The following is a 57,671-nucleotide window of genomic DNA, read 5'->3' on the forward strand; positions in this document are numbered from 1 at the left end:
TGTCTTATAGATAATGGTGCTAACATAAATGTTAAAAATAATAGAAATTTGACCCCTCTACAAGTTGTAGGTTCTAATAGTAATATAGAAAGGGTTTTGAGGCAAGCACACTTGGATAAAGAATTGTTACTTACTGTGAAAAGTGAAGAGGTTCTAAAGACAATTAATAATCTTATTGTAAAAGGTATTAACGGAGGCGAAGATAGACATGGTGCGTACTATTTTGCTTGGGCTGGTGACTTGGGTACAGTCAAGTTTATTGTTCAGAACGAGGGTGGTGTTAATGTTACTGATAAATATGGCTGTACACTATTACATTGGGCTGCATTGAAAGGTCATTCAGATATTGCTAAGTTTTTAGTTGATAAGGGAGCTAATGTGAATGCTAAGGATATACTTGGCAGAACTCCTATGCACTTTGCTGCTTCCAACGGTAAATTAGATATAGTAAAATATTTTATAGATGAAGAGAAAGTTGATGTTAATATAAAAGATAATGGTTACTGGACACCACTACATTGGGCTTCTTGGGGTGGTCATCTAGATGTAGCAAAGTATCTTGTAGATAAAAGGGCTAATATTAATGCCAAAGATAAGGGCAGTAAAATACCGTTAAATGTTGCTATCGATCAAAAACATAATGATGTTGTAAAATATCTAGAACAAGCACAATTAGATTTGAATAAAGAATTGTTAATCGCAGCAAAAGGTGGTGATCTTAATAAAGTTATAGATCTGATAAGCAAGGGAGCTAATGTTAATGTTAAAGATAACAATGATGATACCCCTCTGCACCTTGCTGTTGGTTATTTAGATGTAGTAAAATACCTTATAAGTAAGGGAGCCAACATTAATGCTAAGTGCAAGGCTGGTGCAACACCGCTAGATATTGCTGCCTATCAAAAACTTAGTGATGTTGTAGAGTATTTGAAACAAACACAATTAGATTTAGATAAAAAATTGTTGATCGCAGTAAAAAGTGGTGGTCTTAATAAAATTATAGATCTTTTTAATCGAGGTGCCAATATTAATGCTGAGAATGAATATGGCAAAAATCCTATACATATTGCTGCTGAAAGCGATTACAAGAATATTATAGAATTTCTTCTTAGCAAAGAGGGAGTAGGTGTTAATGATACTGATGAGCAAGGTCATACACCACTGCACTGGGCTTCTTGGAGTGGTCATTTAGGTATGTTGGAGTACCTAATAGGTAAGGGGGCCAACATTAATGCTAAGTGCAAGGCTGGTAGAACAACGCTAGATATTGCTAGAGATAAAGGATATAATAATATTGTGGAATACTTAGAGGGAAAACTCAAGGAAGAAAGAGAAAAACCCGCACAACGTAAACGCCGTCATCACCATGGAGATCATGATCATCATCGTAGTCACTTATCACGTAATCTTCTTGCTATAGATTCAAGTGGTCAACCTGAAATAGCAGCAAGTAGTGGCACAAGACCATCTTCATGGATAAATGGTTTATTGGGTTGGGTGAAAAGTTCTGTAGGTGGATTATTTTATTCTAGAGCTGCTTTACCTGAGGAAACATTAAGTACTACAAGTTCAATCTCACAAGTTGATGCACCAATAGATGTAAATGGTACAATAATGTTGCTTGACTTATTAATTAGAAAGGTTACAGGTCAGAAGTACATTTTTACAGTAGACCAGTCTATATCTCCACTAGAAGCACAGGGCTATGCATTGAACATTAAAAAGGGATTTAGGAAAGTAGTAGAACAAGCTGCAAGGGATAGCAAAATATCAATACATCGATTAGATATTGACTTTATAAAAGTACAAGAAGAAATTACTAGAAAAGTCATGGATGGTAAATTTAATGAGATTTCAGGGATTTTAAACTCACATCTAGAGAAAGCATGTCCTGGTAGGGAAGCAGGGTGCCCTGGTAAATTAAGTCCGAAGAAATTTGAAAAGTTTATAGCTCAATTTAATAAGGGTCTGCTAAATCAATCAATAGAGCAGATATTACACAACAGAGATGGTAGATTAGAAGTTGATGGTGCAAAAAAACAGCAAATGAATTTAGAGCCTCAAAGTTATTTAAGTAATGCTTCCGTTCAAGGCCATTTGACTAGGAATAAGGTTAAATTAATTTCTTAATCTCATCTAAAGAAAGGCCGGTTATTTCAGCGATAACATCAATAGATACACCGGCCTTGAGTGAGTTTTTTGCAACTTCGATTTTACCTTCAATTTTACCTTTTTCATGGCCGATTTGGATGCCTTCTTGTCTACCTTTTTCTTGACCAACTTTAAGACCCTCATCAAATTTTTGAGCTAAAGCAGCAATCTCATCCATTATGCGTTTTTTCATTTGTTCATATGCTAGTAACTCTTCTTCTGACCAATTAAACTTATTCATCTCTTCATAAGCTCGTTTTATTATTACGTCACTACCAACTATTTTATCTAGGTCCTCTTCGTTTGTTTCTGCTGCATAGCGAAAAAAGTAACACCATTTTTCTACTATATTTTCTAGTTGGTCTTCTTTTGTCTTTGTAAATTTTGGTAGTTCTATGAATACGAAGTAAAAATCCTTTAAGTCATGTTCAAAGCTATTTTGATCTAAAATGACATGATTAGATTTATACTCAGCCTTATCTGGAAAAATAATACAATCAGCAACGGCTATGAAGATAATTTCCTTGAGATTATGGTAGTTATCACCTTGATCAGCTTGACTTGAGTAGGCTTTGGCAGCATAATATTGAGCGCGTTTTTCGAAGCCTTTGGTCTTAGTGAATTGGTCAGGTAAGGAAGCAGTATTACTACTACCCCCTCCCTTAGAAACGCAGCATGCAGGTTTCCCCACACTACGCTTGAGCCCCTTATCTAAGTTCTTCTTTTCTAGAACCGGCTTGTCCTTCATGATTCCTCAGGAAACATCATTCTTAATGGTGACACCAACAGTAGAGAACCTTCTCTTGAAAAGGAGCTTGCTAACATTCTTGTTCGTTTCACTCTCTCATCAAAATACTTTTTCCATTTTAAGTCAAGGGGATTTGCATCCGCTCTGATTTTAACATGTCGTCTGATAGGTATATCAATCAGCTTAAGCAGTCTTAAATACCGTATCTCTTTTGGTTTGTTCTTGCATATGGGTGCAGCAAAAACCCATTGGCGTTGACCCATTACTTTGAAGTAACGATTCTTTATCCAACGTAATCCTTTACGAGGATGTCTTTTCTTTGCCCATTTCCATAAACTATGCCAAATTTCATTGTCGATCTTTCTAAACGCTTTTTTAGCACACACATGGTGATAGTAATTTCCCCATCCTCTCAGTAGAGAGTTGAGTGACTTAATTACTATAGCCTGAGTGTTCGCTATATTTGCTTTTATCAATGTACGTGCTTTATTAAGAAGTCTTTTAATACTTTCTTTCGAAGGTTTAATAATTAACTTCTTATTATATCTACGTACATTACAACCAAGAAAGTCAAACCCTGTTGTAATAGATGTAATCTTTGTCTTCTCTTCTGACAGAATTAAACCTCGCTCATGAAGAAAAGATGATACTAAAGGCTTAACTTCCTTTTCCAGTACTTCATGTGTGAAACCTGAAATAATAAAGTCGTCTGCGTACCTGATTACATTCACTCCACTTCTGATTTTTCCTCTTCTTTTGCTACCTAATTTACCAAAGCGACTTTCTAATAACTGTTCAAGACCATCTAAGGTAAAGTTAGCTAGTATTGGAGAAATTATACTTCCTTGCGGAGTGCCAGCAGTTGTGGGATACAGAGTTTTCGATTCTAGGAAACCAGCTTTTAACCATCTATGAAGAATTTTCTTTTCCATAGGAATATGCTTCATAAGCCATTCATGGTTAATGTTGTCAAAGCACCCTTTGATATCACCTTCTAGTATCCATTGTGGTCGATTGCGTCTTGCCAGTAATAAGTGACAAGCAGCAATAGCATCCGCGCAGGATCTTTTAGGTCTAAAGCCATAGGAGTGACGATCACTGATCGTTTCAGCTATCGGTTCCAGAGCAAACAGATATAATGCTTGCATCGCTCTATCTTTTATCGTGGGTATACCGAGAGGCCTTCTTTTGCCATTAGATTTACTGATATAAATTCGTTTGAGCGGAGAAGGTTTATATCCTCTTTGTTTTAACAGCTTTATTCCTTGAAATTTAGCATTGCAAGTTGACCATAGTTGACGATCTACACCTGCTGTGGTTTTTCCTTGGTTTTCAGTTACTCTCTTAACAGCCAAAGCTTTTCCGCTAAAAGAGCGTGTGAGAAGATGTTGTAAAGCTTTTACCTTACCCCATCTTCCTTCTTGGACAGCCTTAACAATACGTCTTTGTAGCCTCACAATAACTTTCTGGCATTTCTTCCATGGCAATTGCTTCCATGCTTCAAAGCTTTCGGTAGATGCACTTACAGGTTTACTTGTAATCATCTGCTTTCCTACCTTAAGTGGTTAACAAAGTTTCTTGTCACGAGGGACCAAATGGAAGTCTGCTCGTTTTCACGCGAATTAATGTTACAAATTCTATCCATTTCGTTACAAAATGGCATTCGCTTTCTCCATTCTCCTTTACCTGCACTTCCATCAGCATTCCTTGCGGTTTGCTTGCCATGTAGGCGAAAATACAGGCTTACCCTGTTTCTCCAGTCATACAACAGTGGGTTAGGTGGCTTCTCTATACCGGTGGAGTTATTATTTGCGTACATCTAGAAATGAAAAATGTAACTTATCCACATTACCTTTTGGTCAGAGCTTATCAGCATCTTTAGCTCTTTCATCGTATCGGTACTTATAAAGCTTCACTTACGTTCACCATACCACTAGCCTAGCCCTCCAACCACATGATGCTTGCAGTTTATGCCCCTCTCACGATTGAGCATCTTCTTTTTCAAGAGGAGGTTCATTGTCCGCATCGCTTGGCACCAACCGGTTGCCCGATTCGCACTGATGCGTAGACTCAGACGGCAAAACATCTGGTTTAATAAGTTTTAGAATCCTTTCAGTTTCTTTCTGAATGAATTCCTCTCCTTTTAAACAATATGACCGAAGACTTTCAGGTCGCACCATTTCTATAATATATCTTGAACCTTGAGAGTCTTTACAAAGAACATCGACAATACTTTGCTTTTTAGCGGCAATTTCAGGGTCTAAAATGGTAGCTAAGAATTCAACATCGTGAATAGCAGCTAAGCCAGTGAAGCCTAAAATATCGTTCAAGAAATGAATGAGAATATCTTTGTTTTTCTCAGTGCCAAATATTCTTTTGAAGGCATAATCGTTGCGTGCATCAAGAAACTTCGAAAGAGCCATGAGAAAGTAAAATAAAAAGCATTAATTATTATACACAATTGTGAGGAAATGTTCAATCTTTTTATTGTTTTAAATGTGTTGATGAAAAAACGTCTGTCAGAGATCATCTGAGAATTGCATTTAAGGCTTTAGATGTAATTTGGATCATCTTTTTATAATTGCCTTATAAAATACCTTAAAAACCCCAGCAAATGAATTGATAAGCTATGAAGAGCTTAAAAATATTTATTTTCAGTGTGAGAGATTAACCTCCTAATAAAAATACGAGCCCAAAAGCTCAATTACGATTTACCTAATATCGAGAGGACAGGTTTGTCAATCTCTCACACCTTACATTTTAAAATATTCAAAAAATAATATCAACATATTTCGGTAGCAAATTTACGTTGAATCTATATCCTGTAAGTATGGGCGAAAAAAAGAAGGTTACAATATATACAGATGGATGGAAATCCGGGGCCTGGTGGATGGGCAGCCGTGGTGATGTATGAAAATAAAAGTATCTTTATCAAAAAACGCATCTCTGGAGGTGAAAACGAATAACAAAATGGAGTTAAAGGCTGTGATTAACGGGCTAAAGATGTTGAAAGTTTCTTGCAAAGTTGTTTTACACACTGATAGTCAGTATATTAAACAAGGTATAACAGAGTGGATCAATAAGTGGAGAACAAATGGTTGGAAGACAGCCAATAAAAAATCAGTAAAAAACGTTGAGTTATGGAAGGAATTGGATGAAATTGTCTTGCAGCATGATATTAACTGGAAGTGGGTTAAGGCTCACAGTGGTAATACCTATAATGAAGAGGCAGATAGACTTGCTAGAAAGGAATCTAAAAAGCTAAAATATAGAGATTGTGAGATCAAGAAATCACAAAAAAATAGAGGGAGCTCTAAGTTTCATAGATTGGAGGGAGTGTTATGGCAATAATTCTTTTAGACACAAAAACTATAAATCGTATAGCAGCGGGAGAGGTAATAGAAAGGCCAGCGAGTGTAGTAAAGGAATTAGTAGAAAATGCAATAGATGCTGGAAGTTCAGAGATAGAGATCAAAATAGAAAGTGGTGGACGTAACCTTATAACTGTGACAGATGATGGAAATGGAATAGAAAAGAACGATCTGGAACTAGCACTTATGAGGCATGCCACTTCAAAATTAAGTGATAGTGAGTTAATAGAGATCAGACATCTTGGCTTTAGAGGAGAGGCTCTGCCTTCAATTGCAGCAGTAAGCAGAATGAAATTATCATCTAAGGCAAGTGAAGCAAAGGAAGCATGGTCTATAAGATATGAGGGAGGAGAAAAAATAAGAGAGATTACCCCTTGTTCTTTGTTGCAAGGTACATATATTGAAATTCGTGACTTATTTTTTGCCACACCAAATAGACTAAAGTTTCTAAAAACCGAAAGGGCAGAAACACAAAGCATTGTTGACATTGTAAATAACTTAGCAATGATTAACTATAGTATTGGGTTTACTCTCACTTCTGGTAATAAAAAGCTCTTAAAATATGTTAAGCAAACTTCGCTGTTCAACAGATTATGTGAAATAGAAGAAGAATTTCAAAGCAATTCACTGGAAGTTAAAGAGGAAGAAGAAGGCATCAAACTTAAGGGACACATCTGTAAACCTAATGTCAATCGTGGCAACTCAACTCAGATTTATACGTTTGTTAATGGAAGGCCAATAAAAGACAATCTACTTGTTGGTGCAATTAGATATGCGTATCACGATTTTATTCCAAACAATAGGTATCCTTTTGCAGTGTTGCATTTAGAAGTACCATATGACCAAGTAGATGTAAATGTGCATCCAAATAAATCGGAAGTAAGATTTCAGAATAAAAGGCTAATATATGAAATAGTGAGAAGAGGGATAATAAAAACACTATCAACGAGATTTGCAGCGGGTGATCAAGGTATTGAAGAGGAGCTAATTTTTAATGATAGTAAAAGCCAAGAGCAGGTTGATAGTCAAGAGAAAAAAGATCAAAAAGAGTTTTATGAAAAGAGACCAAGTCTTTTAGAAAATCGTCTAATGAAAGAATTCAATGCACCAGATGAAAGAAGGCAAAGCTTACCAGAAACTTTTAAGTATGGAGAATCCCCAGCCCAAAAGGGAACGATGGTTTTAGAAAGGAAGCAAATTGATTTGGTAGAGGATCATCCCCTAGGATATGCACGTTGTCAGGTCCACAATACTTACATTATTGCTGAAGCTGGAGATAGGCTGATTATAGTAGATCAACATGCAGCCTATGAGAGGTTGATATACGAGTGCTTAACAAGCATAAAAAGACAAAAACTTCTCATTCCTGAAATAGTTGAAATTAAAAACCAAGCTGGAATGGGGATGGTTAAAACTTATAAAGATGAGCTTTTTGAAATGGGTTTTGATATTGAAATACAATCAGAAGATAAAGTAACGATAAAAGAAATACCTGCTATCTTGGGAACAATAGATATAAAAGAGATGCTAGTTGATATAGTAGATAAGTTAATGGAAATGGAAGATACGTTGCCAATAGAGGATAAGGTGAATAAAATATCAGCCACAATCGCTTACCATGGAGCAGGAAGAAAAATGAAATTGGAAGAGATGAATGAGATACTAAGACAAATTGAGAAAACTCCATATCCTGGTCATGAAAGACCAACTTATATAGAAATGAAACTAATTGATATAGAAAAATTGTTTGAAAGGAGATGAGTTCAGTTTGTCAAAAAGGTTGCCAATTAAGTATACGTAACAGCTCTTCTGGTTATGGAGTATAAAATGTGAAAAAAGAGAATAAATGCTCTAATTTTTTAGATTACAAAGTAATAGGACAGGAAGTAAGAAATCGTAGATTAGCAAAGGGATATACTCAAAAAGATTTAGCAAAAAAAATAGGAACAACATATCAGGTAATACTGCAATACGAAAAAGGAACACGCAGAATTTCAATTAAGAAGTTATATGAATTAGCAGAAGCATTATCAACAACTGCTAGAGATCTAGCTTGCGGACAAGAAGTATCAAATGAGGGAAGGTATGAGGGAGAAGAGGTATTAAATCTAGTAAGAAGACATAGAGAGATTAAGGATCAAGAATTACGTGAAACGTTTTATTTATTAACTAAATTCATCCGTATTAGTGAGGAAGAAAGTGGAAAGGCGGTAAAAATAGAAGTAGCAAGGGGTTTGGTTAAGGAAGGAGTTTCTGCTCATGTTATCTCTCGAACAACCAATTTATCTGTTGATGAATATGATAATGATGAGAAAAAAATTTCCATTCCGTATAAAGTAGGTCAAAGAGTAAAAGAATGGAGGTTGAGAAGAGGATACACTCAGGAAGATTTAGCAAGTAAAGTGGGCATAATAAATCAAAGAATATATGAATATGAACAAGGACGAGCTGCTGTTTCACTTGAAATGTTAGATGAAATAGCAAAGATGCTATTAATTAATATTACAGATCTGCTTCCAGAAACAAGAGAAAATGAGAATAGTGAAGTGGAACTATCAAGGTTAATAGAAGAATACAAAAAGATTAAAAGCCAAGAATTACGTCATGTACTCATAAAATCTCTGTTTGAAAGCATACAAGTTTGCAAAGAGAAAGTGAAGAGAGTAGAAAAGATGAAAATTGCAAAGAATTTAGTTAAGGAAGGAATTTCTATCAATATTATTTTAAAAACAGTAGGCATCTCTTTAGACGAAATTCAACAAATTTAAAATAAAAAAATCAGTATCTATTAATATCTTTACTTTTTGATGAAAAAATAAGTAAAAAAGATTTAAAAATTGATTTGACTTCACTCAAAAGCTATGGCTTTATGCCAATGCTGACAAAAAACAGCAGTAAATATATAAAAACATTTTGTTATTAGTGAAGGGTAATTTTTATGAATAATAAGGAAAACAGTAAGGATCGTAGAGAAGAAATAGAATTCAGAGCATTAGAAAGCAACGGTAAAGCACTACTTGATCGTGAAGTAATAGAAACGTTTCTAAGTGCAGTGCATGACAGGGAAGAAGCTCGAATTATTGCTAGAAAGCTAATAGATAGTTTTGGAATAGGAGGAGTTTTAGGCCAGGAAATAGATGACTTGAAAACTATAGAAGGGATAACTGACTCTACAGTAGCAGTAATTTTATGCCTAAAGGAAGCTTCAAAGAGAGTACCAAGAGAAGAGTTAAAGAAAGGACCTGTAATGGATAACTTGGAAACCATAGTAAAATATTTAAGGGTGAGTATTGGCTATTCAGAGGAGGAAAAGATGAAAATAATATATTTTGATCAAAAGTGCCGTTTAAAGGGGGAAGAAGTGTTTACTGGTACAGTAGATAAGGTACCTTTTTACATAAGAGAAGTAACAAGAAAGGCATTAATAAGAAAAGCGACGTCAATAATAATATCGCATAACCACCCAGAAGGAAGGTTAAAGCCATCTGATGAGGATGAAGCTGTAACTAAAGACTTGGCTAAAGCTTGTCAGACTATAGGGATTAGGTTACTGGATCATATTATCATCACAAGTGTTGGGTATTTTAGCTTTAAAGAGCAAGGACTGTTATAAAGGAGATGTTTGAAGATTTTCATGAGCTGTTTAACTACTTGAATGAAGAAAGTATTTGTAAATGCATTAATTATTGCTTATAATTAATGAAAAAGTATATATTAAGTTAATAATAAAGTAATAAAGTCGGTTGTAGACTTAGTAAAGTATATTTAATAGCGGAGGCTAATATGGTTAATAAAATAATTGTACCTTTTGATGATCAAGAAGGAGGTGTTTACGAATTAAATGTTGATCTTGATAGATTATCAAAGGGTGAAATATCAAATGCGATTATAGGAATTGGTCGTACTAAGGAGCAATCCACCTTTGTAGGCAAAATTAATAAGGCTAAAAAACCTGGAGAAGTGCCCTCCTCTAATAGAGACGTTCAAATCAACTATGGAAAAGGGCTTGATTATATATATGGTACAAAACCTTTAAACGATCAAGCAGAATATTTAAATCCATTTACTTCAGCTTTGAAAAAAATAAAGCCAAGTGCAAGCGAAAGTGAAAAGTTAAGCTGGTTTAAGAGTTCTGTAGTAGAGGCAAAAAGCGTAAATGAATTGCATAAAGCCATAGACCAAGTATTAGCATCTGGAGAAAGGCTAAATGCATGTAATGATGGGGAATGGAGCTTTGCTGAGTATGTAATATTGGGTACACATTTTCATAAATTTGATAAGGCTGATCGTAAAAAGCTAATACGTAAACTAATGCTAAACGGTGCAGAGTTTCATGATACTTTATTGGAGAATAAATTGATAGGTGAAATCTATAATGAGCTACAACCAGAAGTTCAGCCACAGATAGATGAGAGACTAGAAGAACTAGAGAAAGCTGGAGAAAGTGCTGTGCAAGAAGGAGAATTAATAGATGTTGAAATAGATAATACAACATCGTATATAGAATTTTCTGGGGATAGCAAGGTAGAGGTAGCCAAAATACTGAGAGAGTTAGGAAGTAATATTTTAAAAATTGGCAATGATGCAGTTGAGGTTAAAAGTGAGAAGGGAGGTATAAGAAACTATATCGATATGTCAGATGGAAGCTCTATTATATTAGAATTTCCTACAAGCATTGGTAAGCTAGATATTATATTGTACCACGATGTAAAAAAATATGATCAAGTACAAGTCAGAGTAGAAAATAAGGAAATGTGGTCTAAATTACAAGAAAGAGGCGAAGAAATAGGAAAAAATTGTCTTTTTGCTGGAGTAAAACTTAAAGAAGCAGTAGAAAAGGGAAGTTTTATGAGATGTGGCATATGGAATAGCAAGCAGCTTATGAAGGAGGTTGATAGCCCAAGTGAAAAATTGTCTTCATGGGTAGATAAAGTACGTGAAAATAGTAAAGAAACTTTTAGGGGGCTTTAATTCATTTATTTTAAGGTTCCAGAGTCTAGTGTGCCGTAGAGACACAAGGAATGTTCAAGTAAGAGCAAACTAAGTGCAAAAGCTACGCAATAGATGGGGGTGGGCCCCTCGGAGCCGGCTTACAAGAGCAGGCTTCAAACAACCATAAGCTGCTTTGGTAAAAAGCTAAGGTAGTGAGCGTTATGGAAAAGGCGCAAATATGCGTCATGTGTAAAATAGAGAGATGAATGAAAATGAACCACTGATAAAGTGTCGAAAGGAATTGGATGATGTCAAAACCAGGGGTTAGACTTAACCTGGGATAAATCTATCGGGAGCTTGTTTACTGGATAGATGGCGTCCGGCATAGAGGTGGCATGAATCTATTTTGGGCTATTGCGTGGAACTGCGGGAACCTGTCGTTTCGATGATAAGGGAGAAATCCAAGGAGCTGATCTCTGAGGATGAGAGTACCGATGCGGAAAACAGGGGCGGATCAGCTCGTAGTAGTGAAGAAGTTTCTGTAATGGAAATGGAGCGAAGGAGCTGAGTTATTTAGTTTTAGTTATTTATCAACCGAAAGGGAGGAGTTAATGAATAAAACAAAGTCTTTTGATATACCAAAGCAACTTATTTGGAGAGCTTATAAACAAGTATCGAAAAATAGAGGTGCTGCTGGTGTAGATGGGGTTTCGATAACAAAGTTTGAGGAAAATCTAAAAGATAATCTATACAAACTATGGAATCGTATGACATCCGGAAGTTATTTTCCAGAGCCTGTAAAAGCTGTAGCAATACCGAAAGATATGGGAGGAGGACAAAGAATTTTATGTGTTCCTTCAGTATCAGATAGGATAGCGCAAACAGCAGCAACAATGTATCTCGAACCGTTAGTGGAGCCAAAATTCCATGAGGATTCATATGGTTATAGATCGAATAAATCAGCATTGGATGCGGTAGATACAGCGCGTAAGAGATGCTGGAAGTACGATTGGGTGGTAGACCTTGATATATCAGGGTTCTTCGACAATCTGGATCACGACTTAGCACTTCAGGCTATCAAGAAACACACAGACTGCAAATGGGTCATACTATATGTTGAAAGGTGGATGAAATCCCCTATACAACTTGCAGATGGCAGTAAAGTAGTTAGGGATAAAGGAGTTCCGCAAGGAGGTTCAGTTAGCCCAATCATCTCTAATATATTCATGCATCATGTGTTTGATATATGGATGAAAAAGAACTATCCGACGGTACCATTTGAGAGATATGTGGACGATGCGATAGTGCACTGCAGAACAGAGAAACAGACAAGATTTGTGAAAGTAATGATCGAAGAAAGATTGGCTGAGTATAGGTTGAAATTACATCCTAAAAAGACACAGATAGTGTACTGTAAGGATGACAATAGGAGAGATGAATTTCCTAAACAAAGTTTTGATTTTCTGGGTTACACATTCAGACCCAGGTTAGCAAGAAATAAAATAGGGAAGCATTTTGTTTCATTTCTCCCAGCAATTAGCAACAAGGCCAAGAAAAAGATTACTACAACCATAAGATCATGGAAAATGCTACGAAATACGCATATAACATTAGAGGAGATATCAGGAAAAGTAAATCCAATAGTCAGAGGCTGGTATCAGTACTATGGCAAATTTTACAGAACTGAGGTCTACAAATCTCTAAAGAATGTAGAGCGGCATCTAGAAAAGTGGGTCAAAAGGAAATATAAGAGACTCAGGAGTCACGGAAGACTAGCAAGACAATTTCTAGGAAAGGTGAGAGATAGGTCTCCAAATATTTTCTATCATTGGACACTAGGTTTAGGGTCAAAAAGGCTAAATAATGGGAGCTGTATAAGCTGAGAGGTTTATGTACAGTTCTGCGAGAGACTGGTAGGGGAAGTTCCACTGGTCTACTCTCCCCATTATATCTGGAGCCTTTGAGCTATAGTAGAAAATATTATATGTATGGTTCTTTGTATGGAAAAAAGTCTAGACTGTGAGGTAGGGCAAAAAGTAAAAAATTGGAGGTTAGAGAGAGGGTATACTCAGAAGGATTTAGCGGAGAAGGTTGGTGTAAAGTACTGGGCAATACTGCAATATGAAAAAGGGAGTCGTAAAATTCCAATTAAGAAATTATATGCTATAGCAGAAGCATTATCAGTAAATGTTAAAGGTCTAGTTTGTGGAGAGACGCTACCAAATGAAAAAAGATATTTTGAAGATGAAGAAATATTAAATTTAGTAAAGGGTTATAAAGATAAAGAATTAAGCGAGGTATTTTATTTATTAACCAAATTTATTCGTTTGAGTGAGGAAAGAAGCAGAAAAGCGGTAAAAATAGAAGTAGCAAGGGGTTTGATGAAAGTAGGAGTTTCTGCTCATGTTATCTCTCGAACAACTAACTTATCTATTGGTGAGTGTGAGGAGAACAAAATTCCCATTCCATACAAAGTAGGGCAAAGGATAAAAGAGTGGAGATTGATACGAGGATATACACAAAAAGATTTAGCGAATAAAGTTGGCATAACAAATCAAGGAATATACGAGTATGAACAAGGGAGAGCTGCTGTCTCACTTGAAATGTTAGATGAAATAGCAAAGGTATTATCAATCAGTATCATAGATCTACTTCCCGAATCAGATGAGGATAGTGAAGCGGAAGAAAAGCTATCAAAGTTGATAGAAGAATACAAAAAGATTGAGAGTCGGGAATTACGCGATATGCTAATCAAGTCTTTATTTGAAGGTATACATGTTTGTAGAGAAAAGGTCAGAGAGGAAAAGAAGATTGAAGTTGCAAGGAATTTAGTGAAAGAAGGAATTTCTGTTGATATTATCTTGCAAACGACAGGCTTATCAAATTATATGATTGAGGAATTTTTGTGATTTCATAAAAACTTAGCCAATAGTGGATTTTTTTGTGATAGAATATATGTTTGCTTCTGTAGGAAAAACAGCTTTTAGAGGATTTATCTATGATAATTCAGAGCATATTGAGCTACGAGCTGGGGAAAAAAATAGAAGGTTGTAGGATAGTACAAGGGTATACTCAGGCAAAATTAGCAAGCAAAATTGGTTTAACATATAAGGAAATACATAACTTTGAACTAGGGTGCAAGGCTATTACAATCAAAGAATCGTATATAATAGCAGGAGCATTATCAGTTAATGTTATAGATCTACTTCCAGTACCAACAGTACTAAGAGAAAACAGTTGGTATGAAGATGAGGATAAAGAAATAGTCTATCTAACAAAAATACATAGAGAAATTAAGGATCAGGAATTACGCAAGAAGCTGTATCCATTAGTAAGGTTTGTATATATTAGCGAGAAAATTAGCCAAGAAGAAGCGAAAATAGAAGTAGCAAAGAATCTAGTGAAAGAAGGAGTTTCAGTTGATATTATTTCCCAAGTGACTCGCTTATCTACTTATGAATATGATGATATAGAGAAAGAAATTTGTACTGATTCTATACTCTACAAAGTGGGGAAAAGGATAAAAGAGCAGAGATTAATACGGGAATACACTCAGGAGGACTTGGCAAATAAAATAGGTTCAACACCTAAAGAAATACACGACTATGAACGAGGATATACAGACATTCCAATTGAAATATTATATAAGATAGCAAAGACATTATCAGTTAACATTAAAGCTCTTGGACTAACAGAATATGAAAATGAGCCAGTTTTGAGGTTTGTAGGTAAATGCGAAAAAATTGAGGATCAAGAATTACTGGATACGGTAGCCAGATCTTTATCTGAAGGAATGCAAACTGGTAAAGAAAAGGTTAAAAAAGCAGAGAAAATCAAGATTGCAAAAGATCTAGTTAAGGAAGGTGTTGCTATTGATATTATTGTGCGAGCAAGTGGCCTAACTGCTGATGAGTGTGAAAATTGAATTGTGTTAAACAATATATTAAGATGTAAGTAAAGATAGTTATATATTTAATATTTCTATACAGAATTTTTCTATCACTTTCTGATTGTCCTCTATCATTGCCTTTGCCTCCTGTTGAAGAAATTTGATATTTTTTGATGTAATGTTATCCATGTCAGCCGACGCTAGCTTCAATTGCGATTGTATTCTTACGTATCTATTGCCTATTACTTGATTCATCTGATAATTTACGCAGTCCAATCCAGAGGCAAACATCACATTTAACAAAGGTTTTATCCAGCCTATTTTTCCAAATCTCTTTGAATTGGCATACTCTATGCTTCTGTCTGTTCTTCCAGTACCTATCGATAACAGTAGAATATCATCATTTGGAAATAACCTCTTACCACTTGCATATGCACAAGCCGCTGGATTATTGGCAAACACCCCACCATCCACTAATACTCTGTTTATCTGGTTAATTTTTAGATGTTTTGGTATGAAATAAGTAGGTGCAGCCGTTGCAGCTCTGAGTGCATCTTTCAGCTTAATATTACCTTCTTTCCAGCTTTTGAAGAAAAATGGGCAGTTATTGTGAATATCGTAACTCGTAATCAACACATCACTTAAAGTGTTTTTAAGGATATCATCGCCAAAATATTTATCCAGTACAAATTCAATATTTTTATGTGGGTATTGTGTGCAATTAAGCCAAGAAAATATTGATCTTCTCAAAAATGAAGATTTAAAAATATATGACCCGTATTTTTGGTAAAGCTCGACTAAATCATTGGCTGAATATTGAGGGTTTCCTTGTTTATCTTTTTTACATAATCCTGCTATAACAATTCCACCGGTTGAGGTTCCTGCCACTAAATCAAAGATTTCAGCTATCGGTTTCCTTGCCCTCTTTTCTATTTCTGCTAGTATAATGGCTGGTATGATGCCTCTTATGCCTCCGCCGTCAACTGAAAGGATGTATTTTGCCATGGTTAGGTATTTATTGATTTTATTAACTTGTTCGCTTTTATCGGGATGTGTTTCCTGCCCAAAAGCCACAGTCTGCTTCACGCCTGGAGAAAATTGCACCAACCTAATAATTGATTCCGTAGACTATGCTAAAAAATCTGTGTTGGTTCAGGCATACCAATTTACCTCAAAGCCTATTGCTGAATCCTTGGTTCAAGCTAAAAAGCGTGGAGTTGATATTAAGGTTATTCTAGATGAATCACAAACTAGTTCAAAACATAGTGTAATTAACGAATTATTTGAGCACAAAATCCCGATATGGATTGACTTTAAACCAGCGATTGCTCATAGTAAAATAATGATTATTGATGATAACAAAATAATAACTGGCTCTTTTAATTTCACCTATGCAGCTGAATCAAGAAATGCTGAGAATCTACTGATTATAACAGGGGATCCTCAATTAGTTGAGCAATACATCGAAAACTGGAAGGATCGTCAATCTCAATCTGATCCTTATACACCAAAAGTAGAAGAATAATTACTTTAAATCAGCTTTAAGTTCATCCAATTCCTCAGAAAGATTTTTTACCCTTTCCTCAAGTACTAACACTTTTTCCATTAAACCATATTCAATGAGTTTATCGTGAAATTGTACCCTTGAGTCTAGCTTGGATAACCACCATATCAATGCTACGGTTTGGATTAATATGGTAATAATTACCGTAATTGGGATTTTTTGCTTTTTCATGTGAAAATATTAACTTGTTATGGATAGTTTTAGAAATTTATGTATAGATTATAGAAAACTTACAGCTTTAGTGATTACTTTTTGTTGATTCGTATTGATCCTCTGCTTTAGCAAGTAGCTTTATGATTTCTCTATATGTTTTGCCTTTGTTTTTATCATATCGCAATTCCACTACAGCCATATCTCTTGGTCTTCTTCCATCTCGATCTGTAGCTATAGGATTTGATCCTTTATCTAATAAGAATTTGACAATTTCTAAATGTCCATTATCTGCAGCATAATGTAGTGCTGTTCGCTTAAATTTATTGGCAGTATTTATATCAACATCCTTTTCTACTAAAAATTTTATAATTTCTAAACATCCTTTTTCTGCAGCATAATGCAATGCTTTTTCGCCAATATTTACATTATTTTGTATCAAGAGCTCGATATTTTCTAGGTCACAAGTTTCAGATGCAATCTCTAATTTAGTAATGCTATCTTTATATCTCTTTTCAGATAAGGAAATACATACGATTACAATACATACTGCTAGTGCTATTAATAAAATTAGTCTATTTTTATATATGATCGAATTTATGTTCATGTATTATATATTTATTTGGAATTAAATGACCATTTGCTTAAGTTTCACTTAAACAGCTTTGCTCACTGTTGCCTCTACTATAGTTTGATATCCTCTATTATTCAGAATATGTTCTGCCTTGCTAATTATCCATTCACCTTCAATTTCCTGACAAAATCCTGAAAGGCTGATCTTAGCTTCTGCAAATAATTCTGGATTACCAGGAACAGTTACATTTAAATTTGATGTACTACGTTTTAGTTGTTTTAACTTAGCTGCTGCTGCACTAATTGCTGATTCTGCGGTAGAGTAAAGCGTTTGCAGGGTATAACTTGGACCCTCATTTCCCACTTTCTCTTCTATAGTTTCTCCCTTTTCATAACTGTGCCATTTTGCAATAACAGATCCATATTTGTTACGCACATTAAAATTTACCTCCCAATTTATAATATCTTTAGGTGTTAATACTGTTGTACCTAACATCTTTCCAGTCGCTGATCTTGCTTCTCCCTTTGGAATAAAAATTATATATCCTCCTGCTGGTTTTACTAGTGCATCATATTTTTTGCCTAATCCTTCCAAAAAACTCATGTCGCTTTCATCTGCTTGAATGGTATGTGGTATAAATGTATTTTCAAATCTTTCAGCGACTTTACCTTCATACCCATGTTCTTGTGCTATTTCTTTAATCAAATCTTCCAAGGTAATGTCTTTCCATTCCTTTGATTTTCTTTCCTTTAATGATCCTCTTAAACTTGCAGCGTCACATTTTATTCTTAAAGTTTGTGGTGGACTTTGTATTGTAATTTGATTTGCCTTATATACCCCCATAGGTAATAAACCTGTTTCTTTATATCCTAGAAAAACCTGTAAATTACCCTTAAGTTCTAAAGCGCTAGAGTTATAACTAATATATATCTCAGCTTCGTCACTTGTAGTACCGGATCCATCAGTAACACGTAATAATATTAAACTCTTTTTTAAAACCTCTGTTACTGGGTTATTTTTTGCTACTATATCAAAGTCTGGCGTCATTCATCTAAAATATTTATGACAGATTCTTTCGATATTTTCTGAATTTTAGGAAGCTTAATTCTTAATCCAGCGGGCAAAAAGCTTGCGTATTCTGCAAGGCCTGGATTTTCAAGCAATACTTCCTCCACTGCTCCACTACTGTATCCATAATGTTTCCAGCAAATGTAATCCAACATTTCGTTTTCTTTCGTGTAATAATAAATCACTTACTGTAACTTTTTAACTTCAAAATAAACTCAACTTTTCTCGGTTTTCCATCAGGAAAAAATAATATCTGCTTTTCTTCTACATTAGTAATGACAAAATTTCCAAATACACTTCCTGAATTATCAACTAGAACGTGTGGTTCTTGAGTGTTACGTATATTTTTTAGCTGTTCTAAGCCATTACTCTGATAACGTGAATAAATCACTCCTGTTAAATCAATACATTCAATTCCTGAACCAATGTTTTGTAGCGACGTTTTTTCAATACATTCAATTGTATACCACCTTTTTTCTTTACTGTATCTTAGGCTTATTGGTTCAAGCTTACATTTTCCAAGCAACATCAATGTAACTCTTCAACTATATCAAAAAGTGCCCCACGTGCTTGTTCTCTAAATCGTTCTATTACTGCATCAGCAACGCTGCGGACATCTTCAGACTTAATGTTGATATTAAACGTTTGATAGAATGCTTGGTTATATACTTTAGATTCCCTATTTTCATATCTACTTTTCTTGAATGCTTTCTCAATTTCTTCTTGTTCTATAGCTCTTTTTTCTTCTATAACACCTTTAACTTTAAAACTCTCAAAATTGCCTTTACTATTTTCTGAAAATTGTTTAATAGCACTATTACTTGTCAATGGGTTTCCGTTACTGAAAATGCTATTTTTAGAAAGCTTATTAACAAAATTTCCATTATTTTCAAATTTTCTAATCGGGTTATTCTCAGCAAATATGCTACTATAGTATTTCCTAAAGTAAATGATAAAGGTATAATGAAGTATTTGAGTTATAATGGCATATAGTGTGGATTTAAGGGAAAAGGCAGTATTGATGATAGAAAAAGGGAAGACAAAGGTTGAGATAGCAGAGCTCATGGAGATAGGAATAGCAACTCTGTACCGCTGGTTAAAAAAGAAAGCTGCTGGTGAAAGCCTAAAGCCATCTAAAAACGGTAGCTTTATTCGAAAAATAGACCCAAAAATACTCGAAGAATATGTTACAAAGAATCCAGATCATACTCTGGCAGAGATGAAACAAAATCTTGGATTTGGAATAAATTCAATTTGGTATAGACTAAAACAGCTAAAAATTACTTTAAAAAAAAGTCACACTATATCAAGAGCGCAATCAAGAAGATAGGCAGCAATTTATTGATAAAATCTCAAAAATAGACCATTCCAGCATCTTATATATAGATGAAGCAGGAGTTGATAATAAGTTATACCGAGAATATGGACGTGCTCCAAGAGGAAAGAAAATTTATGCAGATATTCCAGGGAGAACTCGAGAGAGAATCAGTATAGTAGCCGGGTGGATTGGAATGAGATTTATTGCACCAATGACTTTCAAAGGTGGGTGTGACAAAGAGGTATTCAATATATGGTTGGAGAAGATGTTATTACCTAAATTGCCACTTGGCACAACCATAGTTATGGATAATGCTACATTTCATAAGACCACTAAAACAAAATCATTAATAGAGTCTTTTGGCTGTCATGTGCTGTATCTTCCAACATATTCACCAGATTTGAATCCCATAGAACACTGTTGGCATACCATCAAAAGCCGCCTCAGACCTCTAATGTATAAATGTACAGACTTACAACTTTTGGTTGGTAATACCATAATGGAAATTTATCATTCATTTTAGAAAATACTATAACTGTATTTCCCATCCATGAAAAAGCTTTTCCTATAGGTTCAATGAGTGATTTCCAAAAGCTAGAGAAAAAGTCTTTCACTTTTTGCCAGTTAGTTAGAACATAAGCTGCACCAGAAACAAGACTCGCTATTAAAAGTCCAATTGGGTTAGTCATTACAGCTAGTGTTATTGCTCTTAGCCCTGTTATTACTGCAGGGAAAACTATAGCTGATAAAAATGAAAATGTTGCCAATATCGTTGCTTTAAGACCAAAAATTGTACTTCCTAATAAAGTAATTCCATAGCCTACTCCCACTACTAAGACTTTCAAACTTATCAAAGCTGCTAAAGTACTCATGATTACTGTAGTTAAAGTTGGATATTTTTCTGCAAAAGAAGCTATACGCTCTGTTATTGCTTTCAAACTTCCAGCTACATAATTTAAAGTAGGCAACATCACTGACCCTAGATTCATTCCAGCTTCAAATACTGCATTTTTAAGTAATTGTAATTTATTAGCTGTAGTGTTTGCCCGATTTTCAAATTCTTTCTGCATTGAGGAGCGGTACTTTCCTTTATCAGCTACCTGTTCAATAGCTTTCTTATAAATGTCTAAGCTTCCTACTAAAAGAGCAATGTCATCTTGAAACCCAGCGCCAAATAGATTCATAAGAATACCGGCACGCTCTTGATCGTCTATTCTTTTTAAAGTTTCAAGGAATTGTAATATTGCCTCTTGAGGATTTTTTTTAATGGTTTGTTCGAGCTCTTCTATACTTGTTCCCATCTCATCTAATGCATCGTGAAATTCAGGACTTTGCTCTCTTGCAGTCTGTAGTTTACTAAGAAAGTTATTTATAGCAGTTGCTGCTTTTTCAGGTTGTTTACCTAAACTTATGAACGTACTTGCTAAGCTACTTGCTTGATCAACTTCTAAACCAAACTGTTTAGCATTACCACCAATTCTATTTAATGTAAGAACCACTTCTTGTGCTTTAGCAGCGGTATTGTCTGAGAGATGGTTTATTATGTTACCTACATTTTCCATACCATCAACTTTAATTCCATAGACGTTGGATATTTTCGCAATAGCATTACCAGCTTCTTCTGCCGACATATCAAACGCTGTGGTCATTTTGGCAACTACTGTTGTAAACTTAATAAGATCATTTTTGTCAATACCAAGTTGACCACCACTTGCAGCTATTTGTGCTAATTCTGCAGCTGACAAGGGTATCTCCCGAGATAATTTCTTTAACTCTTTAGCAAACTTTAATGCTTCATCTTTAGTGTCATTTTGCACAAATTTTACTACTTTCTTTACATCAGCCATAGCCGATTCAAAATCAACAGCAACTTTAATTGGCGCTGCAAGCGTTAGCCCTAGCCCAATAGTCTCTATAATTTGTGACTTAAAATGTGCTTTGCTTGCTAAAAAACTTTGGTGACTACGTATTGCAGACCCAAGCTTACCATACTTACCTTTTAGCACTTCAATAGAAGAACCAAGTTTATATTGATCACTTACTAATGACTTAATATTTCTTCCACTTTTTCTTACTGCTTCATTAAATGAATGCAAAGCATCTCTCTTTTTCAAATATGCTTCTTTTGCTTTTATTGCGGAGGTTTTGGCCTTGTCAAATTCTGCTTTTAAGGTTTTGCTCGGTTTCTCTATTGCCTTCATTTGTTTAGCTAAAGATTTTACTTGATCTTCAAAGCCCTTCCACGACCTCCTGCTAGTCAAAACATCATGACCCAACTGCTTAAATTTTGATACTGATTTTAAAGATGAGTCAAGCTTCCTTATGTTCTCCCAAGATAAGTAAGTTGATTACTACTGCCCTTTATTACAGTATTAAAACTGCCATCTAAAACAGCTCCGATTTTTATAGATAACGTTGACATTTAAGCTCCCTTGCTAATTTGCTCCATGAAATAAATTCACTAATCTCCATATCAAGAATGTGCTCAACTCCACCACCTATGATAGAGCCAAGCACTAGTATTTCTGATCTCAAGTTTTTTGGATAATCGGTGAAAAAAAATCCTTTAATACCTCTTGCACTTTTACATAATCAGCAATATCTAATTCTTCAATTGCTTCTTTTGCAACTGATGTCAGATTGGCAGTCAAAGTTACTTCCTTATTTAGGTCACTACCACTAATGCGTTCTATTGCCAAATAGTCTCTAACTTTTGGACGTCTAACGGTAAGTTCTGAAACAGAAATTCCATCAACTGTAATTGGGTTGTTTAGTGTTATAGTTTGCATAAAATTCTCCTATAAAAAATAAAATCTTGTAAAACATTTATAACTATTTGATCAACATCTAAAAAATATAATTCTAAAAATCTTCATATTCCAAGTACCGTCTGAAGTAGTGCCATCTGATCAACACCGTTAATCTTACGGATCATATTTTCAGCATCGATCTCTATTAATTCATTACCACCTATAGTAAGTTTATAATAATGCGCAGCTACAGTGCATTTGAGAGTGGCTTTTTCAGCAGGTTTCCAGCTACCAAAATCAAATTCTTTAAAAATGCCTCTTAAATTGATTATTACTCCTTCAATATCATTGCTACCACTACCTTGCATTCCACCACGGAGCGTCAAAGCTACTGAATTCCCATTTATCAGCCCAAATAGCCGAAAGAGCTCTGTATCGTATTCAGCAAAAGTGAAATCTGCTTCAAGCTTTTCCATGCCCATGTCAATATTTATTGGGATATCCATACCACCAGCACGATATTCTTCGGTTTTTATGGTGAGCTTTGGTAACGTTATCTCATCAATTTTTCCTGCATAACCCCGACCATCTACGAATACATTAAAATTCTTTAAAATCTTCGGTAACATCTCTTTCTCCCATTTTTATAATATTGTACCACTCACAAGATGTGACCTGAAAGTAATCTGTTCTGCTGGATATGGTGGTGTAAATTCGAAATCAAAATATACTTTCCCGCTTGCAATATTTGCCGGTGTATTGAGTTCAGGTGTTGCATAACATTTTCCGCTAATAATAGCTCCTTGTGCTTTTAAATTGGCCAAATAAGAATTCACCCCCTCAATTACATCATCTATATAAGTTTTGGTAATATTGCGATCAACTGCCCATAGATGAGCTCGAAGTAGACTATCGTTGATTAAATCTGCAGTTCTTCTTACTGACAGAAAAGCCCATTTTGAGTCATTTGAACATGTTCTATTGCCCCAAAGCCTATAGCCGTTTTGATGAATTATCGTTGTTACTTCATTTTCATTTAAGTGGTTTGCTCTGCAATTTGTATTACCGAGCGTAAAATCAATAGGCCTGCTTGTTCCAACAATACCATTTATCTCTTTATTTGAAGGTGAATGCCAGAAGCCTTGTTCGCTGTCTATTTTAGCTATTAAACCAGCTACAAATGGGCTTGCCGGTTTTTCTTCCCCTTCAAATACCTTAACCCATGGATCAACTACGTAAACTCTTGAGCTGCCTACACTTTTTCTCCATTTTATTGCTTCTTCATCATTAGTATTTGGTCCATCTGCAACAATAATTGCTCTTAATTTTTCTGCTATGGAAATTAAAGCACTCACTACTGGATTTACTCCATCTATTTCAGGTAACTGATGAGTAAACTGAGGTGCAATTAATATTTTTGGAGCAATATGAACTATGCTTTCACTACTGAGGAATGCCTCTATCCCCTGATACTCTCCAGTCTCTTTATCAACACCGCCAATTATATTTTGGATAGTTTCACTTTCTTTGAGCTTTGAATCGCTGTTTTCACTTTCTTTAACTCGAATAACTACTACTGTTGCACCAATTTGGGAAAATATTCCGTTTGTTGCAGAAGGTAAACTGCCACTCTTTCCAAGTCTTGCTGCTTCTTTTAAGCTTCCTGCAATTAACACTGGTTTATTTAGCGGAAATTTTTGCTCATCTGCTTCAGGTGCAGTACCAATTACACCTATCACTGATGATTTAGCCGTACGTACTGCCCTTGCTCCAGAGGTTACCTCTATAACATTTACTCCGTGCAAAAATTCTTCTGTCATTTTTTTCCTTGCACGCTGATTTTTGAAAAGAATTTAAGTTTCTAGGTTTTGCATTTTTTGTTTACAATCATCTAGCAAAGTTTGCAGTTCTTCTTCACTTTTAGCTTCTTCAATTTTCCTCTTCGCCATGTCTTCCAACTCCTCGCATTTCACTATCGCTTTTACTGCTTTTTTCACTTTTTCCTCGATTATCCTTGCCATTTCGATAACTGTAATACCACGGACTTTTGCTAAAGGTTCTATAATTTCTTTATCCTTTTCATCTTGGTCTGCTAGAATGCTTTTTGCGGCTTTCGCTTGTATCGCATACGACTTAGACTTCTGGTGAGAATGTCCTGTGTATTGGTTAGTATAGTTATCATAATAAGCACGAAGATTAGAAAGTGCAGAAAATTTCGCATTTTGCAATAACTCCAATTCAATATCTTCTTGATTCCGCTGAGCAATTTTGCCTCCTTCTGTTAAACAATAGCTTTTTTGCCAATCAAAATCTTTTGGCGCTTCATACCAATTTTTACCTTTTGGCTTGCTTTCAAGTATTGTTGTTTCTACTTGTTTATCATTTTCAAATCTAATGTAGATAGACATTGTTTGTTACCTCCAAATCTCATGCGTGTTAGATAATCCAGGACATTGCCAAGCTTTTAGAGTTCTTTCCACATCTATCTCAAGCCCTGTAGTTAAAAAATTGCTCCGAAAGTTATAAATACTCCACCTCATAAACCAACTGTAATGGTGATAATCAGATGTGTAAAAATATGGCGATGCGTAAAATAAAATTGCTATTGTCTTATTTGCTGGCACAGTAATATTATTTGAACTACTAAATACTGCGGAATTAGTTGAGTAGTTGTAAATATTTGTCCAAGTTATTCCTGAGATTGCCGATTTATTAGTATTAACGTGACTAGGTGTTCCTACGAATAACCCTGCTCCTTCATATCCTGAACTCCAACGTGATGAACCACTAAAATGAAGCGTTCGCGTTTTATCGCTGTTTGTAGTGTTTTTTACAAATATTACTCCAAGTAGTGCATATGGGTAACTGTATTGATCTGAGCTGTGACTACGACGTAAAAATGCTTTTCTGTACAGAAATTTACCGTTACTTCCTTGTAAGAAGTACAACTGTGGTGGATGATAAAAACTAGAATACGTACAATCATAAGTATTACTACCTGCAAGGAGCTGCAGCATATAGTCGGTTTTTGCTGTATCTTTATACCACTGCCCTAATTCTGTTTTGAAATAGCCATTATCATCAGACCAACCATAGTCATTATATCGATTAAGAATGCCGAACAGAAAAGGTAATGATTCAGGTTCAACCATATTGCGCTTTCTTATCTCTTTTATAATTGATGACCCATTTGGCACATCATTAATCGAGTTAAATTTAGTTGTGAGTGTTTTTAATTGGTCTTCTCTGGTTTTTATTTCCTTCATAATTGATGAACCAGTTGGTATATCGCTTATGGCTTTAAGGCTATTTAATGTGTTTCTTATGCTATTTAAGTCTCCGGCATTATTGATGGTGGCAACATGTGAATCTTTTCTGCTATCAAGTAGTGATAAGTTTGTAATTCCTTTTTCATCTATTTTCTTTAACGACTTTCCTTCTAATTCAGAGATTGCCGCTAATGCATTGTTTTTACTACTATCTAATTTATTTAAATGACTTGTGCTACTGTCAAGAAGCTCTTTTAATTTTGCATCAGTCATCTGTACAATATCAAGTACTGTACTTTGCCCAGCAATAGACTCTAGAGATTTTGCGAGATAGGCGAGTTGATCAGGGGTAGCATTTACAGATAGATCTTTCAGTCTCTGATGCAATGCATAAACTACTTCTTTGGCAATTGTCATTCATTACCCCACAAATTTAAAAAAGATTCAAAGCTAAATCTTTCAAAATTACTTTTAAGTTGATTATGTTTATCTTCTCTTTCGGTAATATCTTCATCTATTTTTTCTATAGCTTTTCGAATACGTACTACATCTTCCACTGCAATATTTTCTGGATGTGGCAAAGGATATCCTCGTTTGGTTTGGTCATTTGGCATTGATTCAAGTAATAATCACTCGCAAATTTTTTACTTTAGGACGATAGATAACCGTTCCACTTAAAACTAATTTTATTCTTGTCTCATTAGCATTAAAGTTTGTCAGTACATGAGTCCTCTCTACCCAATTTTCCCCTATTGGTTTTCCTGATGTTAAATTTACTAATTGCCAATCCACATTTTTTTGCACATATGCTTTAACGTCTGCAGTGCTAGGTATTAGCGCATCATATGTTATGGTGATCTTAGTATTAGCCCCTGCTGTAATGCTTCTTGTAACATAATCTCCAGACTCTGAAAGATTACCCATAACTAGCTGTAACCCAGGATATAGCACTGGACTTTTCTCTCGCCCTCCTTTTAGGCTTGCTTTTACCGTTAGCTCTCCAGATAATCTTTCACGCAGTGCGAGCGGCAAATTATCAGACAAAAAGTTTTCTCTTCCCTCTTCATCTGTTAAGATAAATTCTACATTGGTATCAAATGCTACTTTTTCGACGTTCGTCAAAACAATTAAATCTGATACATTATTTACAGTAACTTTGCCCAGATCAATAACGTGAGAACTTTCGCTAAATTTTGCAGCTAGTAATCGAAACGTTAAATCTAAATTCTGATGCGGTGTCCAGGTACTTGCATTGCTCGATGATAATAATACTCCTACTTGATAAGGCTGACTCGTTACCCAGCGGCTATTTACTGCATCATATTTGCCAAGTTCTGCTATTTTGACTGTTGTCTCTGAATCATCGGTAAGTAAAACTATTGCATACTCTTCTCCTGCATGGCAAAACACTGGTGACCACTCTATACGTGTTGCTGTGCCATCTATCTTTATATCTTTTGGCTCAATATAGCTTTCAGCAATGACAGTTTGCGAGGGCACTCCCACTGCTGTTTCTCTAATCTGCACAACAACACGTTTTTTGCCTTTATTTACAAACCATAGTTCCACGCCTCCTATGTGCCTACTTTCATTTAGAGTAAATGTTTGCGCTAAAGGATCAACTCTTCTTGCTGCGATAACTCTTCTTCTTTCCTCTATGGTAATTGTTTTTTTACCAGTATAAGTTGTCTCTCCATAGCTTCCTTTATCCCCATAAAATTGTACTAATTTAGTACCTGCTGGAATATTTGCCGGCACTTTCACCTTTCCCTTTAATTTTCCCTGGTTGTTAGCTGTTATCATATTTTTCACCTCTTATGCCATAGGCTGAATGACGATACCATCAAACTTCACTTCTTTGAGCTTTTCGTTTGGGGAAAAACCTTCAATTTCAAAATTCTGTACTGCTTCTCTCATAAATTCAGCTTCGTATGAAGTACTTGACAGAAGCTCTGTTGTTTCTTTAACATTAAATACTCTAGTTACTGGACTTTTCCAATTCGTGGTAACCTCCGTCCAGTGGTCTATATTTTTATTTAGAGTAATTTGTGCCGGGACTGGATCAAAAGCTTGATATGGATTGATCTTTTCTCCTTTAGTCTGTAAAAGCTGCTCCAGTACCGGTTCAAGTTTATAAGGCAAAAGATATCTTTCCCCACCTTTTTCAATATCTGCAACTTCTACATCTATTGGCAGAACTAGCTCTCTATTTACTATTGCTGCAGACTGCGAAATTCCTTGATCACGCATATCATCATCAAAGAATGAATCAACAAATACTCCTTTTTTGGTGGTAGGTTCTCTTGAATTTGCATCATTGCGTAAACGTTCCTGTGCAACTAGAGCATAAAGATCATTTATTCCTTTTTTCATTGCTTCAAGCTCATTCATCGGTACAGCATGAATAGCATTATTCACTATTTTTACCCCTTCTTTTTCTCCGTTTTTCCATGTCTGATGAATGTAGCAGAGCAAAAGTTGTCCGCTAGGTGCTTTAGGCATTGATGGTCGCCAAGGGTGAGCTATACCTTTTATTCTCCTTACTGCTCCTTTGCTATCGATAGTAATTAAATCATAGCGTGGCATTTTCCAGGTGTAATCAATCAGAACCAAGCTGTTATCAACTGCTCCTTTTACTTTACATCCCTCTTCGCTTATATCTTCAGGGCTTATATGAGTGCGGCAGCGATAGGTTATCAGGTAACTACTTCCAGGAGCTGGTTCTTTACCAGGTAATGACCAATCAACGTTTCCTGCGTTTAGTTTGTAATCTATACTATTTTCATAAATAACATTGCCTTGTTTAACTTGAATAATCTCAAGTACTGCAGAGTCAGGTATCGGATCAATAGCTCCAGAATATGAACCGTGAGTAACAGTAATGGTTTTTTGAACAGTTATATCTACTTTTTTAATTTCACTTATTGGAAAATCATTAACCTTCAGTTCCATTACTCTTTGGCTATTTGGCTGAAAAGTATGTGGTTCTGATTCAACTGATTTTATATCCGGATCTTCATCAAAAGAAACACGAATACTGTGAGGAAGTTCAATCTCATAGCCATCAACATGAGCTTTGCCCTCATTAATCACAAATATTTTTTTTCCTCCTTCTCCCTCTTCCTTTTGCAGGAACATTACTTCAAGACCATTTACGACGTAGGAACCATTTGCTTCTTTGTCATAACGAGCAAGAGCAGTAGTTACTATGTTTGCTTGTGGAGGTGGTGAATGTTCTATTAATACTCCATTTTCAATGTTATAGATTGGATAAAACTCTCCTTCAGAAAAACGTGGAGAAAGACCTTCTGCTTGATAACCCCAAATGGTGGAAACTTTAAGCCTTGCAGCTCCTACTTCCTGATAGTTTCTTGTACCAACTGCAGGATCACGAAGATTTTCGTCCTCAAGTTCTGTAATTGTAGATTCTAGATAATAAACACCTATACGAACTGTGGTACTCAGTGGAATAACAAACTCTTCTTTTTCGACTTTTCTAACTGCTCCACGAAGATAGATTTTTCCTCTTTCAAGTGTAACTTTACCAGTTTCTCTATCTATAATACAATTACTTCCTGTTACAACATCACCATCACGAAATATTGCATCTCCTATGCCTTTAAGCTTAGAAAGAGCATACTCCTGAGTTTCATTTAATTCTGCAGACTGTAAACCTCTTCCTGCCAGGAACAAGCTTTTTTCGTATTCTTTGTCAGGATTAAAACGGTTATAATAGGCGTTTAAAGTCATTTTGTTTCAAAAAGTTACAACAAATGAAAAAGTTTCCCGAGTTGCAGATGTTCTGATAAGTGGTACGGTATGTTCCAAAACCAATAAAATCCCATGGTCTTCTATATCTTGAGGTTCAAAATATCTCTGTCCTTCAGGTAATTCTTTTTTTACTTTAGTACCAACCATAACCCCTAGCTCTCTGATTACTCGATTTGCTGCATCCGTGAAATCGAAAGTGAATTTGAGAAAAAGATTATTGGTTGGTACATCAGAAGGCCTAAACCTTCCAGAAGGAGTTATAAGTTCGCCGTTTTCATCACCTGTGCAGAATAGCACTTCATCTGCAGTACGTCTGCCAAGTTCATTCAAGAGCTTTATAGAATTTATAGGTTCAGGTGGTGTGCTTTGAATGTACTCTATGGTAACTTTATCACTTACTGGAATAGAGCTATTTTCCGTACGTTTAATTACACCAGTACTGCTATCAACTGTATAGTCAACACTTGGCTGATGCATTGTTTGTCCTGTAACAACCTTCACATCTTTAACAGGTTGATGATCAAGTTTTATTTCACCCTTAACGAAAGTTTTTTCTACTTTATGGCTATTTCCAGAGCTTCCATCACCACTTCCCCAAGCAAGATGGATAGATTGCTTTTTTATGCTGGCTGCTATTGCTGCTCTGCCTGATTGCGTTAGAATTGACATTATCTGTTTTCAACCCTCCTATTATATATAATCGCTTTTTCTCTTCAATTTGTTCAATTTTTTTTTATTATTTTTTTATGGTAGTATTGACGCAACTGTTTAATATACTACAGTTGTCATAATATTTTTTCTTTTGGATAATGATTGCCAATCAAGAATTCTGGGAAGATGATCTTGAAGTTCCTGCTACTGAGTTACTATTGAGTTTTCAAAATCCTGATTTGTGCAAAAGTTGGATTAACTCTCTTAATAATAAGCAATTAAATGTTATTCTTAAACAACACTTCAATTATCAACAGCATTTGTTTGATAATAGTCCTTATTATGACTATAGGTCAGTTCAGCAAAAGCGTAAATTCCTTATCGACAGCAACCTTGATTATTTACCTAATTATTATTTAATCAGCTACTTTAGCCGTTTGAAGTCTGATTCAGCCATAATTGAGATAGCAAAGCCTATATTGAGTGGCGATGTAAAATATGATAAAAAATCTATACTATTTACTCTCTTTCTTATTGACCATAACTTGCTGAAGCACGTCTTTCTTTTTAATAAAGTTCAAAAAAGAAGTTTTTCATCATTTATTTTAAATAATCCTCCAAGACAAAGACAGAGCTCATTTAAAGATTTTTTGTCGAAAGAGGTACTGCGAGAGATATTAACTCAACATGATTCTCTAGCAAATGACAACTTTGAAAGTAAGTTCAAAGGTTTTTTTTACTACCAAGACCGCATTTACTTATTTATACGTCGTGCTAGTGATTCAGACCTGGTACTTAGCTCAAACCAAGTAATACACGGTTACAAACCTGACTGGATTATTCTTGACTTCTCTTTAAATAGCAATCAGGTAAATTTGTGTACTAAAAACCTCAAACGTGGCTTAGAAATAGCAAACAGCATTGCCAGTCGATATTTTCAACGTGAATGCTCATTTATTAATCTACGTAATCAGAATAAAGTTGCCCAAGTGCGTACATTCTTGACTGACTGTGTACATGAATTAATAAAAGACATCAAATTAATTGAATTAAAGTTTACGTCACCTGAACCAAGCACTTATTTTACATTAAACACAAATTCCATAGAAAAGTGGTTAAAGGTGTTAGAGCCTTCAATTGGCAGTATAATCTACAATATTAGTCTTGTTCAACATATAAAGGTGATATTTAGAAACAAAAAAGTTACTCTATCTTTTCATGCCAATACAGACTATATAGCGATCAATTATTCAGAACACGTACTTGATAAAAAAGAACGTGAAGATTTTAAGTTAATGTTTTCCAATACTTATGGACTTACCATTCTGTCAAAAGCAAAATCCAACTTTCTACAGGCAAATAGTTACTAATCTGCTACGGTGGAGTGACTCTTATGATACACCTAGCAGAGATTATTTAGAAGTTGCACAATACCTGTCAAGTCTTGGGTTTGTAAATTTAAGAGAATATTACTTTATAATCTGTGCTAATGATGAAGATGAGTTTGATTTTCATGTAATAAATCCTTTCTGCAACAATAGATTAGAAATTGTCAGCGATTATGATGAAGATTATGATAACCCAATAATGTGTGACCTCTGTGAACGTGATATTTTACCTGATACTTATAAAAAACAGCGTTACTTTTCTTTAGAGGTAAAAGTTAATCATTTGAAAGTTATAGAATGGTTTGAAAAGCAATTAGCAAGTTTAAAGATTACTTGTAATAAAGTAGCAACCGGAGTTTATTATGTTATTGTTGACACAAGCCTTATCAGCTTAATTATTCCCGAATGCTGTCCTGATAACTCATACTCTGCTGTGGATAAGTTAAAAACCACCCCTACTGCTTTAATAACTTTTAATAAGGAGAGTCTTAAGCCACCACTGAATCTACACATTGTTCCTATAGCAGATCTAATTTGCGAAGATCAAAGTTTAAATGAAGTATTGCATCAAACAGTAGAAAAAGGAGTACCAGAATTATTACCTAATGTTTCTTTTCAGGCATTCAATTGCTATTCTTACATTCCATTGCAACAGACTAAGTCTACTCCAGCAGAAAAGACTTTTCAGCTCCATATTAAAGGCAATGACATTTGTGTTAATGGTATAGGAGTTATCGAAACACAGTCAAAGTCTGGAAGAATATTTTTTATTTTCTTAGATCAATTTTTTCATGACTTTAAAAGTGGAATTTCTCCAGAGCAATACAAAACTTTAAACGTTGGAGAAATTGCAAATCGCTTAGAAAACATTCACGATGTTGAACAACAAATTCGCAAACCAATAAATAGAATGCAAAAAACTATAGCAGAGAAATTGGCTATAACTTTAGGTTTAAATGTCAAAAAAGACGATATTATTCAAACTCTGCCATGGTCAGGGATAGGTACTAAGGAATATGGCTACAGGCTTAATCCTTTTACTATTGTTCTTAAAAAATGAGTGTTATTAAATATCTCTCCTCGTTAAATGCTCAGCCACTTTCATAACTTTTACGCGCTCTGGTATTTCTTTTTCATAGAATTTAATATAACCTGAAGCAACTAATGCGTTAACATATCTACGAATGGAATGACAACTCTTCAAACCAAATGTATCTTCAAATAAATAGCAAAATTGGCTTTTAGTATAAAATTTTCCCTTAGCTGCTCTCTCATTAATTAACCGTAAAATGATGTCATAACTTTTTTTTCGACGTTGTTTTACAGTTGGTTTTTCTGATACAGTTTGCCAACTGTCATTTACTTTTTCGATCTGCATAGGTAAAATAGATTTACCATTTCTAAGTTCAAATATCAATTGACGAGTATTTTGTTCTCCGTTTGGCTTGATCATCATTATCCCTGAAGTATAAAAACTTCTTAAAGCCGATGCTCCGCTAAAGTTTTGAAATGGTTCCTCTACTAATGACTTTTTCGATACCTTGTTAGTATTGTGCGTTAAAATGATTCCACAACTAGGGTTTGTTATAGACCTCAATTTTTCAACTCTATCTTTTAAAAAACAAAACATCGAGCTATTACTATTTTCTCCTTTATATTGATTGAAATCAAAAACACCACGTAGTGTATCTATAGCAATGATATCAACTGTTTTAACGTCTAGTCTCTCTGCTATAATATCTTTTACTTCTTCTACTCCTTGAGAATTCAAAAGTAAGCTTGTTTTTGGTGTAATAATTAAATTTTTTGATATTAATTCTAGAGATTTATCATCAAATTTCAATTGTTGTAGCCGTTCCTTAATGTAGGGATATTCAAGATCAGTTTGAAGATAAAAGATCTTTAATGGTCTAATTGGAACCATACTCAAAAACGGTAGTCCCGCTGACAGATGTGCTAACCAAGAAAGCAGTAGATCAGTCTTGCCAACCTTTGGAGCTCCTCCAAGTAGTAAAAGTCCTCCAGGAGTAAGAATTCTCGGTAAAATTATATCCTCTGGTGATGGAGATTTATCATTTAGATAATGACTAGCAGGAAATGCTTTTTTCTCAGATAATACACTTAAACTTTCACGGTTCTCAGATGATATACCTAAACTTTCAGGATTCTCACAGGACATACCTAAATTGTCTAGTTCCACTGCTACTTTTTTAACATATTGTTCATCTTTTTCCGGCCAAATTATTATATGCTTATCTGTTAGCATAGACCAATCCGTTTTCTCAATATCATCATCTATTGCAGTTGTTGCTGTAAAACCTCTCTTTATTAAACTATCAGCACGGTTTTCACCTTTAACTATAATCACTTCATCAGACTTAATAATACCGGGAATGTTATATAATGGCTTCAGACCATTCCTAGAGGTTCTTAGATTCCATATATGTCTATAATTGTTTTTATACAAATAAACATAAGCTATAGCCTCATTATTTTTATCAAGGTAGCTATATTTTGCTATTATACGCTCACTAAGCCACTTGGTTATAAGGCTGGTAATCTCAGAAAAATCAGTTTTATTGGTTATTATGCTCCAGAGTTCAATAATATCTCCGTTAGTTTTCTTATCACAGTTATACCAAGTGCCAGTTTGCTTACCTTCTGCCACTACCATCAAGTGGTCTTTATTAATATTTCCAGAATAGAACCCATAACCAAATTTACCACCAGGCAACAAGTAAGACAGACACTCTTTAATATTGTGAGCCAATAACATTTTTATCTCTTGTCTTGATTCAGTAATGCAAAACTCCATGTAACCTCCGATTAATTTACTATAAAAATAGTTGCAATTTATTTAGAATGGTATCCAATCAGCGTCTGAATTTTTCTCTTGTTCAGGAGTAATGACCGTAGCAATTCTGTTCCTATCTCCATAGGTATTATTAGCCTCAATGCCTACTTTTGCTGTGAACTCCAGGCCGTTTAAATCTGCAATTGAGTTGATTTTTCGCGCAAGAACTGCTTTTTCTGATGTGTCATTTGTATGAATATTACGAGCTGACTCTAAAATACTGCGAATCATAGAACGTCCAGATTCTCCCCAAGTATCTTCTTTACCTTCTGATTTGCCACTTTTAATACCAATTATTTGGTAAATCTTACATTTTTCGTATGGACCTTCAATGACGGTAAATTCAGCGTTTAAATAGATGCTGCCAGTATCATAGCTTTTAGTGAACCAATTTTCGTAACCACCAGGCTTAATTGCCATTTTTACCTTGACTATTGTACCTTTAGGTATTAGACTACTCTGTAGTTTCGCATTATTGAAATCAGTTAAAAAATCTTGCAGCATAAGTTGCCCCCTATATATCAATTGATTTTTAAAAAAAGCTCAGTTATTCCATTGATCAAGAAGCTGCCAGCTACCGTTGATCTTATCGATAAGTTTATTTGGCACACGTTCACCATTGCGTAGCTCAAATACTATTTGACGTCTGGTACTTTCCTCATCATAAGCAACCATAACCATGCCAGTAGTGTAAAATCCCCTGAGAGATCCAGCACCACTTAAGCCCTGAAATGGATCTTCTTCGAGCATTTTCTTGGATAATTTTTTCGTGTGATGCGTTAATATTATTCCAGCATTTGGGTTAATAGCATTACGTAGTTTTTCAAGAGTTTTTTGCAGAAAGAATAGCATAGCGCTATTATCGTTTTCATTGCCATACTCACTACTAAAGATGTTGCGCAGAGGGTCCACTGCCAAAATATCAGGCTTAAAGCGTTCCTTCGCAATTTCTTTTATGTAATTTATTTCTTCATGGCAAAATGATAAATGCACTTTTGGCGTAATTATTAGGTTATTAGCAGCTATTGCCAAAAGTTCTGGATCAAGTTGAAGACATTGCAAACGTTCCTTCATATATTCGTATTCAATTTCAGTTTGCATGTAGAAGATTTTCAAAGGTCTACTTGGAGTCATACCAAGAAAAGAAACACCTGCAGCCATATAAACAAGCCAAGAGATCAAAAAGTCACTTTTACCTATTTTAGGAGGGCCACCTAGAACCAATAAACTTCTCTGAGTTAAAATTCTTGGTGAGACGATGTCTTTCGGTATAGGTGATTGGTCATTCAAATATTCTTTCATACTGAAAAAGGGAATCTTTTGACCAGTAGTTAAAAAGTCTTGTAACATATGTAACCTCCAAAAGTTAGTTGTGTGGCATAAATTGAGTAGAAGTAGAAAAGGTTTTAGTTTTGATTTTTGTAAGTAATTTACCTAAATGCGGCTCTTCAACCATATCAAGGCAACCACTACGATCTTTAGCAGGATATCCCCAAGAATTAATAGTATGGCAAACAAAGGAACGTACCTCTGTACCATCATCCTTCTTGATGCTTACCATGCTAATTACTTCATCAACAATACCAGGTATTTCACTGGCAGTTTTAGCTCCTTCGCATTGTGGTAGCCAAGTTGGGCGATTGAAGTCATCTAAATATTGACCTAACGTACCAACTGTAATGATATCTTTATTGGGAATATGTTGAAACTGATTGAGCCAAGCCATCATTTCTTGAGCAAGTAACCCGTATGCAGCTCTCATGTCTTGTTTGCCATTTCTGTCAGAGAAAGCTTCTGGTTGCATTTTTGCCCATAAAAGACATAACCGCGAGGCTACTGTAATACTGTCGATAAAAATACAGCTATATTTAGAGAATTCTAGATCTTTGTACTTACTGAATACATGCTCATAGTGTCTTTGACTATATGCTGAATCAGATTTTAATGCAGGATTAGGTCCACCAATTAGGCAGGCAATATCGCGAGCTTGATTCCAGCTACGAATACTTATAGAATCCCCTTGCCAATCTTGAACAGCAAGTAGCCCAGCTTCAAAATCAAGACAAAGTGTCGGTTCATTCAAAGTTTTAAGCAGACTGGTCTTACCAATTCCATATGGTCCGAAGATTACTATCTTCACACCTGTTACCATTTTTACTCTTTGTTCACTATTTATTATTTTTAAAGTCATAGTTTTATTACCCCTTCATAATATGTAATCGCAAAATGACGACGATTTGTTCAAAAATTTTCATAAATATATTTTGAGATGAGCAAGTTTAGCGCGTATTTGTTCTCTAATGTCATAGATGGTTGTTCTAGATATTCCATGTATTTCTGCGATTTCAGAGATACTATGAGATTCAAGCTGATAACAAATGTCCTGCCAGAGCTTTGGTAGTTTTGAAATTGCTTCGTTTATATCAACACTAGCTGCTACTTTATCTGCAAAATTACTATTTTCATCAATAACATCATCCAAGTCAGTAATATCAACAAATGCTACGCCTGCTTTACTACCACGTTTAGCACAGGATTGTTTGCGTAGAAGGCTTATTGCATGGTTTTTTATGACACTATGAATAAATGCATTTCTACCACTTTCTTCACCATTATACTGGCTTAAATCAGACCAAGTTTCACATAAGAGCTGCTGCTTTATATCTTCAATATCAGAATTAACACAGCATTTATAAGATTTAATTTGTCTAGCACGTTTTCGTATTTGTTTAATGATTGAAGGATCAATACCAGGATATTTATTTTTAGATTGCATATAGCACTCCATGAAAGATTGAAAGGAATAAGGATGAAGGGTTTTAACCTCACTTTGTACGGCATGGGAAAAATTCGTTCCCCCATATGAAAAAATAAAACTATTGATATTCTGGCCTTTTTTCTTGAAGTATCCCCCATGTGAAAAATTTGTTCAGACATGGTTCGGTGAAAAGAAGAAAAATAGGTTGATCCAATAAGATTTCTACTAAAGAATTAAAGATTTTATAAAACTTTTTTAACCCTATAAAGAAAGGTGAATTTTTTTGTCAGGCTTGTAAGAAATTTCTTTACAAACAAAAAGCGTTATTGCATAGAGGTGGTATAATTCATTACAGAATCGTCTTGAAACGCAATTGAAGGTCATTTTATTTTTTTCTAAGCATTTGTTTAACCGCTTCTTTCTGGAGCATCTAAAATTCATAGTCCTCTATAATAATTATACCGGATTAGTCACAACTTTTTCCGGAAATTTTTCAAAAAAAGTTTAAATAATTTTAAAATTGGTTCGATAAAGCTCATCAAAAAGACAAAAATGATTAGGCCTTTTAAATCTACTAAAGACTTTGATTTTAAAACTCAGCATGTTTATCCTTCCACTGTTTGTTAGGTTTTTTATGTTCTTTCAAGTTAATTCAGCTTTAAAAAAATTTCTTTATAACTAAAATAAAACATGATAGAGTTGGGCAGGAATCTTTTGCGAAGTTAAAATGTAGTGTTAATTGCCTTTTAATCGGTTTTAATGTGGTTTATAAGCGTTCTTTAGTTCAAGGTAGTATAATTGACCTTAAAGTCGTAGAATCTTTTAAAAACGCTATTGTCAGTCATTTGTTCTTTTTTATTCAATTTAAATATCTTAGTAATATTTTTGTAGTCTTTTTACTTTCATTAACATTTTATACTGTTTGTAATTTACTATTATTTATATTTATTATTACTTTTATTTATTACTCATATATATTATATAATAATATAAGGGTTTTAGGAACGTAGAATCAGCCATAATGGCCAACTTTAGAGGGGTGCTTTCTAGGAACACTTTTAGGAATAGAGAGTATAAAGTTTAGGTTTCTAGAGGTATTTTTCATTCCTTAATTTCTGATTACTGATTCAGTAACGCAGGAATAGGAACATAATTCAATTATTAGTGGTATGATTTTTTATATATTCTATCAACTTCTAGTTGAAGTTATAATATATAATGTATTCCAATGCTTGTAATAAAAAAATAGGGTAAACCCTCAGATGCTTGAAGAGCTTACCCGTAATTTTATCTACAACTAATTTTGTTATTGGAAAGACAAATAGAACATATTATGAATTTGCTTAAACTCTTCAATTATAGTCAAAAAGGGCTGTTTCTAATTTGTCTTGTTAGCAATGAGATTCGGTATAATACCTTCAGCTCCATGAGTAAATTTTCCAACACCACGAGCAAAAGGGCCTTCTCTAACATCAAGCCATTTATCTTCTCTCGAGCCTGTAGACATTCCTTTTACTAACTTCTTTGTTTGTAGAAGTTCTTGTACTATACGCTCTAGTCTATCTCTCCCTAGACCATGAAGAATATCAGGTAATCTGTGCCGTTGTTTGTATACTCCTGTATTTCCTGTATGAGTGAATGGATGCCCTGCAACAGCAGATCTTGCAATTGCATCAACAAGATACATTTTAAGGTCTTTTTCACTAGCATTTTTACCTTTTAGTTGCACTGTTATATCTTCTAATAGCCCTGTTTCTTGGTTTCTCAGGTAAGTACGTACAGTTCGGTCAGCTAAACCATTTGCCTTAACAACTGCTCCATAAAATAACGCATTCTGTCTTGGAGCTTCTCCTATTGATTGAAAGATCTCTGGCTTAGCTGTACCTTCTACTGGCCAAAAAGCATATGAGCATCTGACACCATTAACAAGAGCAGATGTGCCTCTAATTGCATCACGTGCTTGTTCAGCAGTTAATATAGGCTTTTCTCCTTTTGGTTTTCTCAGATGATGAGCAGTAACTATCGAAGCTCCGGTACTACATGCTAAATCAGACAATAAACACATTAGATAATCTCCTACAGCAGGATCAGCATTTATGTCTGCATGAATAAACGATGCAAGAGGATCAAACACAACTAATTTCAGATCTTTAATTTTATCAAGTTGTTTTATTATAGACTCAAATTCAGGCGAAACTTCAATAATTTTACCACGAATACTTCTCAGTATTGTCAGTGATCCTCTTACGTTTGGTAGTGGTACTATAAACAGCTTATCTTTAAATTTTAATCTTTTACATTCAGGATCAAGACGTTCAAGCCGACGGTGTACCTCGCCTGCATCATCTTCTGCTGAAAAGATTACTACTGATCCATGTTCAGTAACAGGTGAACCAAAACCACATATCTGATCTGTGTCACTTGCAACCTTAAGCGCCAAATCGAGGAGTAGCATACCCTTACCTGTATCTCCCATAGCAGCTACTATTGAAGTAACACCCAAAGGAAATATTCCTTCAACAAGAAACTTTTGCTCTGGTACTGGACCTACAAAACGATCTGCACTCCAGTCTAAAATGTTCAGTGGTGGTCTAATAATTACCTTTTTCAAGTTATTTTCAATGAAGTCAGAAACATTTGTGTTTTCTTGTACATAGTCCGCAGCATCCCAACCTTTTGGTTTACCTTCTGGAATTTTGACTATAGAAAGCGATGCAATACCTAAGCTGAGAAGTTTTGTAGTAGCATTTTCAGCATATTGTTTACCAGGCTCATCGTTATCCGGCCAAATAACAATATGCTTGCCTTTAAGTTGTGACCAGTCAGTTTTGTCCGCATCTGCATTTGCTCCAGACATTGTGGTTGTTGCAGTAATTCCTTTTTCTATTAGTGCTTCTGCGCATTTTTCACCTTCAACAAGAATGATTTTATCAGACTTCAAAATACCAGGGATATTGTATAGTGGTCTTGTATCAGGTGCTTTATAACTCAACGTTTTAACATTAAAAGGCTTGTATACTTTTTTCTTTCCAGGAAAATCAGAACGGTAAACTTTTACAATCACCTGACCATTTTCATCATAATAATTCCAACTGTAGGTAATAAATTTCTCAAAGTCTTCGTCAATGTATTGCTTCTCTGTATATTTTTTGTTATACCCAAGCCACTCAGCTATAGAAGCCATTATCTCATGAAATTCTGTTTTGGAGTGTACTTCTGCCCAAAGATCAATAATATCACCACCTTGATTTGTTGCAAAATCTTTCCAAAGCCCAGCTTTACTACCAGTTAATTCTACTACTAAACTTTTTCCTCGATTACCATGTACATCACCTACATAAAACCTATTACCATGAAAAACCCCATTTGGTAGCAAGTAAGAAAGACAAGATCTGAGATCGGCCAGAAGCCTTAATTTTATGTTCGCTGTTTCTTCTGATGATGGTAGATAACTTTGTGAAATAGTATTGTTGAAATCGCATGAAATATTCATAAATTCTCCATTAAAACTTATCAGGGATTTTTTCTGTTTCCTCATAAGTAATTAATCGCAAAATGAAATGAATTTGTTCAGCGTAATTTGAAAAAACATAAAAAATAATATTTTTTTGAACATTCTGTGAAGTTTTTGCGATATATATTAGTAGAGGGGTATGAAAGTTTGAAACTCGTAATTTTCACTCCCACTCTTTTCAAGAGGTAACTTAAGTGTCCATGTTATTGCTTAGGCTACCTCCAAACAAATATCTTACAGAATGTCAATACTAACACTAGATTTAGGGAAACAAACCGGATGGGCTATTCTACATGATGGAATAGTTCAAAGTGGCAGTGAGAGTTTTCATACTAGTCGTTTTAGTGGAGGTGGCATGGTATTTCTAAATTTTCGTAAGTGGTTGAATGAAATGAAAGAAAAATTTCCAAGTATTGAAACAGTTTATTTTGAGGAAGTGAGAAGACACCTTGGAACTGATGCAGCGCATTGTTATGGTGGTTTTCTTGCAGTTCTCTCTGCTTGGTGTGAAGAGAATCATATTCCCTATCAGAGTGTTCCTGTTAAGACTATAAAACGCTTTATCACAGGCAAAGGCAATGCAAGTAAGAGTGAAGTTATTGAAGCGGTACGTGAAAAAGGTTTTTCACCTAGAGATGATAATCAAGCAGATGCTTTAGCTTTGATGTGCTATGTTATGGATTTTAGTAAAGATATTAATAAGATGAAAAATCCATAAAAAGTGGGTCCTTTCGGCTATACTGGCGGGTTTGGTGGTGCTGACCTCAGGCCTTCTTTAGCGTCAGAGATATTTTGAATATTAACTTTTTAATTATTAAGATATGAATTTAGCAATCCACTACTATCCTACTCGAAACCTAGTTGAATATGAGCGTAATCCTCGTAAAAATGACGATGTAGTAAACAAAATGTGTGCTTCAATTAGGGAATTTGGCTTTCGTATTCCAATAGTTGCAAAAAGCGATGGTACTGTGGTTGATGGTCATTTAAGACTCAAAGCAGCAAGAAAACTTGGTATGGAGAGTATTCCAGTAGTCCTCAGTGATAATTTAAATGAATCACAAACCAAAGCTTTTCGGTTACTGGCCAATCAATCAGCTAATTGGGCAAAGTGGGACGATGATCTTTTGAGAGTGGAAATTCAAGAATTAGAAGATTTGCAGTTTGACCTTAAAATGACTGGATTTGAATTGGAAAAAGTTCAACATTTCCTTGATGATTTAGATAGTGAAAAAGAAGATTTTTCTGACTTGGTTGGTGATGAAAAAAGGGTAGAAATAACAAAACCAGGTGATCTTTGGATTTTAGGTGATCATCGAATCTATTGTGGTGATAGCTCTGTAGTTGAATCATATAAAGCGCTGTTAGATGATAAAATGGCAGACATTACTGTTTGTGATCCTCCATATAACGTTGATTATGGTAGCAGTCAAGAAAGAGAGGATAAAAAGATACTAAACGATAATCAAGGTGAAAAGTATGAGCTTTTTCTCTATGATATTTGTACTCATATTTTAGCATACACTAAAGGTGCAATTTACATCTGTGCATCATCATCAGAGTTTTCAACGTTGCAAAAAGCATTTGAGGAAGCGGGAGGAAAATGGTCAACTTTTATCATTTGGGCGAAGAATCACTTTACGCTAGGAAGATCAGATTATCAAAGACAATACGAAGCAATGCTCTATGGATGGAAAAGCGGCAATAAACGTGAGTGGCATGGAGGTAGAAATCAAAGTGATCTGTGGTTTTATGATAAGCCAACGCACAATACACTACATCCAACGATGAAGCCAGTAGAGCTAATGGAGAGAGCAATAGTAAACAGCAGCAGACCAGGAGACATAGTACTTGATCCATTTAGTGGTTCTGGTAGCACACTAATTGCATGTGAAAGAACAGGAAGAATTTGCAGAACAATAGAGCTAGATTCAAAATTTGTAGATGTAACCATAAAACGTTGGCAAATATACACAGGTAGGAAGGCAATTCTTTCTGGTACTGACAAAACTTTTGCACAAATTCAAGAAGAAAAACAGCAATAAAGGGGCAAAAAAAGTGGAAAAGATTACACAAACGGAATGGGCAAAAGAACTAGGAGTTTCAAAGCAATATGTCTGTTATTTAGTAAAAAAAGGAATAGTTGAGTTGGAGGATGGTTTGATCAATAGAGAACAAGCAAATGAAGCAGTAGCGGCAATAAGAGATCCAAGTCAGCCACTGAGGAGGAAAAATCCAGAAAACGAAAATACAAGTAACCTTTCCACGATGTTGCTAAAAACTAGAATAAAAAATGAAATGGAACGAGGTAAACTTCTTGAGGCAAAAGCTAAGGCTGAGATAGGAGAACTTGTCTCAGTAGAAGAAGTAGAAACTGAAGCATTTAATGTAGCAAGAGTTGTCCGTAATAATTTGCTTAATATTCCAAATAGGGTTTCAGCGCTACTTGCATCACTGAGTGATACTGAAAAGATTCATATGGCGCTAACTGAAGAGATTACAAACTCATTACAAGAATTATCTAATACTAAATTTCAAATATAAAAAAGATTTTGAATATAAAATGGCTAAGTTTAGAGTTAATAAAGTGTCTAATCAATCAACCAGGATTAGATGTTAATGTTAGAGGATTAAATGGAAAAACCCCACTACATTGCGCTATAGAATTTGACGAATTAAGTATGGTAGATCTGTTACTCACGAAAAAGAACATTAATCCTTTTATAGAAGATAATGATGGTAAAACATCTCTTGATTACGCCAAAGAAGGGAAAAAAGCAGAAATATTACAAGCGCTAATCAACAATAAATACGGATCAGAGCAAGATAGTTTACTTCATTTAGCTGCAATGATAGGTGAAGTTAATGCAGTTAGATATTTGATAGGAAAAGGTGTTGACGTTAATGTACGAAATGCTCTGCATCATACGCCATTACATCTAGCAGCAGGCATAGGACATGCAGAAGTTGTAAAGATTTTGATAAGAGAAGGAAATGCTGAAATTGATGTCTTTGATGCACGGAATCAGACACCAATGCACTATGCAGTTAATAACAAAAAATTGGAGATAGTAAAGTTACTGCTAAAGCTTGGAGCAGATGTAAATAGCACGCGCATGGGACAAAACTCAATGAAATTGTTACCTATTCATATAGCTGTAAGTAATACTAATTACGATGAAAGAGATCTGTGTTTGGATATCCTCAAATGCTTAATAAGGGAGCCTAATGCTCAAGTCAATTTGCAAGACTACGAAAATAAAACACCACTACATTACGCTGAAAGACTTAAAACAATAGAGGTCTTACTAACGCGAGAAGATATAGATCCATTGGTAAAAGACGATAGTGGCAAAACACCATTTGATTACGCTAAACCTGAGATAAAGAAGGCTTTGATGAGTAATAAATACGGTTCTGAAAAGAATAGTCTACTCCATTTAGCTGCACAAAGAGGAGAAATTGAGATTGTAGATGCAATTTTAAGAGAAGAAATCGATATTGATATTGTAAATAATAAAGGTTTATCACCGGTTTACCTTGCTGCGGAAAAAGGGCATTTACATGTAGTAAAGTTATTGCTGAAAAAAGGAGCAAATTATACACCTGTTTTACATTTAGCAATTAAATCAAACAATTTAGAGTTACTTAAAGTTTTATTTACTGAAAAAAATGGTGCATTGATCTGCAGAGATACCGTTATTAATTTTCCAACCCTTCATAATAAATATATAGCACAGAGAGAAATAGCAGATAAAAGGATGAAAAAACATAATAATATTATCTGCATCTGTATTACAGTTAGCGCAGTAGCAATGGCAGCATATATAGGTTTAACGGTAACAGCAATAAGCAGTGCAATCATTTTTGCAACAATAACAGGGGTATTTGCGCTTGTTATAGCAATAATGATAAGTGAGATGAGCAAAAGATATATAGAAAAAGAGTTTCAGAAAAAGATGTTTATGGAACTGGAAGAGTGTAGTTCTACTGTTAATGATGTTGAAATAGAACCAATTATGAGTAGATGCAGACAATGATATACGCTAGAGCTTTTTCTGAAGGTTTAAGACCAGATCCAGAGCTTAAAGTATCAGAGTGGGCGAATGAGTATCGAGTTTTAGCGCCAACTGCAGCATCAGAGCCAGGGAAATGGAGAACGGAAAGAACTCCTTATTTAAAAGAAATCATGGATTCACTTTCTCCGTCCTCACCAACAGAAAAAGTAGTATTCATGAAAGGAGCGCAGATTGGGGGAACAGAAGCTGGTAACAATTGGATTGGCTACATCATAGATCAGACTCCTGGTCCAATGCTGGTAGTACAGCCAACAGTTGAAATGGGAAAACGTTGGTCAAAAGGAAGATTTGCGCCGTTAATAGAGAGTACGCCATGTTTAAAGAGTAAAGTAAAAGACCCAAGATCAAGAGATTCAGGGAATACTGTACAAAGCAAGGAATTTCCAGGTGGAATAGTAGTAATAACCGGAGCAAATAGCAGTGTAGGTCTCAGGTCCATGCCAGTAAAATATCTCTTTCTTGATGAAATAGATGCCTATCCAGGAGATTCAGGTGGTGAAGGAGATCCAGTGCTGCTCAGTATTGCTCGAACTAATACATTTGCACGGCGAAAGATTTTTTTAGTATCAACGCCAACGATTCATGGAATAAGCAGAATTGAGAAAGAATTTGAAGCAACAGATAAGAGATATTTTTTTGTACCATGTCCGCATTGTAATTATTACCAAATATTAAAATGGTCACAAATAAAATGGGAGAATAATGATTCAAAAACAGCACATTATATCTGCACTGAATGTAGCGGCAAAATAGAAAATCATCAGAAGACAGAGATGCTTGATCGTGGAGAATGGAGGCCTACTAATAGAGTAAAGGGTGAGAAAAAAGGATTTCATCTTTCAAGTCTTTATAGTCCAGTTGGCTGGTATAGCTGGCAACAAGCAGTAGAGGATTTTCTGCATGCAAAAGAAAGTGAACAATTACTGAAAGTTTGGATAAATACTACGCTTGGAGAAACTTGGGTAGATAAAGGAGAAGTACCAGACTGGAAGCAATTATTTAACAGAAGAGAATTTTTTCAGATTGGCACAGTACCAAAAGGCGAAGTAGTTCTCACAGCAGGAGTTGATGTCCAAAAAGATCGTTTAGAAGTAGAAGTTGTAGCCTGGGGAAAAAGCCGCGAAAGTTGGTCCATAGACTACCAGGTATTTGAAGGTGATACTGGAGGAGGAGAAGTATGGGGAAAACTCTCTGAGCTGTTAAATCATCATTTTATCGGTGAAAATGGTCTTGAATACATGATAAGCATGATGGCGGTTGATGCTGGGTATGCGACACAAGAAGTATACAACTGGGTAAGAGGTCATCAAGGATCTGGAAGAGTAATGGCAGTCAAAGGTGTAAATAAAGCCCTAGTGCCACTGAGCAGCCCAAGTAGAGTAGATATAACAGTTGGTGGTCAAAAGCTAAAAAGAGGAATAAAGCTCTGGCCAGTAGGAGTATCGATATTAAAGTCAGAGCTTTTTCAGCTACTTAATGTTTTAAAAAACGGGGAAAAAGAAAAAGTGCCAGCAGGATATTGTCATTTTCCGGAGTATGCACCTGAATATTTTAAGCAGCTAACGGCAGAGCAATTAGTCAGCAAAGTAGTAAAAGGTTATACCAAACAAGAGTGGCAAAAGGTAAGAGAAAGAAATGAAGTACTAGATTGCCGAATTTACGCAAGAGCAGCATCAATAGCACTTGGGATTGATCGTTGGCCAGAGAGTAAATGGAATAGTTTAAGTGGAAAAATAGAAAGTAAAAAACCTAAGAAAGTAAGACAGAGTAAGTGGCTGGAAAATGTATAACGAAGAGTATTTAGTTCAAGTCGAAGAAGCGATAAAGAAGCTGCAAAACGGAGAGCGAGTAGTATCAATTGCATATGGTGACCATGTAGTGAGATATGCTGAAGTTCAGATAAATGATTTACTAAACTTAAGACAACGTATTAAAGCTGAGCTAAAGATTGTTGGAATGAAACCGAAGAGAAAGATTGTTTTTTCAACGAGTAAAGGGATCATATAATGATAAAAATCGTTAAAAGGAACCGTATGACAAAAATTATAGCAAAAGAATATACAGAATTTTTAGAGCAGCTCAAAGAACAGATTGCTACTAGTCGTTATAAAGCAGCACTAGCAGTAAATAGCAAACTCATTGTGCTTTATCACTATATTGGTACAGAGATCTTAAGGCGCCAAAAAGAACATGGTTGGGGTGCTAAAATCATAGATCAGCTAAGTAAGGATTTGAGAAGCGCATTTCCAGAAATGAAGGGATTTAGTGCTAGGAATCTTACTTATATGCGTCAATTTGCTGCAGAATATCAAGATACTGAATTTACGCAGCAGGTTGCTGCACAATTGCCTTGGTTTCATATTGTAGTTATTTTAGATAAAGTAAAAGATCCAAAAGAAAGACTATTTTATTTTCAAAAAGCTATAGAGCACGGTTGGTCACGTAGTATAATGGTGATGCAAATCGAACGTGAATTGCACAAACGTCAAGGAAAAGCTGTTACTAACTTCAAAGATAAGTTACCTTCTCCCCAGTCAGATTTAGCACATTATACATTAAAAGATCCATATATTTTTGATTTTTTGAGTATAGGAGATGACGCTCATGAAAGAGAAGTAGAAAAAGGTCTTGTAGGCCATGTAGAGAAGTTTTTGCTTGAGCTAGGGGAAGGATTTGCATTTGTAGGTAGGCAATTTCACTTAGATGTTGGAAATAAAGACTTCTATATTGATTTATTGTTTTACCATTTAAAGTTACGTTGCTTTGTAGTAATTGAGCTAAAAGACAAAGATTTCAAGCCAGAATATGCAGGTAAAATGAATTTTTATCTTTCAGCCGTTGATGATTTACTAAAGCACGAGACAGATCAACCATCTATAGGATTAATTTTATGCAAGTCAAAGGATAACGTGCTAGCTAAGTATACACTGAAAGACATAAATAAACCGATAGGGTTGGCAGAATATAAAATTACTGAAAATCTACCAGAGAATGTAAAGACAGCCTTGCCAACAATAGAAGAGCTAGAGGCTGAATTATTGAAAATTTCAGATAAGGAAAAGTAATGCTATTAAAGTCATTTAAACAATTATTCCACAAGCCAAAGATAAAAAGCTCAGCGTGGGATGGAGCAGGCTCAGGAAGAAGATTTTTTCACTTTCAACCAGAGTTAGGAAGTATAAACAATTTGCTGTCTCAAAACCTTGAAACTTTACGTAGCCGCTCTCGTGACATGGTGAGAAAAAATCCATATGCAGCAAATATCATTGATACTATAGTAAGTAACTCTATTGGAACAGGAATAAAACCACAATCAAAGGCAAGAGATGCAAAATTTCGAAAGAAGGTGCAGGAATTATGGCTAAGATGGACAGATGAAGCAGATAGCTGTGGAATAAGTGATTTTTATGGATTACAAGCTCTGGTATGCAGAAGTATGATAGAGGGAGGAGAATGTTTTGTACGTTTAAGAACGAGAAAGCTGGAGGATGGATTTTCTGTACCATTGCAACTTCAAGTATTGGAATCAGAACATTTAGATAATAAAACAAATCAAACTTTAGGAAATGGTAATGTAATAAGAAATGGGATTGAGTTTAACAGGCTTGGTCAAAGAGAAGCTTATTACTTATTTAAAGAACACCCTGGTGAAGGCTCGTTTGGTGAATCAGTGAGAGTGCCAGCAAATGATGTTTTACATATTTATAGACCATTAAGACCTGGGCAAATCAGAGGGGAGCCTTGGCTTTCTAATATACTGCTGAAGCTTTATGAGCTTGATCAATATGATGATGCAGAGCTGGTGAGAAAGAAAACTGCAGCAATGTTTGCTGGATTTATTACAAGACTCGATCCAGAAGCAAATATCATGGGAGAAGGTGAAGCAAGTGAGCAAGGAGTAGCATTATCTGGCCTAGAACCTGGAACAATGCAGCTTTTAGACCCAGGAGAAGACATAAAATTTTCAGAGCCGTCAGATGTTGGAGGAAGTTATGAAGCATTCATGAGACAGCAGCTGAGGGCAATAGCAATAGGTACAGGGATAACATATGAGCAACTAACAGGAGATTTAACCGGTGTTAATTACTCATCAATCAGAGCTGGATTAATAGAGTTTCGTCGTCGATGCGCTATGCTGCAACACAACATTATGGTATTTCAATTTTGCAGACCAGTATGGAGTAGATGGCTAGAACTTGCCACTTTATCTGGAGAGCTTTCTACAACAGATAATCAAGTATTTAAAGATGTAAAATGGATACCACAGGGATTTGATTGGGTAGATCCACTGAAAGACCAGCAAGCACAGCAAATGGCAGTAAGGAATGGATTTAAGAGTCGATCGGAAGTAGTATCAGAAATGGGTTACGATGTTGAAGAAATAGATCAAGAAATAGCAGAAGATCAAAAGCGTGCTGATTCTCTCAACCTTTTCTTTGATTCTGATGTCAGGACACAAACAAAATAAATCTCGTTTACTTTATGGAAATTTTACAAACCAACTGGCTATGTAGGCCGATGATGATAGAGCAAAAAAGCTTTGACCTGTTGTCACTATATAACGGAAAACAACCTATCTTGAAAAATATAAAACATGCAGTAAATCAGAATATAGAAAAAACAGCAGTAATAGCAATACATGGAATTTTGACCAAAAAACCAGGGGCTTTTGACGATTTTCTGGGAATGACATCATATGAGAAAATTCAAGAAGAAATAGAAGAAGCATTATCAAACAAAGATATAGAAACTATTCTGCTTGATATAGATAGCTCCGGAGGAGAGGTAAACGGTATATTTGACCTAGCTGACTTTATTTATGAATCAAGAGCAAAAAAGAGGATAATAGCGATAGCAAATGATGATGCATACTCTGCTGCATATGCTATAGCCTCTAGCGCTGAGAAGGTATTTGTGAGCAGAACTTCTGGTGTTGGCAGTATAGGAGTAATAGCAAGTCATATAGATCAAAGTGGGTTTGATGAAAAATGTGGAATAAAATACACAACTATTTTTACAGGCAAGAGAAAGAATGATTTAAATCCACATGAGCCTATTAACTCTGAAGGTTTAAAAAGTTTGAGAGAGGAAATAGATCGTTTATATGAGATGTTCGTCCAGCTAATAGCACGGAATCGAAATCTTTCTATAGAAGCAATCAAATCAACGGAAGCAGGGCTATATTTTGGGGAGAAAGCAGTAGAAATAGGCCTTGCAGACGGAATGACAATTCTTTCATCTATTAATAAAAACAGGAGTATTACTATGAATGAACAAACTACAACTGACCTAGAAACTGATAATTTAACTAATAAAATCAAAAATGACAGTTATCATGCTGAAGTTCTTGAATTAATACGTTTATGCAACTTATCACGAATGCCAGAGAAAATAGGAGAATTTATAGAGCAGAATGTTAGCAGCAAACAAGCACAAGAAATATTAATGTCGATACTTGCAGAACGAACAATGAAGACTGAAATTTTAAGCACATTACCACAGAATTCGTCAGAAGATTTAATGATGCAGGTAGCAAGAAGTCGTGCACAATCTGGCATTTAGAATATTCATAGTATAACAAAAGTAAAAAATAAAGGGGAAAAGCAGAATGAGTACTATAACAGAACAAAATAACCTTGGGGATCTTCTGAAATACGAAGTTTCAAATCTATATTCAAGAGACCAAATAACAGTAGCTAAAGGTCAAAATCTTAAGCTTGGTGCAGTAGTTGCCAAAAAGACGGAAGATGGTTTTATTAGAGTCCTTAATCCCACTGGAACAGACGGCACACAAACAGCAATAGGTGCAATAGTAAGTGATGTAAATGCGACAGAAAATGCCAAAGCAGTAATTATTACTCGTGGTGCAATACTAGCAGATCATGCAGTTGTGTGGCCAGCAAATATCACTGAAGAACAGAAAGCTGAAGCAATAAAGCAACTTGAAGCACGAGGGATCATTATCCGCAAGGGAGCTTAAAAAAACTATTAAAAACACAAAAGGGGAAAATAAAAAATGCAAAATCCATTTACAAATACAGCATTTAGCATGACGGCACTAACAAATGCGATGAATATATTGCCGATAAATTATGGACGAGTTGAAAATTTAAATTTATTTCCAAGTAAGTCAGTAAGATTTAGACATATTACGATAGAAGAACACAACGGAGTATTAAGTTTATTACCAACACAAATACCAGGAGCACCAGCAACAGTAGGAAAAAGAGGAAAAAGAAAAGTAAGAACATTTACAATTCCACATATTCCGCATGATGATGTAGTACTGCCAGAAGAAGTGCAAGGAATAAGGGCATTTGGATCAGAGAGTGAACTTAAAGCGCTGGCAGATGTAATAACCGATCATTTGCAATTGATGAGGAACAAACATGCAATAACATTAGAGCATTTGCGAATGGGAGCGCTAAAGGGAATCATTCTTGATGCTGACGGGTCAGAATTATTAAATCTGTACAACGAATTTGAAATAACACCAAAAATAGTAAATTTTGCCCTTGGAACAGCAACAACAGATGTCAAGCGTAAGTGTATGGAAGTACTCCGGCATATAGAAGATAATCTAAGTGGTGAATATATGACAGGAGTACATGCCTTGGTAAGCCCTGAGTTTTTTGATGCACTCACTTCGCATAGTAAAGTAAAAGAAGCATATGAAAGATGGCAAGAAGGAGCAGCGCTTCGGAATGATATGAGGTCAGGATTTACGTTTTGTGGAATAACATTTGAGGAATATAGAGGGCAAGCAACTGATCCTGAAGGAACCGTGAGAAGATTTATTGAGAAAGATACAGGGCACTGTTTTCCAGTAGGAACAGCGAGCACATTTACAACATACTTTGCTCCAGCAGATTTTAATGAAACGGTAAACACTCTCGGACAGCCATTATATGCAAAACAAGAGCCAAGAAGATTTGATAGAGGAACTGATTTACATACGCAGTCGAATCCATTGCCAATGTGCCACAGACCAGGAACATTAGTAAAAGTCGCTATAGCATAACAATACTGGTAGAGCAACTACAAAGCGGTAAGAACTCTACCACTATGACCCTTCTTAGCATATTTATAAGGACTTAATGCATAAAAATGCAAGAAAATATTAAGCGATTATTGAAAGATTGTCTTATCCATTTAGGGGAGTTAGCTTTATATGAGTCAAAGGATAAGTCATATATGGTACAAGTATTAAAGCAAGAGCCAGATAAATTATACGAGATTGGTGAAGGACAATTTGTGGAAGAAACTTTAGCGTTAGAAGTAAGTGCGTTTGATGGTGCGTCCAGAGAAGGTAAGTATGTTCAGTAGGAGTCAAACCTACCAGGATAAGAGTCGGAGTCCTGTAGCTTGGGTAGCAGTATGGAGGGAAACCAAGATACTGAAGCCTACCGACAACGTTATCGTAAGGATAAAGGCGAGTTATCGGGCCATAACGGAAGTGAACACATAGGTGGCCTCGAAAACACAGTACTGAAGGCCGAACCAGCCGTCAAATGGTGAAGGCAGTACAGAAGGTTGAAAAACGACTGATACAACTGTTCTACTTCAGCGGGGTGATAGTGATGGCACGATAACAAGGACATACAAAACAACTGGAGAAGCCCTCCTCATCCCAAGGAGAAATATCTTGGAGAGGTAGGTTCTATAACTGGAAACAGGAAATGAACCGAAGATGAAAGGGTGGCGGATGGGTGCGTAGTAGCGAAGAAGTGAGGTAATGCTCATGGAGCAAAGGTACCCTACTAGTAGAAATCTTTTAACAAAAGGGAGGTAAAGGTAAAATGATAAAAATGCCAATAAAATTACAAGACCTGAGAAGAAAGATATATACCAAAGCGAAGGCAGAACCGGAATGGCGATTCTGGGGAATCTATGTTCATGTTTGCAAAATGGAAACACTGAAAGAAGCCTACAAGCTAACAAAGAGGAGTAATGGGGCACCAGGAATTGACAGAGTGACATTCGAATTGATAGAAGCAGAAGGCTTAGAAAAGTATCTCCAACAAATAAGATATGAACTAATAACCAAGACCTATAGCCCAAATAGGAACCGGAGAAAGGAAATACCAAAAGCTGGGGGAAAACTCAGAGCATTGAACATACCCTGCATCCGTGATAGAATAGTGCAAAGTGCACTAAAGCTAATAATTGAACCAATATTCGAATCTGACTTTCAGGACGGATCATATGGATATAGACCTAAGAGAAAAGCGCATGAAGCAATAAAAAGGGTAGAGAAAGCAGCAATCAAAGACAATACAAAAGCTATTGACATAGATCTGAAATCCTACTTTGATAATGTGCGACATCATATTCTTATGGAAAAGATTGCCAAGAGAATAAATGATAAAGAAATCATGCACTTGATCAAGCTAATCCTCAAGATGGGAGGAAAACGAGGAATAGCGCAAGGATCAACGATTTCGCCGTTATTGAGCAATATATACCTCAATGAGGTATATAAAATGCTAGAGAAAGCAAAAGAGGTGACCAAAGAAGGAAAATATCAACATATAGAATACGCAAGATGGGCAGACGATTTAGTAATACTGATAGATAGACACCCAAAATGGGAATGGCTGGAAAAGTCAGTATACAAAAGGTTACAAGAGGAATTAGCAAAAATAGAAGTAGAAGTAAATGAAGAAAAGACAAAAGTTGTTAACCTAAAAGAAGGGGAAAAGTTCAGCTTTCTAGGATTCAATTTTCGAGAGAAAATTACAAAACAAGGAAAATGGACGGTAGAAACAACACCACAGATGAAAGCACGAACAAACCTACTTCACAAGTTGAAGGAAGTATTTCGTTGGCATAAATCGCAACCAATAGAGAGAGTGATTCATATCATTAATCCGATATTGAGAGGGTGGATAAACTATTTTAGGATTGGAAACTCAAGTCGAAGCTTTCACTACGTGAAGCATTGGGTAGAGAAGAAAATAAGACGCAATTTAATGAAAGCCAGAAAAGCAAGAAAAGGATTTGGCTGGAAGAGGTGGAGTAGAGAATGGATATATAAAACCCTGGGTCTATATTCGGACTACAGAATAAGATATTACATTCCGAAAGCATCACCAGCACAATATGTTATAAATTTTGGTAAAGAATCTACTAGGAAAGCGTAGTGCGGGAAAACTGCATGCTGCGTTTGATGAGGCGGGAGCTGGAAACGTGAATATGGGAATTTTGGATTGAGGCCCAACATGAAAATAATGGATCAGCCACCAAACCCTAAAGAGGCGCGCCAGTTCTCGACCCTACTGTTAAAGCCAATTGTAGGAGATGTTTTTGTTATAGGTGATCGAAGATATAAAGTACACTCACCGCCACTTAGAGACAAGTCTGGAATAACGTGGAAAATCAAAGCATCTGGAGTGTAAAATGTCTATTCATATAGAAGTTGAGGTAATAGAAAGTGTAAATGCTAAAAGAAGAAAAATAAAATTAGCAATGGTAAAGGCATTAAACAAAACGGCATTATGGTTAAAATCGCAAGCTGCGCGAGAAATCAGTGAGGAAAAGAAGGTAAAATTAAGTTTGATAAGAAAGAGATTAAGAATTTTTAAAGCAAGAACAAGCAGATTAGAAGTGTTAATTAGAGCAAATCTCTACGACATTAGAGCATCGACAATTGGCAAAATACAAAAAACAAGAAGGGGATCGAAAGTAGGAAAGCATGAGTTTATAGGAGGATTTGCAGCAGTTATGCCAAAAGGAAATAGCGGTATTTTTAAACGTGAAGGAAGAGCAGCATTGCCAATAAAGGAAGTTAAATTGTCACTCGAACCTGAGGCTTCAAGGATAGTAGGGAATCTTGTTAATTATGAAGTTGAGAAAGTCTTTACAAAATTTTTGAACGTCAATTGAGCTATAAAGGATGAATTTGAAAGATTTACATGATAAAATTTGTACCACGCTGAAGAGAGAAATACCAGCAATTCAAACTTGTGAAATTTATCCATCGATAAGAAAAGAATTATTAGCGCCAGCGTTATTTGTAGAGCTTGTGAGTTTAGAATCGGGAAAAGATCCAGGAACAGAGGAATTAGCGCTGAAAGCAAGATTTGAAGCACGAATTGTGATTGATAGCACAATAGAAAATGCAGCTATTATTGTCAGAACATTAGCAGCAGAAGTAGCAAGAGTAGTAAATAAAAACACTTGGAACGTGAAAAATGTTTCACCAGGAGAATTTATATCAGGAGGAGGAGATGACTTTAGACCAGAGCTCGATGCATATTTAGTGTGGATGGTTGATTGGAGTCATCAGCTTCATTTAGGTAAATCAGTATGGGAAGAGGGGAAAATTAAGCCACATAAAATAGCAGTAGGAGAAATGCATGTTGGAAAATAATTTTGCCATTGCAGAGTTACAGAGAAAAGTAGCGAATATCATTCGTATAGGAGTTGTAAAAGAAGTAGATTATGAAAAAGCAAAAGTAAGAGTGAAAATAGGAGAATTTTTAACAGATTATTTACCGTGGATAACAAGTAAAGCAGGAAAAGATAGAAATTGGTCTTCACCAGGTATCGATGAACAAGTTGTGGTATTTTCTCCTTTTGGTGAACTATCATTAGGAGTGGTATTAGGAGGAATATATCAGAAAAAATACCCTGCACCAGAGAATAAAAAAGAAATAAATAGTATGAAGTTTCAAGATGGAACAAGATTGTTATATGATAAGGGAAAACATCATTTAGAGATTGAAGTAGTAGACAAAATAACACTGAAAGCTGGGGGATCAAGTATAGAAATGACAAAAAGTGGAATAAAACTGAAAGCAGAAAGGATCGACTTAAATTGAACAAAGGAATAGTGAGGTTAGGAGACTACTGTGGAGAAGCTATACCACATTTCTGCATTAGCGGAAGTAATAATGTTTTTGTAAACGGTAAGTCAATATGTAGACAAGGAGAAAGTTTTAGTGAAGGAAAAGTAATGATTCAAGGATCAAAAACAGTGTTTGCAAATGGTCTTAGTGTAGGAAGAGTAGGAGATATAGTTTCATGTGGTTTTAAAGTAATAAAAGGCAGTGAAAGCGTTTTTGCAAAATAGAAATGAAGGGTATGGATGCTAAAACAGGAAAAGCGTTAGAAGGAATAGAGCACTTAAAGCAATCTGTCGTAGATATTTTAACTACTCCTATTAATAGCAGAGTAATGAGGAGAGATTATGGGTCAAGATTATTTGAATTGGTGGATAAGCCAATAAATAGAGATTTAACACTTGAGATATATGCAGCAACTGCAGAAGCTTTGGAAAAATGGGAAAAGAGGTTGAAACTGGAAAAAGTAAAGATGACAGAGGTGAAAGAAGGAAAAGTAACGCTTGACCTAGAAGGATTATACGTACCAAGTGGGAAAAACATTCGCTTTGATGGAGTCGTAGTATAAAGATGCAGCAGACTAACATTATTGAGCCACTGAACTTCGAAGAAATTCTGTCTCGGATGAGGGAAGAGTTGGTGAAGCGTGACGCAAGTTTTACAGCATTAGTTGAAAGTGATCCGGCGATAAAGATTTTAGAAGTAGCAGCATGGAGAGAACTTTTGCTTAGAGAAAGAATAAATGAAGCAGTAAAGAGTAACTTACTTAAATTTGCGACAGGAGAAGATCTTGATAATTTAGCTGAGTTTTATGGAGTGGAGAGGCAAAAAGAAGAAGAGGACGAACGATTTAGAAAGAGGGTAAAAGCAAAAGTAAAAGGCTGGAGCACATGTGGGAGCAAGGAGTATTATAGGTATTATGCACTGTCAGCAGATAGTAGAGTAAAAGATGCACTAGTGGAATCACCTATACCAGGGAAAGTACAAATTTCAATCTTATCAACAAAATTATCCATAACTGGCATAGTGTCAGAAGAGCTACTAGAAATTGTAAAAAAGCAGGTTACTAGAGATGATATAAGGGTTTTAACCGATACAGTAACAGTGATAGGTTGCAATATTACGGAAGTAGATATCCACAGCAGAATGAGCATAAGTCCTTTAATATCAGAGGAAGAAATCAAGAAGCAGTTTATTGAGAAGTTTGAATTAGCAAAAAGATTAGGATGGAATGTAACAAGATCTTGGATAATAGCAAACCTATTTGTAGAGGGTGTAGAGAATGTAGAATTAATCGAGCCAAGAGAGGATGTTGTGGTTCTGGGGAATGAGTGTGCAGTGCTTGGCTACGTCAAGTTAGATAGGATTTAAAACGTATTTTTTTTGTTTTGTGCCAGTGAGGGGATTGCGTGCAATAAGTGGTTTAAGGTTTACTGGATCCAATGTTAGGGAGACGAAAGTATTGATTTTCTTCCAGAAGTTGTAACTTGTTTTTTAAAGTATGGATAATATGGTCAAATATTATGGAGAGTGTTTTCGATATTAAGAACATCTTTATTTTTCTGCAATGATCTCTTGCTTACTCATAAGCTACCTAAATAAAGGAAGTTAAAGCAACTTGAAAGAAAAGACAAATGAAAAGTTTATTACCGCCAAACGCAACAAAGCAAGAGCAAGCACTGGTTGATGCAATAGATTATAAGGTTGATCCAAGCTGTATCAGAGGGTTTAAGTTCAACCTGAAAGAAGAAACATTACCATGGATAATAGAAGAATATGGTTTAGAAGAGATATTGCGCTGGGTAAAAAATAAAAGAAGGGCGATAGTAGAAGGAGTAAAATTTCAAAGACTGAGAGGAACACCTGCATCACTTAAAATAGCACTAAAGTGGGCAAATATAGAAGATATTACAATTATCGAAGAACCACCTGGTAAACACTTCTTTGAATTACAAATAGGAATAAAAGATGTTTCAAATGACTTTTTTGTAGATGCAGTAGTAGAACTTGCAAAACTATCATTACCAG

58 protein-coding genes and 3 pseudogenes (2 of these 61 running past the window's edge) are annotated in these 57,671 nt (G+C 35.4%); 35 read left to right on the forward strand and 26 right to left on the reverse strand.

What is annotated here, in order from left to right:
• Positions 1-2,130, forward strand: partial view of an ankyrin repeat domain-containing protein gene (locus AAGD65_RS03130; protein WP_264376385.1) — the 3' end only. The gene continues 6,381 nt to the left of window position 1, outside the view; 2,130 of the gene's 8,511 nt are visible here — the last part of the coding sequence; its start codon lies beyond the left edge, outside the window; its stop codon occupies positions 2,128-2,130.
• Here the strand turns inward: AAGD65_RS03130 and AAGD65_RS03135 are convergent.
• The 3 genes and pseudogenes from AAGD65_RS03135 to AAGD65_RS03145 form a co-directional block, all read right to left on the reverse strand.
• Complete coding sequence (locus AAGD65_RS03135; RefSeq protein ID WP_341811015.1) at positions 2,114-2,899, reverse strand: Rpn family recombination-promoting nuclease/putative transposase; 786 nt, start codon at positions 2,897-2,899, stop codon at positions 2,114-2,116. The genes AAGD65_RS03130 and AAGD65_RS03135 overlap by 17 nt on opposite strands.
• Positions 2,896-4,443, reverse strand: coding sequence for a group II intron reverse transcriptase/maturase (gene ltrA, locus AAGD65_RS03140; protein ID WP_019236826.1), 1,548 nt, complete (start codon positions 4,441-4,443; stop codon positions 2,896-2,898). The genes AAGD65_RS03135 and ltrA (AAGD65_RS03140) overlap by 4 nt, the downstream gene beginning before the upstream one ends.
• 633 nt (positions 4,444-5,076) lie before the next feature.
• Positions 5,077-5,322: pseudogene (locus tag AAGD65_RS03145) on the reverse strand (PD-(D/E)XK nuclease family transposase); the annotation flags it as partial.
• Positions 5,323-5,729: 407 nt separating this feature from the next.
• Between AAGD65_RS03145 and rnhA the strand changes: the two are divergent.
• From rnhA to AAGD65_RS03185, 8 genes and pseudogenes are all read left to right on the forward strand, one after another.
• A pseudogene (rnhA, locus tag AAGD65_RS03150) lies at positions 5,730-6,148 on the forward strand (ribonuclease HI); the annotation flags it as partial.
• Between the two features lie 92 nt (positions 6,149-6,240).
• Entirely contained in the window at positions 6,241-8,031 is a 1,791-nt protein-coding gene (gene mutL / locus AAGD65_RS03155; RefSeq protein ID WP_341811016.1) for a DNA mismatch repair endonuclease MutL, read from the forward strand.
• A gap of 68 nt (positions 8,032-8,099) precedes the next feature.
• Entirely contained in the window at positions 8,100-9,038 is a 939-nt protein-coding gene (locus AAGD65_RS03160; RefSeq protein WP_341811017.1) for a helix-turn-helix domain-containing protein, read from the forward strand.
• Between the two features lie 170 nt (positions 9,039-9,208).
• On the forward strand, positions 9,209-9,883 hold the full coding sequence (locus AAGD65_RS03165; RefSeq protein WP_341810989.1) for a RadC family protein: 675 nt from the start codon (positions 9,209-9,211) through the stop codon (positions 9,881-9,883).
• A 170-nt stretch (positions 9,884-10,053) separates the two neighbouring features.
• Complete coding sequence (locus AAGD65_RS03170; protein ID WP_264376223.1) at positions 10,054-11,241, forward strand: hypothetical protein; 1,188 nt, start codon at positions 10,054-10,056, stop codon at positions 11,239-11,241.
• Between the two features lie 572 nt (positions 11,242-11,813).
• Positions 11,814-13,085, forward strand: a complete 1,272-nt coding sequence (gene ltrA / locus AAGD65_RS03175; protein WP_264377358.1) for a group II intron reverse transcriptase/maturase — start codon at positions 11,814-11,816, stop codon at positions 13,083-13,085.
• Positions 13,086-13,202: 117 nt separating this feature from the next.
• A complete protein-coding gene (locus AAGD65_RS03180) occupies positions 13,203-14,111 on the forward strand; it encodes a helix-turn-helix domain-containing protein (protein WP_264374906.1) in 909 nt (302 codons plus the stop codon).
• Between the two features lie 89 nt (positions 14,112-14,200).
• Positions 14,201-15,127: a helix-turn-helix transcriptional regulator gene (locus AAGD65_RS03185; protein WP_341811018.1), complete on the forward strand. Its 927-nt coding sequence runs from the start codon at positions 14,201-14,203 to the stop codon at positions 15,125-15,127.
• Between the two features lie 39 nt (positions 15,128-15,166).
• Here AAGD65_RS03185 and AAGD65_RS03190 read toward each other — a convergent pair whose 3' ends face one another.
• The gene (locus tag AAGD65_RS03190) at positions 15,167-16,096 is read right to left on the reverse strand and encodes a patatin-like phospholipase family protein (RefSeq protein WP_264377097.1); all 930 of its coding nucleotides are present in this window, start codon (positions 16,094-16,096) and stop codon (positions 15,167-15,169) included.
• Between AAGD65_RS03190 and AAGD65_RS03195 the strand changes: the two genes are divergently transcribed.
• Positions 16,095-16,616 (forward strand): phospholipase D family protein, encoded by a 522-nt coding sequence (locus AAGD65_RS03195; RefSeq protein ID WP_264377098.1) that lies wholly within the window; start codon positions 16,095-16,097, stop codon positions 16,614-16,616. The genes AAGD65_RS03190 and AAGD65_RS03195 overlap by 2 nt on opposite strands.
• Here the strand turns inward: AAGD65_RS03195 and AAGD65_RS03200 are convergent, their stop codons facing one another.
• The 6 genes from AAGD65_RS03200 to AAGD65_RS03225 all read right to left on the reverse strand — a co-directional run bounded on the left by AAGD65_RS03200 (position 16,617) and on the right by AAGD65_RS03225 (position 19,275).
• Positions 16,617-16,826 (reverse strand): hypothetical protein, encoded by a 210-nt coding sequence (locus tag AAGD65_RS03200; RefSeq protein WP_262986488.1) that lies wholly within the window; start codon positions 16,824-16,826, stop codon positions 16,617-16,619. It abuts the gene before it with no gap.
• A 67-nt stretch (positions 16,827-16,893) separates the two neighbouring features.
• Positions 16,894-17,412, reverse strand: a complete 519-nt coding sequence (locus tag AAGD65_RS03205; protein ID WP_262986489.1) for an ankyrin repeat domain-containing protein — start codon at positions 17,410-17,412, stop codon at positions 16,894-16,896.
• A gap of 48 nt (positions 17,413-17,460) precedes the next feature.
• The gene (locus AAGD65_RS03210) at positions 17,461-18,426 is read right to left on the reverse strand and encodes a phage late control D family protein (protein ID WP_264377099.1); all 966 of its coding nucleotides are present in this window, start codon (positions 18,424-18,426) and stop codon (positions 17,461-17,463) included.
• A complete protein-coding gene (locus AAGD65_RS03215) occupies positions 18,423-18,602 on the reverse strand; it encodes a tail protein X (RefSeq protein WP_214303299.1) in 180 nt (59 codons plus the stop codon). Before AAGD65_RS03215 ends, AAGD65_RS03210 begins: the two co-directional genes overlap by 4 nt.
• Positions 18,603-18,628: 26 nt before the next feature.
• Positions 18,629-18,976 (reverse strand): phage tail protein, encoded by a 348-nt coding sequence (locus tag AAGD65_RS03220; protein WP_262986492.1) that lies wholly within the window; start codon positions 18,974-18,976, stop codon positions 18,629-18,631.
• Complete coding sequence (locus AAGD65_RS03225; RefSeq protein ID WP_341811019.1) at positions 18,976-19,275, reverse strand: hypothetical protein; 300 nt, start codon at positions 19,273-19,275, stop codon at positions 18,976-18,978. Before AAGD65_RS03225 ends, AAGD65_RS03220 begins: the two co-directional genes overlap by 1 nt.
• Positions 19,276-19,429: 154 nt before the next feature.
• Here AAGD65_RS03225 and AAGD65_RS03230 point away from each other — a divergent pair, with 154 nt between their 5' ends.
• Positions 19,430-19,777, forward strand: coding sequence for a transposase (locus tag AAGD65_RS03230; RefSeq protein ID WP_264336399.1), 348 nt, complete (start codon positions 19,430-19,432; stop codon positions 19,775-19,777).
• Positions 19,778-19,805: 28 nt separating this feature from the next.
• Positions 19,806-20,288: an IS630 family transposase gene (locus AAGD65_RS03235; RefSeq protein ID WP_252154099.1), complete on the forward strand. Its 483-nt coding sequence runs from the start codon at positions 19,806-19,808 to the stop codon at positions 20,286-20,288.
• Here AAGD65_RS03235 and AAGD65_RS03240 read toward each other — a convergent pair.
• The 10 genes from AAGD65_RS03240 to AAGD65_RS03285 form a co-directional block, all read right to left on the reverse strand.
• A complete protein-coding gene (locus AAGD65_RS03240; RefSeq protein ID WP_341811020.1) occupies positions 20,209-22,026 on the reverse strand; it encodes a phage tail tape measure protein in 1,818 nt (605 codons plus the stop codon). The genes AAGD65_RS03235 and AAGD65_RS03240 overlap by 80 nt on opposite strands.
• 270 nt (positions 22,027-22,296) lie before the next feature.
• Positions 22,297-22,554 (reverse strand): phage tail assembly protein, encoded by a 258-nt coding sequence (locus tag AAGD65_RS03245; protein WP_264686026.1) that lies wholly within the window; start codon positions 22,552-22,554, stop codon positions 22,297-22,299.
• An 83-nt stretch (positions 22,555-22,637) separates the two neighbouring features.
• Complete coding sequence (locus tag AAGD65_RS03250; RefSeq protein WP_265028097.1) at positions 22,638-23,144, reverse strand: phage major tail tube protein; 507 nt, start codon at positions 23,142-23,144, stop codon at positions 22,638-22,640.
• 15 nt (positions 23,145-23,159) lie between these two features.
• Positions 23,160-24,335, reverse strand: a complete 1,176-nt coding sequence (locus AAGD65_RS03255) for a phage tail sheath subtilisin-like domain-containing protein (protein ID WP_264686023.1) — start codon at positions 24,333-24,335, stop codon at positions 23,160-23,162.
• A 33-nt stretch (positions 24,336-24,368) separates the two neighbouring features.
• Complete coding sequence (locus AAGD65_RS03260) at positions 24,369-24,923, reverse strand: hypothetical protein (RefSeq protein ID WP_264377284.1); 555 nt, start codon at positions 24,921-24,923, stop codon at positions 24,369-24,371.
• A 6-nt stretch (positions 24,924-24,929) separates the two neighbouring features.
• On the reverse strand, positions 24,930-26,201 hold the full coding sequence (locus AAGD65_RS03265; RefSeq protein ID WP_230609034.1) for a hypothetical protein: 1,272 nt from the start codon (positions 26,199-26,201) through the stop codon (positions 24,930-24,932).
• Positions 26,198-26,398 carry a hypothetical protein gene (locus AAGD65_RS03270; RefSeq protein ID WP_264377285.1) on the reverse strand — a complete coding sequence of 67 codons (201 nt, stop codon included), beginning with the start codon at positions 26,396-26,398 and terminating at the stop codon, positions 26,198-26,200. The genes AAGD65_RS03265 and AAGD65_RS03270 overlap by 4 nt, the downstream gene beginning before the upstream one ends.
• A gap of 4 nt (positions 26,399-26,402) precedes the next feature.
• Complete coding sequence (locus tag AAGD65_RS03275; RefSeq protein WP_341811021.1) at positions 26,403-27,587, reverse strand: hypothetical protein; 1,185 nt, start codon at positions 27,585-27,587, stop codon at positions 26,403-26,405.
• A 12-nt stretch (positions 27,588-27,599) separates the two neighbouring features.
• Positions 27,600-29,534 (reverse strand): DUF4815 domain-containing protein, encoded by a 1,935-nt coding sequence (locus tag AAGD65_RS03280; RefSeq protein ID WP_341811022.1) that lies wholly within the window; start codon positions 29,532-29,534, stop codon positions 27,600-27,602.
• A gap of 6 nt (positions 29,535-29,540) precedes the next feature.
• Entirely contained in the window at positions 29,541-30,224 is a 684-nt protein-coding gene (locus AAGD65_RS03285; RefSeq protein WP_264377288.1) for a hypothetical protein, read from the reverse strand.
• A gap of 140 nt (positions 30,225-30,364) precedes the next feature.
• Here AAGD65_RS03285 and AAGD65_RS03290 point away from each other — a divergent pair, with 140 nt between their 5' ends.
• A complete protein-coding gene (locus AAGD65_RS03290) occupies positions 30,365-31,576 on the forward strand; it encodes a hypothetical protein (protein ID WP_007301877.1) in 1,212 nt (403 codons plus the stop codon).
• Positions 31,518-32,654, forward strand: a complete 1,137-nt coding sequence (locus tag AAGD65_RS03295; protein ID WP_007303017.1) for a hypothetical protein — start codon at positions 31,518-31,520, stop codon at positions 32,652-32,654. Before AAGD65_RS03290 ends, AAGD65_RS03295 begins: the two co-directional genes overlap by 59 nt.
• A 6-nt stretch (positions 32,655-32,660) precedes the next feature.
• On the opposite strand, the gene AAGD65_RS03300 is transcribed toward AAGD65_RS03295, so the two are convergent.
• The 6 genes from AAGD65_RS03300 to AAGD65_RS03325 all read right to left on the reverse strand — a co-directional run bounded on the left by AAGD65_RS03300 (position 32,661) and on the right by AAGD65_RS03325 (position 40,699).
• Entirely contained in the window at positions 32,661-34,409 is a 1,749-nt protein-coding gene (locus AAGD65_RS03300) for an AAA family ATPase (protein WP_012482040.1), read from the reverse strand.
• 42 nt (positions 34,410-34,451) lie between these two features.
• Positions 34,452-34,952 (reverse strand): hypothetical protein, encoded by a 501-nt coding sequence (locus AAGD65_RS03305; protein ID WP_341811023.1) that lies wholly within the window; start codon positions 34,950-34,952, stop codon positions 34,452-34,454.
• Between the two features lie 39 nt (positions 34,953-34,991).
• Positions 34,992-35,798: an AAA family ATPase gene (locus tag AAGD65_RS03310; RefSeq protein ID WP_264336569.1), complete on the reverse strand. Its 807-nt coding sequence runs from the start codon at positions 35,796-35,798 to the stop codon at positions 34,992-34,994.
• A 16-nt stretch (positions 35,799-35,814) separates the two neighbouring features.
• On the reverse strand, positions 35,815-36,639 hold the full coding sequence (locus tag AAGD65_RS03315; RefSeq protein ID WP_341811024.1) for an ATP-binding protein: 825 nt from the start codon (positions 36,637-36,639) through the stop codon (positions 35,815-35,817).
• 60 nt (positions 36,640-36,699) lie between these two features.
• Complete coding sequence (locus AAGD65_RS03320) at positions 36,700-37,224, reverse strand: sigma-70 family RNA polymerase sigma factor (RefSeq protein ID WP_007301868.1); 525 nt, start codon at positions 37,222-37,224, stop codon at positions 36,700-36,702.
• Between the two features lie 1,360 nt (positions 37,225-38,584).
• Entirely contained in the window at positions 38,585-40,699 is a 2,115-nt protein-coding gene (locus tag AAGD65_RS03325; RefSeq protein WP_408067118.1) for an AAA family ATPase, read from the reverse strand.
• Between the two features lie 262 nt (positions 40,700-40,961).
• On the opposite strand from AAGD65_RS03325, the gene AAGD65_RS03330 reads away from it, so the two are divergent.
• From AAGD65_RS03330 to AAGD65_RS03430, 21 genes and pseudogenes are all read left to right on the forward strand, one after another.
• Positions 40,962-41,438 (forward strand): Holliday junction resolvase, encoded by a 477-nt coding sequence (locus tag AAGD65_RS03330; RefSeq protein WP_341811026.1) that lies wholly within the window; start codon positions 40,962-40,964, stop codon positions 41,436-41,438.
• A gap of 103 nt (positions 41,439-41,541) precedes the next feature.
• Positions 41,542-42,765 (forward strand): DNA modification methylase, encoded by a 1,224-nt coding sequence (locus tag AAGD65_RS03335; RefSeq protein WP_341810851.1) that lies wholly within the window; start codon positions 41,542-41,544, stop codon positions 42,763-42,765.
• 13 nt (positions 42,766-42,778) lie between these two features.
• Positions 42,779-43,264, forward strand: coding sequence for a hypothetical protein (locus tag AAGD65_RS03340; RefSeq protein ID WP_264376378.1), 486 nt, complete (start codon positions 42,779-42,781; stop codon positions 43,262-43,264).
• Between the two features lie 14 nt (positions 43,265-43,278).
• Positions 43,279-44,760 carry an ankyrin repeat domain-containing protein gene (locus AAGD65_RS03345; RefSeq protein WP_410542124.1) on the forward strand — a complete coding sequence of 494 codons (1,482 nt, stop codon included), beginning with the start codon at positions 43,279-43,281 and terminating at the stop codon, positions 44,758-44,760.
• Positions 44,757-46,589, forward strand: a complete 1,833-nt coding sequence (locus tag AAGD65_RS03350) for a phage terminase large subunit family protein (RefSeq protein WP_341810853.1) — start codon at positions 44,757-44,759, stop codon at positions 46,587-46,589. The genes AAGD65_RS03345 and AAGD65_RS03350 overlap by 4 nt, the downstream gene beginning before the upstream one ends.
• Positions 46,582-46,806 (forward strand): gpW family head-tail joining protein, encoded by a 225-nt coding sequence (locus AAGD65_RS03355; RefSeq protein WP_007302777.1) that lies wholly within the window; start codon positions 46,582-46,584, stop codon positions 46,804-46,806. Before AAGD65_RS03350 ends, AAGD65_RS03355 begins: the two co-directional genes overlap by 8 nt.
• Positions 46,807-46,832: 26 nt before the next feature.
• Complete coding sequence (locus AAGD65_RS03360; protein WP_341810854.1) at positions 46,833-47,864, forward strand: YhcG family protein; 1,032 nt, start codon at positions 46,833-46,835, stop codon at positions 47,862-47,864.
• Positions 47,864-49,267, forward strand: a complete 1,404-nt coding sequence (locus tag AAGD65_RS03365; protein ID WP_341810855.1) for a phage portal protein — start codon at positions 47,864-47,866, stop codon at positions 49,265-49,267. Before AAGD65_RS03360 ends, AAGD65_RS03365 begins: the two co-directional genes overlap by 1 nt.
• A 14-nt stretch (positions 49,268-49,281) precedes the next feature.
• Positions 49,282-50,361 carry a S49 family peptidase gene (locus AAGD65_RS03370; protein WP_264687030.1) on the forward strand — a complete coding sequence of 360 codons (1,080 nt, stop codon included), beginning with the start codon at positions 49,282-49,284 and terminating at the stop codon, positions 50,359-50,361.
• A 46-nt stretch (positions 50,362-50,407) separates the two neighbouring features.
• Entirely contained in the window at positions 50,408-50,779 is a 372-nt protein-coding gene (locus AAGD65_RS03375) for a head decoration protein (protein WP_262986461.1), read from the forward strand.
• 36 nt (positions 50,780-50,815) lie between these two features.
• Complete coding sequence (locus AAGD65_RS03380) at positions 50,816-51,820, forward strand: major capsid protein (RefSeq protein WP_341810856.1); 1,005 nt, start codon at positions 50,816-50,818, stop codon at positions 51,818-51,820.
• Positions 51,821-51,906: 86 nt separating this feature from the next.
• Positions 51,907-52,092 (forward strand): annotated as a pseudogene (locus AAGD65_RS03385) (hypothetical protein); the annotation flags it as partial.
• 506 nt (positions 52,093-52,598) lie between these two features.
• On the forward strand, positions 52,599-53,942 hold the full coding sequence (ltrA, locus tag AAGD65_RS03390) for a group II intron reverse transcriptase/maturase (protein ID WP_341810857.1): 1,344 nt from the start codon (positions 52,599-52,601) through the stop codon (positions 53,940-53,942).
• 78 nt (positions 53,943-54,020) lie between these two features.
• Positions 54,021-54,197 (forward strand): hypothetical protein, encoded by a 177-nt coding sequence (locus AAGD65_RS03395; RefSeq protein WP_264376337.1) that lies wholly within the window; start codon positions 54,021-54,023, stop codon positions 54,195-54,197.
• Position 54,198: 1 nt separating this feature from the next.
• The gene (locus tag AAGD65_RS03400; RefSeq protein WP_341810858.1) at positions 54,199-54,684 is read left to right on the forward strand and encodes a phage tail protein; all 486 of its coding nucleotides are present in this window, start codon (positions 54,199-54,201) and stop codon (positions 54,682-54,684) included.
• Positions 54,685-54,694: 10 nt separating this feature from the next.
• The gene (locus AAGD65_RS03405) at positions 54,695-55,171 is read left to right on the forward strand and encodes a hypothetical protein (RefSeq protein WP_341810859.1); all 477 of its coding nucleotides are present in this window, start codon (positions 54,695-54,697) and stop codon (positions 55,169-55,171) included.
• Positions 55,158-55,622 carry a phage baseplate assembly protein V gene (locus AAGD65_RS03410; RefSeq protein WP_341810860.1) on the forward strand — a complete coding sequence of 155 codons (465 nt, stop codon included), beginning with the start codon at positions 55,158-55,160 and terminating at the stop codon, positions 55,620-55,622. Before AAGD65_RS03405 ends, AAGD65_RS03410 begins: the two co-directional genes overlap by 14 nt.
• Positions 55,619-55,873, forward strand: coding sequence for a PAAR domain-containing protein (locus AAGD65_RS03415; RefSeq protein WP_012481797.1), 255 nt, complete (start codon positions 55,619-55,621; stop codon positions 55,871-55,873). Before AAGD65_RS03410 ends, AAGD65_RS03415 begins: the two co-directional genes overlap by 4 nt.
• 2 nt (positions 55,874-55,875) lie before the next feature.
• Positions 55,876-56,211, forward strand: coding sequence for a GPW/gp25 family protein (locus AAGD65_RS03420; protein ID WP_341810861.1), 336 nt, complete (start codon positions 55,876-55,878; stop codon positions 56,209-56,211).
• 2 nt (positions 56,212-56,213) lie between these two features.
• Positions 56,214-57,014 (forward strand): baseplate J/gp47 family protein, encoded by an 801-nt coding sequence (locus AAGD65_RS03425; RefSeq protein WP_341810862.1) that lies wholly within the window; start codon positions 56,214-56,216, stop codon positions 57,012-57,014.
• A gap of 263 nt (positions 57,015-57,277) precedes the next feature.
• Positions 57,278-57,671 carry the beginning of a phage tail protein gene (locus tag AAGD65_RS03430; RefSeq protein WP_341810863.1) on the forward strand. Its footprint extends 773 nt past the window's final position, so 394 of the gene's 1,167 nt are visible here — the first part of the coding sequence; it begins with the start codon at positions 57,278-57,280; the stop codon falls past the right edge of the window.

Origin of the sequence: Wolbachia endosymbiont (group B) of Chesias legatella, from assembly GCF_964026945.1 — a bacterium.
Taxonomy (GTDB): Bacteria; Pseudomonadota; Alphaproteobacteria; order Rickettsiales; family Anaplasmataceae; genus Wolbachia.

What these genes read in the sequence shown, in the direction of transcription:
- AAGD65_RS03135 (WP_341811015.1), bottom strand. Translation starts at nt 2,899, where the DNA reads ATGAAGGACAAGCCGGTTCTAGAAAAGAAGAACTTAGATAAGGGGCTC.
- ltrA (WP_019236826.1), bottom strand. Translation starts at nt 4,443, where the DNA reads ATGATTACAAGTAAACCTGTAAGTGCATCTACCGAAAGCTTTGAAGCA.
- mutL (WP_341811016.1), top strand. Translation starts at nt 6,241, where the DNA reads ATGGCAATAATTCTTTTAGACACAAAAACTATAAATCGTATAGCAGCG.
- AAGD65_RS03165 (WP_341810989.1), top strand. Translation starts at nt 9,209, where the DNA reads ATGAATAATAAGGAAAACAGTAAGGATCGTAGAGAAGAAATAGAATTC.
- AAGD65_RS03170 (WP_264376223.1), top strand. Translation starts at nt 10,054, where the DNA reads ATGGTTAATAAAATAATTGTACCTTTTGATGATCAAGAAGGAGGTGTT.
- ltrA (WP_264377358.1), top strand. Translation starts at nt 11,814, where the DNA reads ATGAATAAAACAAAGTCTTTTGATATACCAAAGCAACTTATTTGGAGA.
- AAGD65_RS03180 (WP_264374906.1), top strand. Translation starts at nt 13,203, where the DNA reads ATGGAAAAAAGTCTAGACTGTGAGGTAGGGCAAAAAGTAAAAAATTGG.
- AAGD65_RS03185 (WP_341811018.1), top strand. Translation starts at nt 14,201, where the DNA reads ATGATAATTCAGAGCATATTGAGCTACGAGCTGGGGAAAAAAATAGAA.
- AAGD65_RS03195 (WP_264377098.1), top strand. Translation starts at nt 16,095, where the DNA reads ATGGTTAGGTATTTATTGATTTTATTAACTTGTTCGCTTTTATCGGGA.
- AAGD65_RS03190 (WP_264377097.1), bottom strand. Translation starts at nt 16,096, where the DNA reads ATGGCAAAATACATCCTTTCAGTTGACGGCGGAGGCATAAGAGGCATC.
- AAGD65_RS03200 (WP_262986488.1), bottom strand. Translation starts at nt 16,826, where the DNA reads ATGAAAAAGCAAAAAATCCCAATTACGGTAATTATTACCATATTAATC.
- AAGD65_RS03205 (WP_262986489.1), bottom strand. Translation starts at nt 17,412, where the DNA reads ATGAACATAAATTCGATCATATATAAAAATAGACTAATTTTATTAATA.
- AAGD65_RS03210 (WP_264377099.1), bottom strand. Translation starts at nt 18,426, where the DNA reads ATGACGCCAGACTTTGATATAGTAGCAAAAAATAACCCAGTAACAGAG.
- AAGD65_RS03215 (WP_214303299.1), bottom strand. Translation starts at nt 18,602, where the DNA reads ATGTTGGATTACATTTGCTGGAAACATTATGGATACAGTAGTGGAGCA.
- AAGD65_RS03220 (WP_262986492.1), bottom strand. Translation starts at nt 18,976, where the DNA reads ATGTTGCTTGGAAAATGTAAGCTTGAACCAATAAGCCTAAGATACAGT.
- AAGD65_RS03230 (WP_264336399.1), top strand. Translation starts at nt 19,430, where the DNA reads ATGGCATATAGTGTGGATTTAAGGGAAAAGGCAGTATTGATGATAGAA.
- AAGD65_RS03245 (WP_264686026.1), bottom strand. Translation starts at nt 22,554, where the DNA reads ATGCAAACTATAACACTAAACAACCCAATTACAGTTGATGGAATTTCT.
- AAGD65_RS03250 (WP_265028097.1), bottom strand. Translation starts at nt 23,144, where the DNA reads ATGTTACCGAAGATTTTAAAGAATTTTAATGTATTCGTAGATGGTCGG.
- AAGD65_RS03255 (WP_264686023.1), bottom strand. Translation starts at nt 24,335, where the DNA reads ATGACAGAAGAATTTTTGCACGGAGTAAATGTTATAGAGGTAACCTCT.
- AAGD65_RS03260 (WP_264377284.1), bottom strand. Translation starts at nt 24,923, where the DNA reads ATGTCTATCTACATTAGATTTGAAAATGATAAACAAGTAGAAACAACA.
- AAGD65_RS03265 (WP_230609034.1), bottom strand. Translation starts at nt 26,201, where the DNA reads ATGACAATTGCCAAAGAAGTAGTTTATGCATTGCATCAGAGACTGAAA.
- AAGD65_RS03270 (WP_264377285.1), bottom strand. Translation starts at nt 26,398, where the DNA reads ATGCCAAATGACCAAACCAAACGAGGATATCCTTTGCCACATCCAGAA.
- AAGD65_RS03275 (WP_341811021.1), bottom strand. Translation starts at nt 27,587, where the DNA reads ATGATAACAGCTAACAACCAGGGAAAATTAAAGGGAAAGGTGAAAGTG.
- AAGD65_RS03280 (WP_341811022.1), bottom strand. Translation starts at nt 29,534, where the DNA reads ATGACTTTAAACGCCTATTATAACCGTTTTAATCCTGACAAAGAATAC.
- AAGD65_RS03285 (WP_264377288.1), bottom strand. Translation starts at nt 30,224, where the DNA reads ATGTCAATTCTAACGCAATCAGGCAGAGCAGCAATAGCAGCCAGCATA.
- AAGD65_RS03290 (WP_007301877.1), top strand. Translation starts at nt 30,365, where the DNA reads ATGATTGCCAATCAAGAATTCTGGGAAGATGATCTTGAAGTTCCTGCT.
- AAGD65_RS03295 (WP_007303017.1), top strand. Translation starts at nt 31,518, where the DNA reads ATGGACTTACCATTCTGTCAAAAGCAAAATCCAACTTTCTACAGGCAA.
- AAGD65_RS03300 (WP_012482040.1), bottom strand. Translation starts at nt 34,409, where the DNA reads ATGGAGTTTTGCATTACTGAATCAAGACAAGAGATAAAAATGTTATTG.
- AAGD65_RS03305 (WP_341811023.1), bottom strand. Translation starts at nt 34,952, where the DNA reads ATGCTGCAAGATTTTTTAACTGATTTCAATAATGCGAAACTACAGAGT.
- AAGD65_RS03310 (WP_264336569.1), bottom strand. Translation starts at nt 35,798, where the DNA reads ATGTTACAAGACTTTTTAACTACTGGTCAAAAGATTCCCTTTTTCAGT.
- AAGD65_RS03315 (WP_341811024.1), bottom strand. Translation starts at nt 36,639, where the DNA reads ATGACTTTAAAAATAATAAATAGTGAACAAAGAGTAAAAATGGTAACA.
- AAGD65_RS03320 (WP_007301868.1), bottom strand. Translation starts at nt 37,224, where the DNA reads ATGCAATCTAAAAATAAATATCCTGGTATTGATCCTTCAATCATTAAA.
- AAGD65_RS03325 (WP_408067118.1), bottom strand. Translation starts at nt 40,699, where the DNA reads ATGAATATTTCATGCGATTTCAACAATACTATTTCACAAAGTTATCTA.
- AAGD65_RS03330 (WP_341811026.1), top strand. Translation starts at nt 40,962, where the DNA reads ATGTCAATACTAACACTAGATTTAGGGAAACAAACCGGATGGGCTATT.
- AAGD65_RS03335 (WP_341810851.1), top strand. Translation starts at nt 41,542, where the DNA reads ATGAATTTAGCAATCCACTACTATCCTACTCGAAACCTAGTTGAATAT.
- AAGD65_RS03350 (WP_341810853.1), top strand. Translation starts at nt 44,757, where the DNA reads ATGATATACGCTAGAGCTTTTTCTGAAGGTTTAAGACCAGATCCAGAG.
- AAGD65_RS03355 (WP_007302777.1), top strand. Translation starts at nt 46,582, where the DNA reads ATGTATAACGAAGAGTATTTAGTTCAAGTCGAAGAAGCGATAAAGAAG.
- AAGD65_RS03360 (WP_341810854.1), top strand. Translation starts at nt 46,833, where the DNA reads ATGACAAAAATTATAGCAAAAGAATATACAGAATTTTTAGAGCAGCTC.
- AAGD65_RS03365 (WP_341810855.1), top strand. Translation starts at nt 47,864, where the DNA reads ATGCTATTAAAGTCATTTAAACAATTATTCCACAAGCCAAAGATAAAA.
- AAGD65_RS03370 (WP_264687030.1), top strand. Translation starts at nt 49,282, where the DNA reads ATGGAAATTTTACAAACCAACTGGCTATGTAGGCCGATGATGATAGAG.
- AAGD65_RS03375 (WP_262986461.1), top strand. Translation starts at nt 50,408, where the DNA reads ATGAGTACTATAACAGAACAAAATAACCTTGGGGATCTTCTGAAATAC.
- AAGD65_RS03380 (WP_341810856.1), top strand. Translation starts at nt 50,816, where the DNA reads ATGCAAAATCCATTTACAAATACAGCATTTAGCATGACGGCACTAACA.
- ltrA (WP_341810857.1), top strand. Translation starts at nt 52,599, where the DNA reads ATGATAAAAATGCCAATAAAATTACAAGACCTGAGAAGAAAGATATAT.
- AAGD65_RS03395 (WP_264376337.1), top strand. Translation starts at nt 54,021, where the DNA reads ATGAAAATAATGGATCAGCCACCAAACCCTAAAGAGGCGCGCCAGTTC.
- AAGD65_RS03400 (WP_341810858.1), top strand. Translation starts at nt 54,199, where the DNA reads ATGTCTATTCATATAGAAGTTGAGGTAATAGAAAGTGTAAATGCTAAA.
- AAGD65_RS03405 (WP_341810859.1), top strand. Translation starts at nt 54,695, where the DNA reads ATGAATTTGAAAGATTTACATGATAAAATTTGTACCACGCTGAAGAGA.
- AAGD65_RS03410 (WP_341810860.1), top strand. Translation starts at nt 55,158, where the DNA reads ATGTTGGAAAATAATTTTGCCATTGCAGAGTTACAGAGAAAAGTAGCG.
- AAGD65_RS03420 (WP_341810861.1), top strand. Translation starts at nt 55,876, where the DNA reads ATGAAGGGTATGGATGCTAAAACAGGAAAAGCGTTAGAAGGAATAGAG.
- AAGD65_RS03425 (WP_341810862.1), top strand. Translation starts at nt 56,214, where the DNA reads ATGCAGCAGACTAACATTATTGAGCCACTGAACTTCGAAGAAATTCTG.